The following is a 57,048-nucleotide window of genomic DNA, read 5'->3' on the forward strand; positions in this document are numbered from 1 at the left end:
GGCAAGCGCTCCAAGCGGGTGGGTGGGTGAGGCCGGTTGGGCGTTGGTGCGGATGTCTGGCGCTTGGTACGCTCTCGAAAGGGCGCAAACTTTTGACCCGTCTGAGACATCCCCTTCCGAAAGACGCTTCCGCGGTTGACTATTCCGCCGCAGCCTTGACCGTTCGCGGGTCGATCGAACGGTTGAGGATCAGCGCCCCGGCATGGCTTTCGCAGGTTGCTGCCTGCGGCAGTTGCCGCACGCCCGGGCAGATCGCCGCCAGCCCCTCCATCGTGAGCACGTCGGGTATTCTGGTGTGGCTGACGCAAAGCGCGCCGTCCGGTCCCCATGCCGCTTCGAACGACATATCAGGCGCGGTCTCGTCTTGCTGAATGCCCTTGCGGTCGTAGACGACGATCGGCGTTCCGTTGCGGGTGTGGCCGATGCCATCGCCGCAATAATCGGCGCGGATCATGCGGGTGCATGCCTGATGATGATCCCACAGCGGTGTGCCGTCCGGCGCGCTTTCCCAGGGCCGATATCCAAACCGCGCGCATTTCGCCTGCGCGCCGCCGGTGCAGGTGATGCTGAAAGCCGTCTCGGACGGCAAATGGCGACCATCTTGCGTCCAAGTACCGGCGAGCGGAAAGCCCATGCGCCGGCCTTCGATGTCCGGTTCGCAGACGTTGCGCCATGCACCGCCTGCCGCGTCGCGGGTCGACATGGCGTAGAGCATGATCCCGCCATCCGGATTCCTCGGATCGATCTCGACCGCGTCGATGCGCAGCGGCATTTGGCCCTGTCCGTCGCCAATCGTCAGAATGGCGCCGACGAGGTCGTTTTGCGGGACAATGCGGCCGTCTCCTGTTGTCACCTCGAACCTTGTGCCGACAACGGAAATTGAGTTGATCGCCTGTCCGGTCCCGGCCTCGGCGGCCGCGACCATGCAGGAAACGGCTAAGGCAAGGGTGGCCAATGCGTGACGACCAATATGGGCGAGGCAGCTTTCGGGGGGTGACATTATTGGCTCCTGACGGCTTGTCTTGAAAGTGGTGGTGAAGCGCGGCCAATGGCCGGCACTTTCCCGCGGCGATCGTTTGACGGAGAACGGAAGGCGCGAAGCCATCCGTTCCATTGTCAGCGGACGCCTGTGGTCCCGATCCTAACGCCTTGGCGAGGGGGTCGGCCGGTCATGGTTGGTTCCATCGCCGCCGCCAACGCTGTGACCAGCCGGAAGGCCGTTGACGGCCTTGCTCGCGACATTGCCCTTGTGGACAGCCGGCACATTGCGGTCATTCGGGTCGACGACCGAGCGAATGTTCGGGTCGACGATGGAGCGAATGTTCGGGTCGATGATGGAGCCGCCGGCCTTAGCGAGGCTTTTCACAAGAACGATGCCGTCGGCATGCACGCCGTTGAGTGCAAGGACGCCGAGACCGTTCGTAAAGATAGCATTGCTGGTTAGCGAATTGCTGATCACCGCATTGGTGGTGATCGCATTGTAGGTAAGGCCGTTCAGCGATTTGCCGTTCGCGCCGATTGGGTTCGCAGCGCTAGCCGGGGCGACGAGGCAGGCCATTGCCGAGGCAGCGGCCACGTAAGTCTTGAAGCGAAACATTTGATTTCCTTTTTCAGTTTCAGCGGAGCCATCCCGTCGGGTTCGCTCCATGGGTCGGCTTTTCGCTCCCGACTGTTTCGGACGAATGCCGAATTTGACCGTTTTGTTTCAATTGTTGCGGCCTGGCAGGGTCATGCACTCGGCGAGCGAACCTCCGCCTTGTCGTGATGCAGGCGGGCATGACGCCCTGCGTCTGCATCCTCAAATGAACAATCGCAGCGTGCGCCCTGCGCGGCGACACAAAGGAAACCTTAAGCCGGCAAATCGGCAAATCCGCGCAACATCCCTGCATCACCGGTGACGCCAGAAACGAGGAGATTTCTGGCGATGCAACCTTTGCGAAAAACCGATGACCGACCGAACGGCGAGGTGACGGCGGCCCGGACCGCACGTCTGGCGGTACTAGCGGGCACCCCTGGCCTGCTGCTGACGGCATACGCGGCCGCGACATCCACGTCCCTGACCATCCGCGCCGATCTCGCGCTGACGCTGATGGACATGCTGGTGCTGGTCACCGTCGCGATCGTGACTGGCGGCCGCAAGAACGACGGCGCTGGCCGCAAGCGTCAGGCAGCCCTGGCTGAGACGCTCGCCAATGCGTTCGCTGCGCTCGGCATGTGCCTTTCAATGGCTGTCGTCGCCAGCATCGCAATCCAACGAATCGCGGCCGGCGGTGTCGAACCGCACGGCCCTGGCGTCGTTCTCGCCATGAGCCTGAACGTGGTCTACGCGGCGATCAATTTCTGGATCCTGCGCCGTTGGAAGGCCCGCAACAGGCTTGCCGCTTCCGCGCTGGCACGCGCGCAAATCTGTCTGTTCTCGGACAAGCTCTCGTCGAACCTGCTCATCGCCGCGTCGCTCGCAACCGCGATGATTTGGGAAGGCACGATGATTGCCCGCTTCATCGATCCGGTTTCCGGCCTGCTGATCGCGACGATGACCGCGCGCTGGACCATTCCTGTCGTGCGGGACACGGTTCGAAGCCTGCGAAGGGAATTTCGTAGGGCGCGCAAGCCGATCGCCTGAGGCGAAGCTATGAGCCGTCCCGGTTGGACGGATCAGCCTTTTGAAGCTTTGTGTTCTAGCGGCGTCGGGCCTCATCCTGAGCGGGCTCGTAGACATAGCCTTCGCCGCGAACCGTCACCAGAACCGCCGGAGCGTCTGGTTCGGTCTCGAACTTCTTGCGCAGTCGGGTAATGCGGATGTCGATGCTCCGGTCGCCCGGCTCGAGGTCGCGGTTGTGGGCCAGCCTACACAGCTGGTCGCGCGACAATATCTGCCGGGGATGGCGCGCGAACACGCACAGCAGGTCGAATTCCATCGATGTCAACTGCACGTCGGCGCCGTCCGGGTCGACCATCGTGCGGCCATCCATATCGAGGATGCAGCCGCCGAAACGGATGCGGTTTCCCGGCGTCCGCTCTTCCTCGCCCAGACGCCGGATGACGCTTCTGACACGCGCCAGAAGTTCGCGCGGCTCGAACGGCTTGGCCATATAGTCGTCGGCCCCGGCGGCAAGACCTTCGAGCCGATGCGGCAGGTCACCGACGGCGGTCAGCATCAGGATGCCGGCGCGGCTGCGCTTGGCGATTTCGCGCGCGAGGTCATAGCCGCTTTCGCCGATGAGATTGACGTCGAGAATGACCAGGTCGGGGCCCAAGCGGTCGAGTTCGGCGCGCATTCCCGCTCCATCCGGAACGGAACGGACATCGAAGCCGTGCGCAAGCAGGTACTCCGACAGCATCTCGCGCAAGGGTGCTTCGTCATCGACGACGAGCAATTTCTGTTTTGTCACGCTTCGGCCTCTTCCATTGCGCTCAGTCGTTCCATCACAAGCCTGCGAAAGGTCTGCGGATCGAGAGGTTTCTCGATCACCGGCGCGCCCGTCTCGCCGATGAAGCGATCGATCTCGGGCGCCAAGGTGTCGCCGGTCACGAACAGCAGCCGGCGGGTGAGCCCGGGGCGCAACTGCTCCAGCGCGTGATAAAGGCCGGGGCCGTCGAGGCCGGGCATGCGTATGTCGCTGATCAAAAGGTCGATTCCATCCTGGCGCACAGCCTTGAGGGCGGCATTCGCGTCGTCGGCGATGGTGACGTCATGGCCGTCGCGGCGGAGCATCTCGGCGATCATCGAAGCAATGTCGGCATCGTCGTCGACCACCAGAATTCGGGCGGCCGATGGAGCGGGCGGCGCCTTGCCGGCAATCTCGGGCGCAGCAACCGTCTCGGTCGTGCCGCTCGGAAGCCGGACTGTGAACCGTGCGCCGCCGCCCTCAGTCGAATCCAGCTCTATGCTGCCGTCGTGGGCCGTCACGATGCCCTGGCAGACAGACAGCCCGACTCCGGTGCCTTCGCCGGCCATCTTGGTCGTGTAGAAAGGCTCGAAAGCGCGCGCGCGCACCGTTTCCGGCATGCCTGGGCCATTGTCGGCGACAACAATCTCGACGGCATCGTCTTCCCAAGTGGTGACGATGGTCAGCCGCCGCGGGTGCGGGACCTGCAGCAACGCCTGCTGCGCATTCACCACCAGGTTGGTGATCACCTGATGAAGCTGGTCCCTGTCGCCCCAGATGTTGGGAAGCGGCTCCGCCAGATCGGTGCGGATATCGACCCCTGCCGAACGCAGGCTGTAGGCGGCCAGTTCCAGCGAAGCGACCACCACTTCATTGATATTGACGGCGCTCCGTGTCGGCGGCTTCTTGCGGGCCATCGCCAGAAAGGTGCGGACGATCCGCGAACATCGCTCGGCCGCCGCGTGGATCTTGTCGGCGCGTCCCACGGTCGCCTTGTCCGTCGAGAATTCCTTCAGCATCGAACTGTAGCCGATGACTACGGAAAGCGGATTGTTGAGCTCGTGCGCCACGCCGGCCAGCAGCGAACCGAGAGCGGAGAGCTTTTCCGACTGGTACAACGTCTCACGCTGGCGTGCGATCTCGGCCTCGGCTTCGCGCTGGCGGGTGATATCGGTGACGGCCGCAAGCATGGCCGAACGGCCGGCCTGCGTGATCAGCCGCGCCGAAACCAGCGTATCGATTCTTGAGCCTTGCATGTTGGTCATGCCGGCTTCGAACGCATCGACGATTCCGTCCCTCAGCAAAAGCCGCAGGAGATCGTCGCGGCGCGAGAGATCTTCCCAGGTCGACGTCGCTTCGGCACCGATCTGCCCGACCTCGACGCCGAGCGTCTTGCGCGCCGGTTCGTTGACGAACAGGATTTCGGGCCCTTCGATTGTCGAGATGATGATCGGCAGCGGCACGCCTTCGGCGACGGCGCGAAACTGCGCCTCCCGTTCGGCCAACAGCTTCTCGGCTTCCAATCTGGCTTGCTCGGCCAGGACGCGGTCCGAGATGTCGCGGCCGACGGATTGCACTTCGACAAGCCGTCCGTCGCTGTCGAAAATGCCATGATCGTTCCAGGCGAGCCATCTGCGCGCACCATCCGGCATCGCATTGACAAGTTCCATGCTGGCATCCGGCGCGTGCGGAGTGAGGCGGGCAAGGTGGTCCACAAACCTGCGCCTTTCGTCGGGCGGCAGCACATCGAGTTCGCACCAGGACGGGTCCAGAAGCTGTTCGCGGGTCATCCGGCACGCCCGGCAGTAGGCGTCGTTGACGAAGCTCAAATGACCCTCCGGCGACATCCGGACGACGAACTCGGTCTGCAGTTCGACCACGCTGCGGTAGCGCTGCTCGCTATCGGCCAGTTCGCGCAGGGCCGTGCGGTTTTCGGCGAAGATGCTCGAAGCCATGTCGATCCAGGGCTGCCAAAATGCCGAGCTTTTGACGGCGGCCTGGGGTGCGCCGGTGGATTCGCCGGCGGCGCCGGAGCGTACATGATCGACAAGCGAGATCGCCGGGTCAACGATCTCCCTCAAGATCATCTTGTGCAAAGCGTATAGCGAGACAAGCACGCCGGCCAAAATGAGCGCGTAGGGAAAAAGCGACTGTTGCCGGGCGTAGGACTGATAGAGGCCAATGCCGGCGACAAGCACGAGAAGCGGCAAAACGCAGGCCGCCATCGACAGCGCGTAATGCCTGGACAGCTTCGAGGAGGTCGGCACGGCGAGATCTCCACAGACGGATGCGCCGTCGCAACGGTTGCTGTTCCCGTGCGGGCCACTGGACTGAGCGGCCGACGGCCTGTCAAGCCGGCCTGCCCGGCCATCTGTCCGGCGTCGTTCGACAAATAACCACGGGATGTTTCACGATGATGCCGCCAGCCGCTTTTTCTCGACGGCTCTTGTTTCAATTGTGTCGAACAGCCCGTTGCGGCAGCAGATGGGCCGCACTTGCGATTGCCTTGCGATTGACCCGGGGCGAATGCGCCTTGTACGCTTGAACGGCCGCTCGCCGCGGGGGAACGCATGGCCGACATCATTGTCGTGGACGACGAGACCGACGTTGCGTTCATGATCGCCGACTATTTGCAGGCGAAGGGCTACCGCATACGCACGGCATCCGGTGGCGCCGAATTGCGCGAGGCGATCGCGACGGCGACGGCCGATCTTGTCGTTCTCGACATCAACATGCCGGGCGAGAACGGCTTTAGCCTGGCCCGCTGGCTTCGCGAACATCACGACACAGGCATCCTGATGCTGACGGGCGCCGATTCGGTCTTCGACAAGGTGGCGGGGCTGGAGGTCGGCGCGGACGACTATCTGGCAAAACCCTTTGCTCCGGTCGAGCTGGAAGCGCGGATCGCCGCGGTGTTGCGCAGGCGCAGGCCGAAGGGCTCGAACGATGCCGACACTTTGCCGGCCGGGCATTTCGCCTTCGGAACCTATGTGTTCGACGCCCGCGTGAGAAACCTTATCGACGTTGACGGCGTTGCCATTCCGCTGACGCCGATGGAACTCGATCTGGTGGCGGCCTTCGCCGCGCGGCCTGGCCAAGTCATTGGTCGCGACGAACTGCTCGATCTGGCACCCCCCAGGGGCGATGAGCCCTTTGACCGCAGCATCGACAGCCGCATCACCCGGCTGCGCCGCAGGCTCGAAAAGGATCCGGCCAAGCCGGAGCTGATCAAGACCATCCGGCGTGTCGGATACCTGTATCCAAGGCGGTGACCGTATCCCTGGTGTTGCGAGCGGGTTGAACCTTCGCCGTATCCCGGCGTTTTGGCGGCCGCCGGGCGGCCCGAGCCGCCTGGAGGGTGGACCAACGCCGGGCGGTGTGCTGTAGAGCGGTGGTTCCGCCTCGTTCAAGGGGGGCAAACAACAAGGGTGGCATTTGCGACGATCGATACAGCATCCCGTTCGACTGGTGCCATTGGCTTTCCTGTTTGTCATCCTTGCGGGCACGGTATTGCTGATGCTGCCGATCTCGCGCGTGGACCCGGGAAGCGCCCCGCTGCTGACGGCCCTGTTCACGGCCGCCTCGGCCGTCTGCGTCACCGGGCTGATCGTTCAGGACACACCTACCTACTGGTCCGAATTCGGCCAAGGCATCATTCTTGTGCTTTTCCAGATTGGCGGCTTCGGCATCATGACCGGCGCGACGCTGCTGGGGCTGCTGGTGACCCGGAAGCTGAAGCTCAGCCGCCGCCTGGTCGCTCAAGCCGAGACGAAGAGCCTTATGCTCGGCGATGTCGTGGCAATCCTGCGGCTCATCCTGCTGGTCACCGTGACCATCGAGATGCTGACCACCGCCGTGCTTGCCTGGCGCTTGCGCTACGCTTACGACTACGGCTGGAGCGACGCTCTCTGGCACGGGCTTTTTCAGGCGGTTTCCGCCTTCAACAATGCCGGCTTCTCCACCTATTCCGACAGCCTCTCCGGCTTCGCGCTCGACCCGGCCATGCTCATTCCGATCATGGCCGCCGTCGTGATCGGCGGCTTGGGATTTCCGGTGATCTTTGAACTCCGCCATGGGATGCGGCACCCCGCGCGCTGGTCGATCCACACCAAGATCACGCTTTTCGGGACCGCTTTCCTGCTGGTGGCCGGCCTCGTCGCGACGGCTGCCTACGAATGGACCAATCCGGCGACACTCGGCCTCTTCGAATGGCCCGGAAAGCTGCTGAACGCCGGCTCGCATTCAGTGATGGCGCGCACCGCGGGCTTCAACTCAATCGACGTCTCGGGCATGCGGATCGAGACGCTGGCGGTCACCTACGCCCTGATGCTGATCGGCGGCGGCAGTGCCGGCACGGCGGGCGGGATCAAGGTCACCACTTTCTTCCTTCTGGGCTTTGTCGTCTGGGCCGAGATCCGCGGCCAGACGGATTCGACCGCATTCCGCCGCCGCATCGGTTCGCCTGTCCAGCGCCAGGCGCTGACGATCGTCCTGCTGGCGGTGGGCGCGGTCGGCGGCGGCGTGCTTGGCCTCCTCAGCGTCACCAGCTTCGCGCTTCAGGACGTGCTGTTCGAGGTGATATCGGCGTTCGCGACCGTCGGCCTTTCCACCGGGATCACCGCGGATTTGCCCCCGGCCGGGCAATTGATCATCATTGCGCTGATGTTCATCGGACGCGTCGGCACGATCACCATCGCCAGCGCGTTGGCGCTGCGAGAACGCAATGAACCCTTCCGCTATCCAGAGGAGCGCCCAATCGTTGGCTAAAAGCAGCACATCCCACGGTGACGGCGTCGTCGTCATCGGCCTCGGCCGCTTCGGCGGCGCCGTTGCCCAGTCCCTCGTCAGCCTCGGTCACGATGTTCTGGCCATCGACGAGAGCGCCGAACTCGTCCAGAGCTGGGCAAGCCAGCTCACCCATGTGGTGGAAGCCGACGCCTCCAATGCCGACGTCCTGCGGCGTCTCGGCGTGCAGGATTTCCAGCATGTCGTGGTCGGGATCGGAACCGACATCGAAGCCAGCGTCCTGACCGTTCTGGCGCTCGCCGAATTGGGCGTGCCCGACATCTGGGCGAAGGCCGTGAACACCAACCACGGCCGTATCCTGGAGCGGACGGGCGCAAACCACGTCGTCTACCCGGAGGCCGCCATGGGCGAGCGCGTGGCGCATCTCGTGACCGGCAAGATGATCGACTTCATCGAATTCGACGACGGCTTCGCCATCGTCAAGACGAGGGCGCCGCGAGAGGCTGTCGGCAAGACGCTGGCGGAGTCCGGCGTGAGGACCAAGTACGGCGTCACCGTCGTCGGCGTGAAACGGCCGCGGACCGACTTCACCTACGCCACCCCGGAAACCGTCGTCGAGCTCGGCGATCTGCTGATCGTATCGGGTCCGACAAAGCTGGTGGAAAAGTTCGCCGCCATCGCCTGAGGGAGCGATCCCGGGACCGCCGACGCCGGGCAGTGGCTCAAGGACCAGGCTGCCCGGCGGGCGGAACGATCTGCATGACAAGGCGCATCAGATCGGCCTGGCGGGAGACGCCGGTCTTCTGGAAGATATTGTCGAGATGCGTCTTCGTGGTCGTGCTGGCGATGTGAAGGCTGGCGGCGGTCTCGGCCAGGGTGTGGCCGGCGAGAAGGCTGACGAGCACACGGGTTTCGGCCAACGTCAGCCCAAAGGCCGTCGCCAGCATGTCGGCGGCATCATGCTCGTCCGGTATATTGCCGATGAACACCGCGGCGACCGCCGCGGGTTCCATGCCGGCGCGCAGATCGCCGCCGGTCATCGGCAGCACGCGGGCGAAGACGGGCGGCAGGTCGGATTCGCTGAGGCGGACGGCAAGCCCGGTCTTGCCGATGCTTGTCTCATCCTGGGCCGCAAGCATAATGGCGCTGTGAAGCTCCTTGGAAGCCGACGGGATATTCGCTTGCACAATGCCATGGGCATCGTGGATCGGGCCGCCGCTCCGCAGCATGTGCGTGGCCGAGCGGTTGGCGTGCAGGATGGCGCCGCGTTCATTCGTGAGGACCACGGCGCATGTCAGCGCATCGAGCGCCTCGGCCATCCGTGCGCGCTCGATCGTGCTGATGTCGAGCATGTTGCTGATCATCACCGAACGGCGCACATGCGGCAGCAACAGCCCGCCAAGCCTGATTTCACGCTCGGTGATGATGCCTTGCCGCTCATGTCGGGCAACGGCGAAGCCGGCAAGGCGGGTAGGGGTGTGGATCAGGAAAAACGACATGACGTCGACCAGGCCTTGCGGCTTCAGGCACTCCTGAAAATATCGCGAGGTCTCCACATAGCTTTGAGGGACATGGCGTGAGACCACATGCGGCACTTCGAGCGAAGGCCAGGTCGAGAGATCCTCGATCAGGCGGGCGTGGATCTCGGGGATATGTTTGGCCTGTTGCTCCAGCCAGTAAGGCTCTATTCCCACGGTTCTGTAGATCAGCAGCCGGTCGTGACTGAGGTCGTCAAGGTGCAGGACCGCCGTCTGCGCGTTGAGCGCATCCCTGATCCCGGCGAGCGCGTCCTCCCATCGCTCAGGATCGAGCGCGCAATCGTAGATCGAGCCGATCAGCTTCGACAGCTCATGATGCGACAATGCCTTGGCCATCGATGGCCCCCCGCATGTCGACAGCGCGTCCGACGCGGAATGGTACGCGCTCCCAGAGGTGCTCTCGCTTCTGCGGACCACGCGCGGACAGCCGACCGGCGGCGCGGCGGAACCTGCGCCGTAACCCTGCAAGATTTAGCGATCGCTTAAATTCGATTATCTCCTCCAAACAGGGGATGTGCAAGCAGTCGGGCGGTGAAATGCTCGCGCCCAGAAGAAAGGTCACACCAATTGTGACGACCGGTGGGGTTCGCGCCGTTCCCGGCTCGCGGGCCTTCGCTGATGTGATGCAGCCGGGGGGAAAATCGAGAATTCTTCCAGTGTGCGCCGACTATGACGGCGCGCGACCGCCTATTGCTGAAAGCTTGAGCCGGGCCTGGCCCGGACAATTCGGGATGGAGCAGCATTATGTACAGGTACATTGCTTTTGCAGCATTTTGCATGGCGGCGATGCCCGCGCATGCAGGCGAGCTGGGGGCCATGAAGGCCGAGAGCATCGATCTCGCCGGCTTCCTTGGTGTCGTCTATTACACGCCCGAGGAGGACGGCTATCGGGTGGTCACCACAATCGCGCACGGCGAGGCTGGCTTGCCCGTGCGTTTCGTGGCGACACTGACCGAGAACCAGGTGGTCGCGGTCTCCGTGCCGGGCAAGCTGGGAGACTCGGACCAGATCATCGAGATATCGCGTGTCGGCGGCAAGCTTGTCGTCAGCCCGCAGCCGATAGACGGGATCGTGGTTGCTTCTCCAACGGCCGCCATCGAGTGATGACCGTTGCCGAGTGATCCGAGGCCGAGTGATCCTAGTTAGAGTGATCCAGGGGGCATGCGCGTTGCGGCGGCGCTGCCCGCAGCGTGGGCGACGGACGATGTCTCCATGGCTCGTCCCGTCTGTCGTCGTCTTGACCGTCGCCGCCGGGCTCAGTGCGTCTTCGCAGGACGACCCGGCCGCGGGCAAGTTCTACAGGATAGTCGGCGGCAAGGTCGATGCGCGAACCTATAACGGCTTCCGTCGCTATCATGGCAGCTGCAACCACTGCCATGGCCCCGACGGGATGGGCTCGACCTTCGCCTCGGCCCTTGTCGACCAGCTGCCCGGCATCGAGGTTTTCCGCAGCAATGTTCGCGACGGCGTGCGCGACGGCCCTTCGGTCATGCAGGGCTTCGCCGACGACCCCAACATCGCTCCCTACATCGACGACATCTACGCCTACCTGCAGGCCCGCGCCGACGGCGCGCTTGGCCGAGGCCGGCCTGAGCGGCTTGAAGATTAGAACCGCAGGCTGCCGGCTTCACCAAAGGACAGTGAGGCGATTATCCCTCCTGAGCGCCACATGGGTGCCGAAAGGCGAGCACTTGCGCTCGAGCGTCGCCGCGAGCCAGGTGGCATCTTCGGACGAGGCACGGTTCAGCCGGAACTTGGCGAGCCGGAACGGCACCAGCTCGAGCGAGACAAGCCTGCCCCCGGGCATGGCGAGCCGCGGCAGGTACATCAGGGCAAGCTCGCCACGATAGGTTTCGTACCCCCTGATCCCCTCATAATCGGTGAGGAAGTCGCCGCATCCATAGAGGATCAGCCGGCCGTTATGGATTTCGATCGGCTTGGGATGGTGGGAGGAGTGCCCGTGCACGACGTCGAAACCCGCGACATCGATGAGGGCATGGGCAAGCGCGCGTTCTTTCGCGGGGACGTCGTAGCCCCAGTTGCCGCCCCAGTGGATCGAGGCCAGCGCGAGGTCGCCAGGCCGTTTCATGGCCTCCACGGATCGGGCGATCTGCGCGAGCGGCCGATCCGAGGCCAGCAGATTGACGCCTGGCTTGCAGGCGCCGGCTGCCCATGAAGCCGGAACGCCGCTCGTCTCGAGAGCGAAGCCGAAGACGAGCACGCGGCCGCCGCCGGCCAGTTCGATAATGGCGGGTGCGGCCGCCTCATCCGCGTCAAGCCCGGCCCCGGCATAGGCGAGGCCGGCATGCCGGAGCGTATCGAGGGTTTCGACGAGGCCGGGCTCATCCCAGTCGAGCACATGGTTGTTGGCGAGCACGCAGCAGCTCGGTCGCGCCGCCGCCAGGCAGCCGATGTTGGCCGGGTTCATCTTGTAGTTGATGCCCTTGGGCGCCAGGGAGCGGCTGGTGGTGATGCTGGTCTCGAGATTGATGATCCGCGCGTCGGGAACTTCGCGGTCCAGCTCGGCGAGCGCATCGCCCCAGACATACGTATCGTCAACCTTTCTCGGGATCGGGCCATTGATGCGCTCGGCAAGCTCGACATAGGTCGTCGCCAGTTTGACATTGCGCTCGTAGAGGCGCGGCTCGCCCGGATTGGCGAGGATCTGGTCGATGCCGCGCCCGAGCATGACGTCGCCGCACAGGAACAGCTTTACGCTGCTTCGGACGAGCCCGGCGGCATTGTTCGCGATCCGCGGCATCGAATCTCCTCCTCGCCAACCTCCAGCGAGGCTGAGGGTTTCCAGCCCCAATTTGAGCTCGTCCGGATCGGCCGGCGGCGAAACTGGTTGCGCAAGGGCCAAGTTCGCATATTCTGCTTGTGGGAGAAGAGTTTACAATCATGGGAGGAATAAAATGTCCGACAAGAAAATCTCGCGTCGCGGGTTCCTGGAAAAGTCCACCGCCATTACCGCCGGTGCGGCTGCGGCGACGACGCTCGCGACCCCGGCCGTGCTGGCGCAGTCGCCGGTCACCATCAAGATGCAGACCTCCTGGCCTGCGTCGGACATCTGGATGGATTTCGCGCGGCAATACATAGAGCGCGTCGAAAGGATGTCGGGCGGCCGGCTGAAGTTCGAGCTCCTGCCCGCGGGTGCGGTCGTGGGCGCGTTCCAGGTGCTGGATGGCGTCAATGACGGCGTCATCGACGCCGCGCATACCGTCCCCGTCTACTGGTACGGCAAGCACAAGGCCGCGTCGCTTTTCGGAACCGGCCCTGTGTTTGGCGGCAGCGCCACCACCATGCTCGCCTGGTTCCACAAGGGCGGCGGCAAGGATTTCTACCGCGAGCTGACGCAGGACATCATGGGCCTCAACGTCGTCGGCTTCTATGGCTTCCCGATGCCGGCGCAGCCGTTCGGCTGGTTCAAGAAACCTGTCACGACCGTCGCGGAACTGCAGGGATTCAAGTATCGAACGGTGGGCCTTGCCGCCGACCTCATGCAGAACCTTGGCCTCAGCGTGGCGCAGCTGCCCGGCGGTGAAATCGTGCCGGCCATGGAGCGCGGGGTTATCGACGCCTTCGAATTCAACAATCCGTCATCCGACCTTCGCTTCGGTTCGCAGGACGTCGCCAAGAACTATATCTTGTCGTCCTATCATCAGGCGAGCGAGTCGTTCGAATTCCTGTTCAACAAGGACGTGTTCGACGACCTCGACGACGATTTGAAGGCCATTCTCGAATATGGCGTGGAGGCGGCCAGCACCGCGAACACCGCGTTCGCCCTCGACAACTATTCAGCCGACCTGCAGAAACTCCAGACCGAGCACGGCGTCACCGTGCACCGCACCTCCAAGGAGATTCTCGACGCGGAACTCCAGGCTTGGGACAAGATCATCCCGACGCTGGAGGCGGATGAGTTCATGAAGCGGGTGCTCGATAGCCAGCGCCAATGGGTCGAACGCGTCGTCTACTACGAGCTTATGAATTCAGCCGACCTGGCACTGGCATACGAACATTACTTCCCAGGCAAGCTGAAGCTCTAATTCGCGCCCCCGCTTCGCAATCCGGCGGTCTTCCGGACCGCCGGTGCATCTGACGGAACCCGGCATATGCTCCGTTACATCGCGTTCGCCGATGAACTTTCGGCATGGTTTGGAAAGGTATTCGCCTGGAGCGTCGTCATCATGACGCTTGGCGTGAGCTATGAAGTTGTCGTGCGATACCTGTTCAGCGCGCCGACCGCGTGGGCATTCGACCTTAGCTACATGCTCTACGGCACCATGTTCATGATGGCCGGCGCCTACACCTTGTCGCGAGACGGGCATGTGCGCGGCGATTTCGTCTACCGTCTGTGGAGGCCGCGCACGCAAGCGGCGGTCGAACTTGTCCTCTACTTCATCTTCTTCTTCCCAGGCGTGACGGCGCTGGTTCTGGCCGGATGGAAGGCTGCCGCACGCAGCTTCCGCTATCTCGAGGTAAGCTCGAACAGTCCGGCCGGGATTCCGATCTTCCAGTTCAAGGCCGTCATCGTGGCGGCAGGCATCCTGCTCTTCGTGCAGGGGATTGCCCAGCTGTTCCGCTGCGTCGTCTGTCTGCGAACCGGAACATGGCCGCGCGCGGCTGAAGACGTGGAAGAGACCGAGAAGGTGCTGATGGAAGCCAAGACGCTCGATGTTCTGCATCACGGTTCGGAAGCAGTCGACCTCCCATTCCTCCACCCCGACGATCAACCCGACCGCGACGGAGAAGACAGATGAGCGATCCTCAGGTCGCCGTCGCGATGCTGCTCATTCTGCTTCTGGCGATCTTCCTTGGCTTCCCGGTTGCGTTCACCTTGATGGCGCTCGGGGTTGCCTTTGGCTACTACGCTTATTTCGATCCGGGGCGGATGTGGCGCGTCTACGAACGGGCGGTTGAGGATGGTGCCGACGCCTGGACGCTTACGGAGCATTGGATCGGCGGCTTCTTCAATAACCGTATTTTCGATCTGTTCGTGAATCAGACCTATTCAGTGATCTCGAACGACGTGCTGACCGCTATCCCGCTGTTCCTGTTCATGGGCTACATCGTCGAGCGGGCCAATATCATCGAGCGCCTTTTCGGCACCCTCTTTATCGCCACCCGCCGCATTCCCGGCTCCATGGCGGTTGCCGCCCTCGTCACCTGCACCCTTTTCGCAACGGCCACAGGCATTGTCGGCGCGGTCGTGACACTCATGGGCCTGCTGGCGTTTCCCGCCATGCTGAAGGCGCGCTACGACGTCAGATATGCCGCGGGAGTGATCTGCGCGGGCGGAACCCTCGGCATCCTCATTCCGCCGTCCATTCTGCTCATCGTCTATGGCGCGACGGCGGGTGTGTCGGTGGTCCGCATGTATGCGGCGGCCCTGCTTCCAGGACTGCTGCTTGCCGGCCTCTATCTGATCTACGTGGTGGCCAAGGCGGTGCTGCAGCCGCAGGTGGCGCCGAAGCCGACCCAGGACGAGGTAGGGCACTATTCGGCCCTGCAGATCAGCTGGATGCTGCTGACGTCCTTCGTCCCTCTGGCGGCCCTGATCCTCGCGGTGCTCGGCGCTATTCTCTTCGGCTTCGCCACGCCTTCGGAGGCTGCCGCCATCGGCGCGCTCGGCGGCATCGTGCTGGCCGCCGCCTACCGGGCCCTGACGTGGCAACGCCTGAAGGAGTCCGTCTATTTGACGGCGCGCACGACCGCGATGGTGTGCTGGCTGTTCGTCGGCTCCGCGACCTTCGCCTCGGTCTTTGCCTATCTGGGAGGCCAGCAGCTGATCAGCGATTTCGTCACCGGCCTCGACATGTCGCCGCTGATGTTCCTGATCGTCGCCCAACTCATCATCTTCATCCTGGGCTGGCCGCTGGAATGGACGGAGATCATCGTGATCTTCATTCCGATCTTCCTGCCGCTGCTGGCGCATTTCGAGATCGATCCGCTGTTTTTCGGCGTGCTCGTCGCGGTCAACCTTCAGACGGCCTTCCTGTCGCCGCCCATGGCGATGTCGGCCTACTACCTCAAGGGCATTTCGCCGCCGCATGTTCAGCTTTCGGATATTTTCCGCGGAATGATGCCCTATATGCTGATCGTCATCCTGTGCATGGTCATCATCTACATCTTCCCGCAGATCGTGTACGGGCTGCCCAACCTGATCTACGGAGGCTGAGATGCCGCGGGAGGACAATAGATGACCTTGAGTCGCTTCCTGGCCGTGCTGGCGTTTGTTGTCTTCCTGGCGTTTTTTGGCGTCGTGGTCCGCTTCGTCCCGCATCCCGATCTGGTGGTTGCGATCGGCATCGGCGTCCTCCTTGCGGGCTACGATCTTTGGAGCCAACTGTGGAACCGCGCGAAGTAATCGCCAGATTGGGGCAGGTATCCCCAAAGAACGCATTGCAGGAAGATCATGGGATTCGGGGTCTTCATTCACCGCTCAGATTCGATCTACAACGACCGCCCCGCAGAGCAATACCAGTTTCCTCGCCCGTATCTAAGCCGCGTCGAGGCATGCGTCGGCCACTGGATCATTTACTACGAGCCTAGCAAGGTAAACGATACTCGTGGCTATTACGCCGTAGCCAAAGTCCAACAGATCATTCCCGATCCTGTGACGCCTGATATGTACCTCGCTCTGATCGAGCCCGGAAGCTATCTCGATTTCGTCAATCCTGTTCCATTCAACGGGCCTGATGGCGTCGTTGAACGAGGCTTGCTCAACGACCAAGGACGGATTTCCGGTCGCGCCCAATCGGCCGTCCGGCCGATCAGTCCAAGCGACTTCAACCGTATTATCGATTTGGGCCTGGAGACGAATGAGTTGTTGCTACCGCGCGTTGATGAGACCGGCACATCTCCTGGCTTTCAGGATGAGCAGGTGCCATTCGAATTCGAGCAGAGCCGTGATCGCGTAAACTACATCGGATCGCGAATTGTACGGGACCGCATTTTCCGTCGCATCATTTTGCGCGCCTATGATGAGCGGTGCGCGATTACAGGACTCAAGTTGATAAATGGCGGCGGCCGGGCAGAGGTTTCTGCCGCCCACATTCGACCGGTCGAAAAGAACGGACCCGATATCATCAACAATGGGATCGCACTGTCCGGCACCGCGCACTGGATGTTCGATCGCGGGTTGATCAGCCTATCCGATGATTTGGAGATCCTGATCTCGCGACAGGTCAACGACCTCGACAGCGTGCAGGCGTTCATAAACAAGACCGGCCGCGCGCTTCCGCCGGGTCGACAATTTGAATGCCCGCATCCTCATTTCTTGCAATGGCACCGCGAGCACTGCTTTAAGCAATGAGGCAGCGTGGGGGCGGACAATTGGCAAATTCGTTGCGCCTGTGGTTTAGGCACGAGGAATCGAGGGTCTGCCAGGGCCGGTCGACAAAGAGGCAATCGCGCCCGCACATCAAACCTTGCCCGACACATCGATGACAATGACGGCCAAACGGCCTCTCATCGCCTCGGGCACGAGGCCTTTAAGCATCGTCTCCATCTCCGCTGCCGATTGGGGCGGGTTCATTCCGTTCGGCGGAGTGGGGATCTGTCTAGGTCTTTTGTCCCCGAACCAGAAGACGCAATAAACACCAAAGCCTTTTGCTTCTGGATCATGTGCATAAAAGCGTTCAAGCTGCCCCAGCAGCGCCGTCCAAACATCGGCGTGGTAATCCCGTTTTAGTTCGCAGAGGACTTTCCTGCGAGGCATGGCAACAGAAATATCCGCGCGCTTATCGGCAACCATATGTCCTTCGGGCTCAATCGCGACGCCAACCGGCAGAAGTTGAGGCCTCAACAGCGTTATGAGATCGTCCCGGCAGGCTTCCTCAGGGCGCGGTGCCGTTGGCTTCGAGAACGGGTCGACATTCCAAAATTGCTTGTAAATGTCGGTGTTCGCCCGCGCGATGCGGTGCGCGAGATCGCGCATCTGCGCTACAACCAGAGCATGAAGATCCGCCACGGTCGCGGGCGCACCGTTAGCCAGGGCGGCCACCGTTTTGGGCCAGTTGGGCCGCTCATATTCGGCATCTCTGCGTCGCTGCCGTTGATTAGCAAGCGCGTAAAGGATGTGTGGCTTGTAGGATGCAAGTTGAGGATCGGCCTCTAGCCTGACCAGCACGTCCGTTGCGGCAGAGCTGGGCGATGCCGAAACAATGTTCGTCAGGATGCGGAAATATTCGGATGCATCCCAGTCATTTGTATCGCCAGACCAGCCGCTGGACGGATGTGGCGTATCCGGAAAAAGGCGCCCCGTGAGCTGCGCTATGAACTCAAGCTTCGGCAGCAGGGACGTGCCTTCTCCAGGGTTGCCATCTCGCAGAAACCAGTCACGGTCGCGGAAGTCGAATATGAGTCCCGGATGAGCGGCGGCGCGTTGCTGCACCTCGGTCTCAAAGTCCCCTGGAGCGATCAAATAGGCGGTGACAAGCCATAGATCACGTTGGTGTTCATCGACCTTAACCGCGCCGGAAATAACTTGATTGGTAAGCCGAAGGAAGCTTTCATACGTGGCAGGAATTTTTGCTACTGCGTCAAGAAGATCCGCAAGTCGAAATGGATGTGCGTTCGGAAATTGGCACAAGAGATCAAGCGCAATGTCTCCGCGATAGGCCTCAAAAATGGGCTCGGTTAAAAGTTCGGTGAGGCCATCCGCGCTCTGCTCATCTTGCGACAAGCGAAGCTGTGCCATCGCCAGATACGCATCTCGCAATACTTCAGGCCGATGCTCTGCGAGCGCATTGCGCCAAGGATGCACAGTCCACCGTTCCTCACCATCCTGGATAGACGGAACAGGATTAGCTACAGAGAAGACGAGCATCCCCTTTAGAAAATCGTCGGAAAATCCAGCGAGCCCCTGGCCAGCCAAGCACCGTTCGTTGAGCCCGGCTACGATCGCGAACCACCAATCGTAACGCTGCCGGTTACCGTAGAGCGCCATTACCTCGGCGAAGCTTGGTAAATCGTTTCGCAAAGGCGCAGCGGCTAGCGCTTCAAGGGCAGCATCTGTACGCTGTTCGCCAAACTGCGCCGCAATCCGCGCACGGGGCGAAAGGCCGCGCTCTACGTCGCCATAAAGCCCAAAATAAACGCGTGCGATATGTGCGAGCCAGCCAAGATGTTCGCCGCTGCGAATTTGCTGAATGTCCCGATCGAAGTCCTGCTGTTGCCGTTCGCGGCTGTCTTCGGCTTTCACATCACGACTGGAGCGACCGTTGAAGTATCCCTGTGGCAGGTTAGTGGCCACTGCCGCGTCGCGTGCCGCCATAAGGGCTGGGTCATGGTCGGCGCGCGTGTAAAGGTCATCGAAGAGCGCCGCGCTGTTCGTCACATCGGTCTGGAACGAGAGTGCAAGGCCAACCTGATAGAGAAAGACGCGGCGGTCACTGTCTCTAGTGCCCTCCATCTGCCCAACGACGATGTCTGCAAGCGCGGCAGAGTCCAATTCGAATAATGTGGCTTCGCGAAAGCGATTCAAGGCAAGCCAGCGATCCTTGTCAATCGGCATGTTTCTGAAGAAGTAACCGGCAATCTCGCGAAGACGGTCCGGCGCGTCGCGCATCGCGCTACGCAAATCCCTTGCGCGACTTTGTTGGCCACCCCTGAAGGCCATACGCTTGCGAAGCCAGTTCATGACGCGGGCCGGATCGAACTCGCCAGACTCTAGCCAAGCTCGCACCAGAACGCGACCACAGAACGAACCCACTTCCCAATTCTCCGGACCGAAGCCGCCTTCGGGCAATTTCGGCGAATCTATGCCGTCCAGCACTTCAGCAAGATCCGCGACCGGGATGCTATCTGCGAGCTTCCATAGCATCCCTGTGCTGACGGTTCGCTCCACATGCGCCGACTCGTTGACGAGAGCGATCACATCAGGTGGGCCATATGGATCACCATAAAGAGCTCGTATGATCTCGGCGCGGAGACGGAGATCGTCGAGGGTACTGCCTAGTTCTGTCTGCATTGCATAGCGAATGACTACTTTACCGGCGTCGCCAAGGCGCACCAGCGCTTCAAATGCATGAACCCGCTCTGCATAGGACGAAGCTTGGCGCGCAAGTACTGCAGCAAGATCTGGGAGCAGGGCAGGGATCGGCGTTCCCAGCGACAGCGCGTCTATGACCACTGAACGGACGCCGAAACCTGCATCCGGGCTGTTTAGAATTGCGCGGAATTCATCGACCATATCCGGCCGCGCCAGCGCGCCAATGGGCCGAGATTGCCAATCTCCGGAACGGAACCAGGGGTTGGAACGCGACAGTTTGTCGAGCGCGCGCACGAGACCCGAGCAGGCAGATGGGGATAGTGCACCTGCATCGCCATATGTAAGCACACCGTAGGGATCGGCCTCAATGAGTTGGTCAGCGTATTCGGGCAGCTGAACTGCTAGCCAAGCGTGCAAGCCCCTCAACTCCGCCGCAGGGTGACCATCCACACCGATCAACGCTGCGACACGACCGAACGGCAAACCGTTACGAACTAGCGCTGCCAAGAATTCCGCCGCAAGAAATTCCGCAGTCGTGCGATGCGCGTAGTCGACGGTTTCCGGTTCCGATCCGGAGTCAAAAACTCGCCGACCGAGAGCCGCAAGAACTTCTTCCGGGGGGAAAAAACGGAGCGAGCGATAACTTGGGATGTCGGCGGTTCCCTCCTGGTCGGTCAGGCTAATGGCCTCGACATCGGCGATTAGGCGTGTCGCGCAGATTGCTCCAGCTACCAGCCGCAATTCACTGGCCGAATACGTCCCAATTCCTGATCGCGCTCGCTCCTGGTTGAATTCTTGAAGCATCAGCTTCGTTGATACCTCGAACAACTCCTTGCGAGCAGCAGGCCAAGAGCCCGCCTGCACGGCGCGCCATAGCATGATGAGATTCTGGGGGTTTTCGAGGAAGTCTCCAAGGCCGTGATCCTCGGCTTCGTTGAGGAATGCTGCCGCCGCACCTGTACCTGCGTTCTGCCCTGCCAACACTGCGATCTGCTCAGATCGCGATAAGCTCTCGAGATGGAGAACGCATGCTTCCCCTTGCTGTTCGAAGAACGGACTAAACGCAGCTAGATCACTTTCGCCGAGCCAGTCAGCTGCTCGACACGAAATCCTTACCTTTCGCGGATTGACGGCAAAGAGCTTTGTCACGAGTTCATCGACTATGTCTCGGTCGCCTCGGCCGGCCCGTTTCTCGTCAAGCCCGTCGATGAACAGCGGTTGGCCTTGCAGCAAGGGCGCCGGTGCATTGAGAAAATCGCGTGCCTTAATAAACTTTCCCGGCTCCGCCGCTGCCGATACCCTGAAAAGGTGTGTTTTCCCTGCACCGGGATCGCCGAGCAGCACGATATTTGCTTGCCCGGCAAAATCTGAAAATGGTCGCGGACTAGCATCTTCAGGCTTGTCTGGCGCGGCGTTTATTCTGCGTACGGCTCGGGTCATCTCAATCGATGGTGATCTTGGGGGGATCGCAAAGTCGCTGTTATGACTGGCCTGTGTCAACCAGAGCAACAAATGGTCGGCCATCTTCTAGCCGCTCTATTTAGATGATCAGACGGGTCATTGGCCGATACCTGCTTTGACCTCGGGGTATACGTGGCCTGCTTGCCGGGAGCGCCACCGTGTCACCGTGAGGGTAATATGCCTTCGGCCAGGGTCTCATGCCCCACTTGCCATCCCTACATCCTTCCCGTAATCTCCCTCTGGGAAAACCTTTTCCCAAATCGCTTCGCATCCGCTGACCTCACCACTCATCACCCCGCAGGCCAACAAGAGAAAACCTTTTCCCAACTAAGGAATCCGCCACCCTCCATGTCCTCTGACGCCTCGCCAGCGCCTGCACCCGTCACCCTCCGCGAGGTGGCCGCCTCCGCCGGCGTCAGCGTCGCCACGGCGTCAAAAGCGCTGAACGGGCAGGGGCGGATGACCCCCGAGACGCGTGAGCGGATTCGCGAGACGGCGCGGCGGCTGGGCTTTCGGCCGAACAGCCTTGCGCAGAGCCTGTTGCGCCGGCGCTCCTTCACCGTCGGACTGCTCACCAACGATACCTATGGCCGCTTCTCGCTGCCGCTGATGTCCGGCGTTTCCGATGCGCTGGTCGATGCAATACCGGCTTTCAGCAGTCCTTCGCGGATGTGTTGCGCATCGGACTCCTGGGCATAGTGCAGGGTGGCGATAAATGAATCGAGGTCGAATTGGGGATCGAGCGTTCTGATCTTGCCTAGATGTGCGGCGGCCGCGATTTCGTCGCCGAGCCAGCCGTAGCAGGCAGCGGCGAAAGCGTGCTGAATCGAGTCCATGGTTGACAGATGCATGAAGGCTTCGATCGCCTCGCCATACTGGCGCGCGGCGAAATGCGCCTTTCCCAGATGGCTCCAGAACCTCTCCGGGTGGTGCGGGTTCAACTGCATTGCCTTGCGGATCCATTCAATTCCCTCTTCCGGCCTCCCCAGCCACGTCAATAACTCGCCTTGCTGCACCACCACGAGGTCGTAATTGGGATTGAGGGCGAGGGCGCGCTCTTGATGGTAGCGCGCTGTGGTCAGCTCATTGTTGTTCACGTTCACTGCGGCGAGGATGCGGTGGACATCGGCATCGTTGTTGTCCAGCGCCAGCGCCCTGTCCAGCGCTGCCATGATGTTGTTCCAGACGGCATCCCTGTCTTCGCACCAGTTATGGACCCAGGCCTGGCCAAGAATGCAGGCCCGCCAAGCATGGGCATGGGCATAATCGGGATCGAGCGCGACGGCCCTGTCTATCAAGGTTTGCGCGCGTTCGTTATCCGCAATCGTGCTTCGGTGATGCAGCACCTTGGCAGCAAGCACACATTCATACGCGGCCATGTTTGCAGGTTTCGCCCGCGCGAGCTGGTCCCGCTGAGCCGCCTCGACACGACCGGGCAGCGTGGCTGCGATCGCCGCGGTCACCTCATCCTGAATCGCGAATATGTCGTCCAGCTTCCGGTCATATTTGTCTGCCCAAAGATGAGCGTCATTCGCCGTGTCGATGAGCTGAACCGTCACGCGCACCCTGTCGCCGATCTTGCGGACGCTTCCCTCCACCAGGTATTGGACGTCGAGTTTCTCGGCCACCTCGCGCACATTCACGGCGCGGTTCTTGTAGACGAAGCTGGAATTGCGCGAGATGACGAACAGCTCATGGTGGCGGGACAGTTCGGTTATGATGTCCTCGGTCAGTCCGTCCGCGAAAAATTCCTGCTCGGGGTCGCCGCTCATGTTGTTGAATGGCAGCACCACTATCGAAGGTTTCGAGATGGATCGCTTTGCCTCGACTTCTGGCAGGACAGGACTGTCAAACCCAATGCGATAGAGGCGAACCGGGCGGCTGATGTTCTTTAGCGTCTTCTCGCCCAGGTCCTCCATGGCAATTTCGAGACGGTCGGCAATTTGGGTCGCCACCGCTGCGGTCACGCAGATACCGCCGACGTCGGCAAGTTGCTCGATGCGCGAGGCAATATTGACGCCGTCGCCGAAAATGTCCTCATCGTCGAAAATGATGTCGCCGAGATTTATGCCGATCCTGAATTCGATACGCCGTTCTTGCGGCACATCCGAATTGCGCCGTTTCATGCGCTGTTGGATTTCCACGGCGCATTTCACGGCATCGGTCACGCTCTGGAACTCAACGAGCATGCCGTCTCCGGTGGTCTTGATGATCCGGCCCTTGTTCTTCGCGATGGCGGGATCGACCAGTTCTATGCGATGGGTCCGAAGGCGTGCGAGCGTGCCGGATTCGTCGGCCTCCATTAGCCGACTGTAGCCCGCCATATCGGCAGCCAGAATTGCGGCCAGTCTCTGTTCCATCGCTTGAACCAAAAACGAAGCCTATCCTTCCTGGGCTGCCAAATCCAGCAATTTGGGTTTGTGGCTGAATCAAGAAGTCTTCCTACCGCAGCAGCAAGAAAAGCGGATCAGAACCTTCCGCCCTCCGCCAAGTGGCTGCGAACTCGATCGCATCAATGGCGGGAGACGCTCCGATCCGCGCGGCGTCAGACCGGAAACGTCCGATATGAGCACGAGTTGGGACCATAGTGGCTGCACTCGCTGACGTCTGCAAATGGCGCAAAGCGGTCATAGATCACGCACCTAGCAAGAAATCTTAGACACGCCCAACACCAAATCTATCCCTCTTGCCATCCCCGCATCCTTCCCCTAATCTCCTTCTGAGAAAACCTTTTCCCAAATTGCCCGCATCAGCTGACCGCACCAATCAGCACTTCGCAGGCCAACAAGAGAAAACCTTTTCCCAACTAAGGAATTCGCCGCGCATCATGTCCTCCGACGCCTCGCCAGCGCCCGCCAAGACGCCCGTCACCCTCCGTGAGGTGGCCTCCCTTGCCGGCGTCAGCGTCGCGACGGCCTCAAAAGCGCTGAACGGGCAGGGGCGGATGACCGCCGAGACGCGCGAGCGGATTCGCGAGACGGCGCGGCGGCTCGGCTTTCGCCCCAACAGCCTGGCGCAGAGCCTGTTGCGCCGGCGCTCCTTCACCGTCGGGCTGTTGACCAACGACACCTATGGCCGCTTTTCGCTGCCGGTCATGTCGGGCATTTCGGATGCGCTGGTCGACAAGGGCGTCTCGGTGTTCCTCTGCAATGTCGAGGACGACCAGCGCCTCGGCCAGCTCCATGTCGATGCCATGCTCGACAAGCGCGTCGACGGCATCATCGCCACCGGCAAGCGCATCGACCGCCATCTGCCGGTCGACCTGTCCAATCTCGGCGTTCCCGTGATTTACGCCTTCACCCAGCCCGATCCCGGCGCCATCGCCTTTGTGTCGGACGACGCCGGCGGTGCGCGCCTGGCGGTCGAGCACTTTTGGCGGCTTGGGCGGCGGCGCATTGCCCACGTCACCGGGCCGGCGAGTTTTGCCGTGGTGCACACGCGGGCGCAGGCCTATCGCGACGTGCTGACCGAGAACGGCTTGCCTATCATGGAACCGTTGCTTGGCTCGTGGTCGGAAGCGTGGGGTCACGAGGCGGTGAAGAAGCTCTTCGACGGCAAGCTGTCGAAGAGTGGGGGCGAAAAGCCCGATGCCGTCTTTTGCGGCAACGACCAGATCGCGCGCGGCGTCATCGACGCGCTGCGCGAGCGCGGCCTTGGCGTGCCGGACGATGTCGGCGTCATCGGTTTCGACAATTGGCAGATCGTGGCCGAGGCGACCCGCCCGCCGCTGACCTCCGTCGACATGAACCTGGCGGCACTCGGGCGCGAGGCCGGCCTCACTTTGCTTTCGCTCGTCGGCGGCGAACCCGCCGCGCCGGGCATCCGAAAACTGCCGTGCCGGCTGGTGGTGCGTCAGTCATGCGGCCGTCCGCCGGACGGCTGAGACCACGCGCCGTGCGATCGGCATTTGCCGGGACGCGCGGCCGAACAGGGAGGAGAACCAATGAGGAGGAGAACCATGAAAACCATGATTACCGGGCTCGCCCTTGCCGCGAGCATCTTTGCCTTGCCTGCAATGGCCGCCGAGACCGCCAGCATCTGGGTTCGTGCCGACGGCTCGAACTTCATGCCGCGCATCGTCGATGCCTTCAACAAGGGCCATGAGAACCAGATCAAGCTGGACATCATCCCCAATGCCGAGATCATCCCGAAATACGGCGCCGCGGCCGCCGGTGGCACGGCGCCCGACGCGCTCTCGCTCGACCTGATCTACACGCCGTCCTTCGCTGCCGCCGGCCAGCTGGAGGACATCACCGACTGGGCGAAATCGCTGCCTTATTTCGCCAGCCTCTCGCCGGCGCACGTCAAGACCGGCACCTACAAGGACCGCATCTACGGGCTGCCGTTCTCCGCCGACAGCTCGGTGCTGATCTGGAACAAGAAGCTGTTCAAGCAGGCCGGCCTCGACCCCGAAAAAGGCCCGACCAACTGGGCCGAGATCGAAGCCGCCGCCGAAAAGGTCAACGCGCTCGGCGGCGACATCAAGGGCTTCTATTTCTCCGGCAATTGCGGCGGCTGCAATATCTTCACCTTCACGCCGCTGATCTGGGCCTCGGGCGGCGACATCCTCACCGAGGACGGCTCCAAGGCGACGCTGGACAGCCCGCAACTGCGCGGCGCCATCGACCTCTACCGGTCGATGGTCGAGAAAGACCTGGTGCCGTCAGGCGCGCAGACCGACACCGGTTCGAACTTCTTTGCCGCCTTCGCCGGCGGCAATATCGGCATCTCGCCGTCCGGCGCCTTCGCCATCGGTGCGCTCAACACCCAGTATCCCGATATCGACTATGGCGTCACCTTCCTGCCGGGCAAGGATGGCGGCTGGTCGTCCTTTGCCGGCGGCGACAATTTCGTCGTCACCAAGGGCACCACGAAGATGGCGGTGGTGAAGGAGTTCCTCGATTTCGCCTATTCGCTCGAGGGCCAGACCATCCTGGCGAAATACGGCAGCCTTCCCGTGCGCGGCGACATCGCCAATGAGGCGCTGAAAGATCTCGACCCGCGCTACAAGGTTGCCGCCGAAGCCATGTCCAAGGGTCGCACGCCCTATTCGGTGGTGTTCAACGACCTGATCAACTCCGCCAACGGTCCGTGGAACCAGATGGTCAACGAGGTCTTCTTCGGCGACGATGTAGACGGCGCCATCGCCAACGCGCAGGAGACCATGCAGTCGATCATCGACTCGGCGCCGCAGCAGTAGCGCCGACTCCCCTCGAGGGGAGGTCGGACCGCAGGTCCGGGTGGGGTCGTACGTGCAGTGCTCGACGTTCTCTTTATGTCGGCGCGCTTCGCAGACGACCCCACCCCCGGCCTTCGGCCGGACCCTCCCCTCGAGGGGGAGGGGAACGCAGCGCTAATGGAAGAACGGCCATGACCTTAATCGCAGCAACCACCGCGCCAGTGCGTGGCTCCCCCTTCTCCCCTTGTGGGAGAAGGTGTCGCCGAAGGCGACGGATGAGGGGTGCTCCAGCTTGGCAAAGACGGCACTCCGTCCAACACCCCTCATCCGTCTCGGCGCTTCGCGCCGATCCACCTTCTCCCACAAGGGGAGAAGGCAAGGCGAGCGGCCAGCCATGACCTCCATCGCTACAATCACCACCCCAGCGCGCCGCCGCAAGCTGGTCGGCGCCGGGCGCCGGCAGTGGATCGGCCTGCTTTATGTCGCGCCGGCCGTCGCCCTTGTCGTCGTCTTCTTCATCATCCCGCTTTGCATGACGGCGTGGATGTCGCTGCACAACTGGCCGCTGATGGGCGCGCACAGCTTCATCGGGCTCGACAATTACTGGGCGATCCTGCGCGACAACAGGTTCTGGAACGCGCTGCGTTTCACCGGCTACTACACGGTGGTGGTGACGATCGCGATCTTCGCCGTCGCCTTCCCGCTGGCGCTGTTCATAGAGAGGCCGCGGCCGCTGACCGGCTTCTACCGGACGTCCTTCTTCATGCCGGCCGTCATCGGTTTCGCCTCGGCCAGCCTGCTCTGGTCATGGCTGCTCAACGTCGATGCCGGCCTCTTCAGCCCGGCCGCCTTCGAACTCGGCCTGACCGAGAAGAAGGTCAATCTGCTGGCGACCTTCCAGCCGGCCTTCTGGTCGATCATCGCCATGGTCGTCTGGAAGGTGGCGGGCTTCACCATGATCATCCTGATGACCGGCCTGCAATCCATCCCGCCGGATCTGCAGGAGGCGGCGATGATCGACGGGGCAGGGCCGCTGGCGCGGTTTCGCGCCATCACCCTGCCGCTGATGCGCCGCACGCTGGCGCTGGCGCTGATCCTGTCGGTCGCCGGCTCGGTGCTGGCCTTCGACCAGTTCTACATCATCCTGCGCGGCGGGCCGCGCAACCAGACGCTGACCGCCGTGTACTGGATTTTCAATCAGTCGTTCGTGTCGTTCAAGCTTGGCTATGGCGCCGCCCTGTCGATGGTCCTGCTGGTCATCCTGGTCGCGCTCAGCCTCATCCAACTGCGGCTGCTGCGCCAGCCCGAGGGGATCGACTGATGGCGCAGGCTCGCAGCCGCAAAAGCCGCATCGGCACCCAGATCGCCGAGCACGCGACGGGCATCATCGCCTCGCTGCTGTTCCTGGCGCCGATCGTCTGGACCGTGCTTTCGGCCTTCAAGCCGGCGCAGGAGGCGCGCAAGCCGCCATTGCCGCCCTGGCCGACGACGGGCTTTTCGATCGAGAACTACGCCACGCTCAACACCTTCGGCGACGGCCTCTGGCTGCCAGCGCAAAACAGCATCTACGTCTCGGTGATGACGGTGGTGCTGTCGGTGATCGTCGGCGTACTGGCCGGCTATGGTTTCTCGCGCTTCCGCTTTCCGCTGAAGAACCTGCTCTTCGTCGTCATCCTGTCGACGATCATGATCCCGTTCCAGTCGATCCTGACGCCGATTTTCCTGGTGCTGACCAAGATCGGCCTGCACAACACGCTGACCGGGCTGGTCTGCGTCTACGTCACGCTGCAGCTGCCGTTCTCGATCTTCATGATGCGCAACGCCTTCGACGCGGTTCCGCGCGAGATCGAGGAGGCGGCGCGCATGGACGGCGCCAACAATGTCACCATGCTGCTCAGGGTGATGCTGCCGCTGGTCTGGCCGGGCATCGTCACCATCGCGCTGTTCGCGTTCCTCGGCGCCTGGAACGAGTTCCTGGCGGCGCTGGTGCTGATGACCGACCAGTCCAAATTCACGCTGCCGATCATGATGACGGCGCTTCAGTCGGGCCGCTTCGGCGCCATCGACTGGGGCGCGGTGCAGGCTGGCGTCACCGTGATGATGGTGCCGTGCCTGGTGCTCTTCCTGTTGCTGCAGCGCTTCTACATCCGCGGCCTCATGGCAGGGGCCGTGAAGTGACCACATTCGAACGGAGTAAATTCATGACCGCATCGCAAGTCACCCAGCCGGCCGCCAAACAAGCCACCACGTCGGGCAGGCCAAAACTCGCCTTTCGTCCGCTGCCAGTTCCGCAGGTCGATGTGCGCGGCTTCTGGGGCGACCGTGTCGACGCCGTCGCCACCAGGACCGCCGGCATCCTGTATGACCGCTGCGTCGAGGCGCGCATGCTGGAGCAGATCGATCCGGACCGGCCATCGCCCGGCGTCGTCATTCCGTTTCACTCGCCATCGCCCGACGACGCAGCCAGCCCCGGCGCCGAGTTCACCGGCTCGACGGTGACCACCCAGATGTTCTGGGATTCGGATTGGGGCAAGACGATCGAGACGGCGGCCTACTCGCTTTACCGCCGCCGCAATGACGATCTGGAGAAGAAGATCGATGCCGTCATCGACATCTACGGCAAGCTGCAGCAGCCCGACGGCTATCTGTCGAGCTGGTACCAGCGCATCCAGCCCGGCCTGCGCTGGACCAATCTGCGCGATTGCCACGAGCTCTATTGCGCCGGCCATCTGATCGAAGGGGCGGTCGCCTACTACCAGGCCACGGGAAAACGCAAGCTGCTCGACATCATGTGCCGCTATGCCGACCATATCGCGCAGACGTTCGGTCCCGAGCCGGATAAGAAGAAGGGCTATTGCGGCCATGAGGAGATCGAGCTGGCGCTGGTCAAGCTCGCCCGGGTCACAGGCGAGCAGAAGTACATGGACCTCGCAAAATACTTCATCGACCAGCGCGGGCTTGAGCCGCATTACTTCGACGAGGAGGCGCGTGCCCGCGGCGCCGACCCGAAGGCCTATCATTTCAAGACCTACGAATACAGCCAGTCGCACAAACCCGTGCGCGAGCAAGACAAGGTCGTCGGCCATGCGGTCAGGGCGATGTATCTCTATTCGGGCATGGCCGATATCGCCACCGAATATGGCGACGACACGTTGCGGGTGGCGCTCGACCGGCTGTGGGACGATCTCACAACCAAGAACCTCTACATCACCGGGGGCATAGGGCCGTCGTCGCACAATGAGGGTTTTACCGCCGACTACGATCTGCCCAATGAAACCGCCTATGCCGAGACCTGCGCTTCGGTCGGACTGGTGTTTTGGGCGAGCCGCATGCTCGGCATGGGCCCCAATGCCCGCTACGCCGACATGATGGAGCGCGCGCTCTACAACGGTTCGATCTCGGGCCTGTCGCTCGACGGCTCGCTGTTCTTCTACGAGAACCCGCTCGAAAGCCGGGGCAAGCACAATCGCTGGAAATGGCATCGCTGCCCCTGCTGCCCGCCCAATATCGGCCGCATGGTCGCCTCGATAGGCAGCTATTTCTACAGTCTCTCGGACGACGCGCTGGCGGTCCATCTCTACGGAAACAGCACGGCTCGTTTCGATATCGCTGGCCGGCAAATAGAGCTGATCCAGACCAGCAACTATCCATGGGATGGCGCGGTTTCGATCGCGATCGAACCAGAGGCGCCGACCGAGTTCACCTTGCACCTGCGCCTGCCGGCCTGGTGCCACAAGGCGGCGCTCAAGGTGAACGGGGAGGCAGTCGATTTGGATGCTGTCACCAGCGACGGCTATGCCGCGATCCGCCGCGAATGGCGCAAGGGTGACCGGGTCGAGCTCGATCTCGAAATGGCCGTCGACCGCCTCTACGCCAACCCGGAGGTGCGGCAGGATATCGGCCGTGTCGCGCTTGCGCGCGGTCCACTGATCTATTGCGTCGAAGAGACCGACAATGCCGGCCAGCTGCATCGCATCGCTCTGCCACGGACGGCACAGATCGAGGCGCATGAGCAGCCGAACCTCTTGGGTGGGGTCGTCACGCTTTCGGCCGTCGCCAGCAAGGAGGCGTTTGGAAACTGGGAAGACGGGCTCTATCGCACTGAACCGCCGGCGGTGGAGGAGGCGAAAGTCACGGCAGTCCCGTACTTCGCCTGGGACAACCGCGATCCCGGGGAGATGCTGGTTTGGCTGAGGGACACCTGATCCGGGCGGATTTGCGCCTGTGAGGGGCATGTCTTGAATTTGCTACGACGGCGCTAATTTAGAGAGGAGAGTGGCGTCAATCACTCGAATGGGCGGAGGCAGAGTTGGCGCTCGAAAATCTCGTGCGTCCGAACGCCGGCGGTCGCCTCATGGTCATGGCCGTCGCGGCAGTGCCGTTGCTGTTCGTGATCAGCGGACTGGCCATTCGCTATGCCGCATTTGCTTCGATATCGGCAGAATCAGGTTTCGCGGCTTATGCCCGTGCGCTCTGCCGGTGGGATTGCGCCTGGTACATTGGCATCAGCGAACAGGGCTACGAGCGCTTTCCCATTTCAAACCACAGCAATGTCGGTCGCTGGGGTTTCTTTCCACTCTATCCGATGCTGGTGGCGGCGATCCGGGCGATTTTCCCCTTCCAGACGATACTGGTCGCCACGATCACCTCCATGGTTTTCAGCTACGCCGCCTGCCTGGTGGCATGGCCGCTGCTCGAGAAGAACATGCGGGCCTACGTGCTGTATTGCGCGTTTCTGCTCAGCGGTCCTTTCTCGTTCCACTTCACGACTTTCCTGACCGAATCTCTTTTCGTGCTCCTGACCTCGTGCGTCTTTCTGGCGCTCAAACGCTCCAGCTATCTCGCCGCGGGCCTCTCATCCGCGCTCCTGTCGGCAACGAGGCTTGTCGGGGTCTTTATTGTGTTTGCGACCGTCATTCAAATGTTCAGGGAGTATCGCGAGCGGGGCGGATTGACGCTGTCTTTTCCACGCTGGGTGCTTGGCCGGCCGTACCTGCTCGTTGCCATTCTCATCTCACCCGCCGGCCTGTTCGCTTACACCCTGTTCCTTTATCTTACGGTCGGGGACGGCTTTGCGTTCTTGCACGTTCAGCGCGCGTTTGGACGGGTGGCGGGCAATCCGCTCGTCTTTCTATGGGACGGGCTCTCAGCCGTTCCGAAGACGGGCTGGCTGCCCACGGCGCCGCAATGGAGCGCGCTGGCCGCGATCACCGGATTGGCGCTGTCGGCGGTTCTGGCGGCTCGCAGGCAATATGGCGCCGCGCTGTTCTGCGCGCTCTGCATCATCCTGCCGCTGATCACCAACCTGGCCTCGATGGTCAGATACGTCGTTGGCCTTGCGCCTCTGACAATAATGCTTGCCGTTCTGTTGTCAGCGTCGAAGCTGATTTCTCTGGCGGCTTCGGTTTTCTTCCTGGGCGCCTGTTATTTCATGACCGTGGCGTGGATCGGAGGCTACCTTGCCCTGGTCTGACATTGCGGCCCCGTACCAGCGCGCAACCTCGCTTGGCGGCTACGCGCTCGCGGCAGTTCTGGCGGGGTCGGAGATCGTCATCCTTGCGCTTGCTCTCAACCCGAACGTCAACGCCGACTATCGCGCCTATTACATCGATCGGACGACGACCTGCCTCAACCGCGATGCCACCGGCAGCTACACACTTGGCGAGACGGTATCGTTCCGGAGCGACGGCGCCAAACGGGCAGCCAGCATAAAGGTCTGTGGCTGGTCGGGCTCGGCAGGCGACGGCACCCATTCGCTGGGCGAGACCTCGCGGCTTCGCGTAAGGACACCGCTGCTCCGCAACGGGCTGACAGCCACGCTGCAGATGGCCGCCGTCATTCGTCCTCCACGGATCACGCAGAGGGTGGTGATCTCGGTGAACGGCGTTCGGGTGCATGCGGTGACGCTGTCTGGCAAGGAACCACGAACGGTCTCGTTCGTCATTCCGCCGGCGGCTCTAGGCGAGGCCAAGGCACTCGACATCGCCTTCGACTATCTCGACGGCATTCCGCCAACTCCGGCCGCCAGCAACATCTACAAACGCTCCATCAAGCTGGTGTCGTTCCGGCTGGACGCCTTTGAGACGGATTAGGTGGAGCGATCGCCTTGCGGGCCGGGTCTCCGCTGCGCAAAGACCCATCGGTCGAGCATGAGAAGATTGATCGCCGGAATGAGCGAGCAGGTAACCAGAATGGCAATGATGGGCGGCAGGCCGAGTTTCGCCGTCAAAAGCGCCGGCGCCGCGTAAGCCACGGCGAAGCCTGTCGCCGTCAGCAGGAGAAAACGCGGAGCTTCCGATCGATGCGATCCGCTCGACAGGAAGGTTACTGATTTGTGGGCGAGATACGAAAACACGGCGGCCGCGGCGTAAGCCGCAAGCGACGCCTGGACGGGCGTGAAGCCGATCCATTTGACCCAGGCGATGGTCAAGACAGCATACAGGATCGTCGCGGCGATGCCGACCAACCCGAAGCGCGCCAGCAGCCTCAGCCCGGCACCGGCAGTCGGACGGGCCTCAGACATGTGCGCTGCACGCATACTGGGCGCCAAGCGGCAGAGGAGCGAGCAGGCGCTCGATTTTTCTGGCGAAGGGTCTGGCCGACGGCAGCAGCAGGAAGTACTCGGATCGGATATCGCTGAAGCCGGTCTGCCGAAAGAGGGACGCTGCCTTGGCGGCGTTGAGCAGGACGGCGTCCCGGTCGAACGGACAACGGAACACCGCAAGACGCGTCAGCGGATTATAAGGGTTGTGCTCGATGATGCAGGCGATGCCCCCCGGCCGCACGACGCGCCGCATTTCCCGGAAGAAATCGAGCCAGGAGGCGGTCGGAACGTGATGGACGACGCAACTGGCGAAAGCCAGATCGAACGCGTCGTCCTCATAAGGCAGGCTCGGTGTCGTGCAGGCCCTGTAGTTTACATGCGGATTGTCCTGGCCGGCGCGCAGGATCGATTCCTCCGAGACGTCGCAGCCATCCAGGTTCTCGAACGCGCCTTCGAGATAAGGGTGAAGCGAACCGACGCCACAGCCGACATCCAGCGCCCGCACTTTGGCACCGCCCTGCCGAAGCCCTCGCTCGACGACGAGACGCCTCATCAGGTCAGCCTTGGCGATCAGAAAGAAATCGTGCTTGAGTCCGGAAAACCGGATGGATCCCGCGACCGCCTCGCCATAATTTGATTTATAGCTGTCGAAGAGTTCGGCCATCAGCCGAGGCTCCGTTCCTGGGTTTCCGAAATGATCGACGGCTCCCGTCAGAGGCGGCGGTAGCGCGTATGGCCTTGTCGAAGCCGGTGACCCGATCGATCACGTAAAGCGGACGGCGCTTCACCTCGGCGTGGATGCCGCCGACATAAAGCCCGACCACGCCGGTCATGAAAAGATTGATGCCGCAAAGGAGCGACACGATCACCACGGTGGACGTCCAGCCGGCAATGATGCCGGTCTCAAAAATCCAGGCGAAGACGGCGTAAGCACCGAAAACCACCGCAAGCGCGGAGATTGTCAATCCGCCCCACAGCGCCATGTGCAACGGCTTCTCGGAGAAGCTGACGATGCCGTGAACGGCAAGGTGCATCATCTTCCAGAATGGGTATTTGGTTTGGCCAAGAGTCCGCGCCGGGCGTTCGAAGGGCACTGCCGTCTGCTTGAACCCCATCCAGGCGAACATGCCCCTGACGAAGCGGTCATGTTCGGGCATACGCTTGAAGGTTTCCAGCGCCTTGCGGCCGACCAGGCGGAAATCACCGACGTCGCGCGGGATATCGACCGATGTCATTTTCTCCAGCAAGCGGTAGAAGAGGCTCGCCGTTAAGCGCTTGAACCAGGATTCGCCCTCGCGCTTGATACGGCGCGCGTAGACGATCTCGAAACCTTCCCTCCACTTCGCCACCAGATCGAGAACAACCTCCGGCGGGTCCTGCAAGTCGGCATCCATGACGATGACGGCATCGCCTGCAGCCACGTCCATGCCGGCCGTGATCGCGACCTGGTGGCCGAAATTGCGGGAGAGCTCGATCAGCCGGAAGCGCGGCTCGGCAGCGACCACCTTCCGAAGGTATTCGACGCTTCCGTCAAGGCTTCCGTCATCGACGAAGATCGCTTCAGCCTCTCCGTCCAGCCGGTCGATCAGCGAGCTGATCCGCTCAATCAGCCGAGGCAGCACTTCTTCTTCGTTGTATATTGGAAGGACCAGCGAGTACCGCGGCGGCGAAACGTTCACCGCAGTCCTGATGCTTTGGATCACAGAGTCTCGCATGCGATTGAAAATGGAACGCAAGCAACAAAGTTCCCGGTCTTACACAAGAAATTGCTAATTTAGTTATTTCGGGCAGATTCCGTCCATGAGTGAGAAAGGACACAGGCGGCGTTACCGCAATCGAACGTCCGCATGCGATCGAGACCCGGCAGTATCAACGGGCTGTCGGCCAGTCCGAACCTGGCGCGAAGCAGCCTTTGAGGAACCGCGTCCATCATGCCGCCTGAAGCCTATGTCTGTTGGCTGATCCATCCCGCTTGCCACTTCTGCCATTGCACAAGCAACATCGGAACAATAGATGGTGCTGAGTGGCCGCCCTTATAGCCGGCGGAAAAACGGGATCATGTGGATGACGGATACGCTCGACGCAGCGAAATTGACCGACCGCGTCGCTGCCCTGGTCGAGGCTGCCAAACGCGCCGGCGCCGATGCCGCCGACGCGGTTGCGGTGCGTGGCCGCTCGGCCGGCGTGTCGGTGCGGCTTGGCAAGGTCGAGGGCACCGAAGCGTCCGAGAGCGAGGATGTCTCGCTGCGCGTGTTCGTCGGCAAGCGGGTGGCGAGCGTCTCGGCGACCGCTGCCTCCGATCCGAAAGCGCTCGCCGAGCGCGCAGTGGCGATGGCGAAAGTCTCGCCCGAGGATCCCTATCAGGGTCTCGCCGATCCGGCCTTGCTGGTCAGCAAGCCGCGCGACCTCGATCTGTTCGACCCGACGGAAGTCTCCGCCGACCAGTTGAAGGAAGCAGCCCTTGCTGCGGAAGCGGCAGCCCTTGCCGTCAAGGGCGTCACCAATTCGGCCGGCAGCGGCGCCAGCGCCGGGCTTGGCGGGCTGGTGCTCGCCACTTCGCACGGCTTCGTCGGCCATTATGTCGCGTCGCGCTTTTCGCGCTCAACCAGCGTCATTGCCGGCGAGGGCACCGGTATGGAGCGCGATTATGAATATTCCTCGCGCCAGCATTTTTCCGACCTGGACGCGCCGGAGGATATCGGCCGCAAGGCCGGCGAACGCGCCGCGCAGCGCATCGGCGCGCGCAAAGCAGCAACCGGTCAGGTCGACGTGGTGTTCGACCCGCGCGTGGCGCGCGGCATCGCCGGTCATCTCGGCGCCGCCATCAACGGCGCGTCGGTCGCGCGCAAGACCAGCTTCTTGCGCGACATGATGGGCAAGCAGGTAGCGGCGGCCGCGATCACCGTCACCGACGAGCCGCTGCGGCGCCGCGGCCAGGCATCGCGCCCGTTCGACGGCGAAGGCATCGAGGGCGAAAAGCTGCTCATGGTCGAGAAGGGCATTTTGAACCACTGGTTCCTGTCGACCTCGATCGCGCGGGAATTGGGGCTGACCACCAACGGCCGCGGCTCGCGCAACGGCTCCTCCGTCTCGCCGTCATCGACCAATCTCGCCATCGAGCCGGGCGAGCGGACGCCAGAGGACCTCATCAAGTCGCTCAAATCAGGCTTTTACGTCACCGAAGTGTTCGGCCAGGGCGTCGACATGGTCACCGGCGAGTACAGCCGCGGCGCTTCCGGCTTCTGGATCGAGAATGGCGAGCTTGCCTATCCGGTCGCCGAGGTGACCATCGCCTCGAACCTGAAGACCATGTTCCTCAGCATGGTCCCGGCGAGCGATCTCGACCGCAATTTCGGCACCGCGGCACCAACGCTGCTGATCGAAGGCATGACCCTTGCCGGAGCTTGACCAGGTCATATCCGCCGGGGCTCGCGAGGATCTGGCCATCCTGCGCGACGCTGCCCGCGAGGCGGGTGCCATCGCCATGCGTTACTTCGGCAACAACCCGCAAGTCTGGATGAAGGGCGGCACCTCGCCGGTGAGCGAGGCCGACCACGCCGCCGACGCCTATCTGCGCGAGACCTTGCTTGCGGCACGGCCGGACTATGGCTGGCTCTCGGAGGAGACGGCCGACAATCCGGCAAGGCTTGCCGCCCGCCGCACCTTCGTCGTCGATCCGATCGACGGCACGCGCGGCTTCCTCGAAGGCCTTCGCTCCTGGTGCGTCAGCGTCGCGGTGGTCGAGGACGGTCGCACGCTTGCCGGCGTGCTCGAATGTCCGGCTATGGAGGAGACCTATTGGGCGCTGCCCGGCGAGGGCGCGTTCCTGAACAGCCGTCGCATTGCCGCGCGCCGCCCGGCGGCGACGGTCGACATTGGCGGGCCGAAGCCATTGATCGACCTGATGCCGGCGGAATGGCGGGGTCGGTTGAACCGCGTATCCTATATTCCCTCGCTGGCCTATCGGCTGGCGATGGTCGCCAATGGCGCGCTGGACGCGACCTTCGTCAAACCCAACGCACATGACTGGGACATCGCCGCGGCGGACCTCATCCTGCGCGAGGCCGGCGGCGCACTGCTCGACCAGAACGGCCGCGCGCCGCGCTATGCCGGCGAAGTGATCCGCCACGGCGCGCTGGCTGCCGGCAGCGGCGAACTCCTCGCCGTCCTCTCCGGCGTCATCGCCGGGCTGGACAATTGAGCATTTTCAATGGTTCCAAAGTCGGCGGCTTTGGTCTAGACCTGTCACAAACTCACGATATGTGAAGGATCGACATGGCCGCGGAAGACGGAAAGAAGCAACTTTTGCATCTGGTGTTCGGCGGCGAACTCAAGAATCTGAGCGGGACCGAATTCCGCGACCTCGACGCGCTCGACATCGTCGGTATCTATCCCGATTATCAGTCCGCGAAAGCGGCGTGGAAAGCCAAGGCCCAAGCCAGCGTGGACAATGCCCATATGCGTTATTTCGTCGTTCACCTGCACCGGTTGCTCGACCCCGACAACAAGGCTGCCAGTTAACATCGATGGACCATGAAGCAGTGAAAGGGCTGGCCACGAGGTCCGCGGGCAGAAGGCGCCGTGGCGGCACCTCGAAGACATTCTGGCGCAGAATACGCGAACCGCTGGCGCAGTCGCGATTCGTCAAGAACGCCATCGCCAGCCTGTTCGCGCAGTTCGTTCGCCTCATCCGCCTGACCAACCGTGTTGTCGACGGATCGACGCAGATATCGGGCGGCCCCCACCGGCAGTTCGAGCCGGCCATCATTGCGCTGTGGCACGGCCAGCATCTTCTGACCCCGGCCTACTATCCCGAGGGACGGCCGCTGGTTGCCATGGTTTCGCGCAGCGCCGACGCCGAGCTCAATGCGCTGATGCTCGAGAGGTTCGGCATCGAGGCGGTGCGCGGCTCGGGCGGGCGCGAAAACGCGAAGCATCTCGACAAGGGCGGCGCCAAAGCGCTGCTTGCCCTGAAAAAGTCGCTCGCCACTGGCAAGAACGTCGCCATGATCGCTGACATCCCGCATGGCACGCCGCGCGACGCAGGGCTTGGCATTGTTCTCCTGGCGCGGCTTTCGGGCCGGCCGATCCTGCCCGCCGCCATCGCCACCAGCCGCCGCAAGGTGCTGGAGCGCAGCTGGGACAAGACCACGATCAATCTGCCGTTCGGCCGCTCCTCGATTGTCATGGGAACGCCGGTGTTCGTTCCGGCCGACGCGGATGAGGCCGAAATGGAACGCAAGCGCCAGGAGGTCACGGCTTCGCTCAACGCCGCGACCGCCGCGGCCTACCGCCTCGTGGATGGCTCGAAATGAGCGAGCGCTGGGCGCGCACCTTCCTGACGGCGTATCGTTTCGCAGGCGCAGCCGTCTATCCGCTGATCGGGCCTTACGTCGCCTGGCGCACCTCCAGGGGCAAGGAAGACCGTATTCGCCGCCGCGAGCGCTATGGCATCGCCGGGCGCGAGCGCCCCGAGGGGCCGCTGATCTGGATCCATGCGGCGAGCGTCGGCGAGACCATCGCCGTCGTGCCGCTGGTCGAGAGCATCCTTGACTATGGCGTCAACATCGTGCTGACGACGGGGACCGTCACCTCCGCTCAGGTTGCCGACGAACGGCTCGGCGACCGCATCATCCACCAATATGTGCCGCTCGACCTCAAGCCGGCGGTCAGCCGCTTCCTCGACCATTGGCGGCCGGATCTGGCGATCATCGCCGAATCGGAGATCTGGCCGATGACCATCCTGGAGCTCGGCGCACGCCGTGTGCCGCAGGTGCTGGTCAATGGCAGGCTGTCGGACCGTTCGTTCAAATCCTGGAAGAAGCGCGCCAACATAGCGGAGGCGTTGTTCGAGAATCTCGCCCATGTCGTCGCTCAGTCGGAAATCGATGGCGAGCGCTTCCTTTCTCTCGGCGCCCGGCCGGTCACCGTGTCCGGCAACCTCAAGGTAGACACCACGCCGCCGCCGGCCGATGAAAGGGCCCTGTCCGCGCTGAAGCGCCAGATCGGTACCCGCCCGACCTGGGCGGCGATCTCGACCCATGACGGCGAGGAGGTGGTGGCCGCCGAAGTTCACGCGACACTGCACAAGCGTCACCACGGTCTCTTGACGATCGTCGTGCCGCGCCATCCCGATCGCGGCGAAGCGCTTGCCGTGCAGATTTCCGGCATGGGCCTGAAAGTCGTGCGGCGCAGCAAGGGCGACAGGATCACCGCCGACTCGGACATTCTGCTCGGCGACACGATCGGCGAGATGGGGCTTTATCTCAGGCTGACGGAAATCGCCTTCGTTGGCCGTTCGCTCACCTCCGAGGGCGGCCAGAACCCGCTGGAGCCGGCCATGCTCGACACGGCGGTGCTGGCCGGCCGCAATGTCCAGAATTTTCGCGAAGCCTATCAGCGGCTACTCGACAGCGGCGGCGCCAAGCTGGTGCGCGATCGCGACATGCTGGCCGGCGCCGTCAATTTCCTTTTGACCAACGAAGTGGCGCGCCACGAGATGATGGCCGCTGGTGCGGCGACCGTCGATGAGATGCGCGGCGCGCTGGCCTGCACGCTGAAGTCACTCGAACCCTACATTCAGCCGTTGGTCGTCAAGTCGCGCCTGCAGGGCGCCAACGGCCGCTAAGGTGGCTAGCGAAGCACCACCCTTCTGGTGGGAAGAGCCGGACTGGCGGGCGCTGGCGCTGGCGCCGCTGTCCTCGATCTATGCCCTCGTTGCCGGCCGCCGCATGCGCTCGGCGGCGCGCGAAAAGGTCGGCGCGCCCGTGCTGTGCGTCGGCAACTTCACCGTCGGCGGCACTGGCAAGACGCCGGTGGCGATCGCGCTGGCAAGACGGGCCAGGCGCATGCAACTCAATCCCGGTTTCCTGTCGCGCGGCCATGGCGGCTCGTTCGCGCAGCCGCATGTCGTCGATCCGCATCATGACGCCGCCAAGCATGTCGGCGACGAGCCGCTGCTTCTGGCCGAACACGCGCCGGTCGCGGTAACGCCGAACCGGGCCGCCGGTGCGCGTCTTCTGCTGGAAAAACATGGCTGTGATTTCCTGATCATGGATGACGGTTTCCAGAGCGCGCGCATCCATATCGACTACGCGCTGGTCGTCGTCGACGCGCGCTACGGCGTCGGTAATGGCCGCGTCATCCCTGGCGGTCCGCTGCGGGCTGACATCGTCGACCAACTGGTTTTCACCAGCGGGCTGCTGAAGATGGGCGAGGGCACTGCTGCCGATGCGGTTGTCCGCCAGGCGGCGCGCGCCAGCCGGCCGATCTTCGAGGCGCATACGCGGCCAAGCAGCAAGGCGGGGGTGGCCGGCAAGCGGTTTCTGGCCTTTGCCGGCATCGGTCATCCCGACAAATTCTTCGACACGGTCCGTGAGGCCGGCGGCGAAGTCGCGCTGACCCGGTCGTTTCCTGATCATCATTTCTATGGCGAGGACGAGCTTGCCGAACTGGCAACGACAGCGCGCCGTGCCGGGCTTGGCCTCATCACCACCGCCAAGGACGCCGCCCGGCTGCGCCACGATGCCGCGCCGGCCGATTTCCTCGGACAGCTCGATGTGCTGGAGATCGACACCGTGTTCGACCCCGACCACGTGCCCGAACGCATCATCAACGAGACTCTGGATGCCTGGCGACAGCGCAAGCTGCAAGGCTGACCAAACGAGTTTCGAGCGTCGCGACCATGCAGAACCTTGATATGTCGGCGGGACAGAGGGGGCGCGAAGGATCGCTACAGAACGTTTTCTTGCGCCTTGATCTACCGCCGGCGGCGCAGTTCCGGATGCGCTTCGATCTCGCGGCGCAGCGAGGCGGCGGCACTCACATAGGGCTCTTGCCTGGCGACGCTCCAGTATTTGAGCTCATCGAGCGGGATGCTCTCGCCAGTCACCGCACAGCGCACGAAGGCGCCAGGGCTGGTCACGTGGAAGTCGCCGTCGAGGTAGCGGATACGGGCTTCCTTGCCGCCGGGGCCTTCGAAACGGTTCATCATGACATGGCGCCAAGGTTCATGACGATGTCATCGCCACAAATTGCGGGCAAGGTCAAGCTTGGAGCGAGATGAAGCAGGGTAGCGAACTCAGGTTGACGCCTTTCGCGGCGACGGATTGGCCGACCGCAGCAGGCGCCGTCGGCGACGCTGCCGATCTCCCCCCTTGCGGGGGAGATGCCCGGCAGGGCAGAGGGGGGGTGCTGTCCCTCCGACCTGTCAACCAATAGCGGCCAAGCCCTCAGGCTGAGTCCCGGTTGCGAATGGCGGAAGTTGGCGATCCTTCCCACCCCCCTCTGTCCTGCCGGACATCTCCCCCGCAAGGGGGGAGATCGGATGTCGCGTCGGCTTTCACCAATCGCCAACGCTGGAAGGCATGGCGTTCAAAACTGAAGCGATTGTTCTGGTTGCGAGGGCACATTTGTTCTTGCTTTGTGCTCTCAGCTATGCTAATAATTTCGGTATGGTGCTGAGTTGCGCCAATGACCCGCCGCCGAGGCGGGTTTTTTGTTTCAGGCCTCAGCGCCATCTCTCAAGCCGGCAAATGGATGCCCGGCATCTTACTGCTCGGCCACGATGAACTCCTCGATCTTTTCGGCGGCGAGCCCGGCCTGGAGTGCGATGCGCCGGGCCAATTCGGCCGCGGCAGCGCGCGGCCGCCCCATCGGCCGATCGAGCCAGTAGGATATCGGGCTCAGCACGATGCGGTCGTCGACAGCGACGATGCGGCCTGACGTCAGTTGATGCTCGGTCATCGGTGGCCGCGCCAGCGCGATGCCGAGACCATGGGCTGCAGCGTCGAGCACCAGATTGTAGTCTTCGAAGCGGCGGTCTTGCGGACGCGGGCGATAGTCCATGTCCTGCGCGCCAAACCAGGCGCGCCAGGCCGAGGCGTCCGAATCGTTGATCAGCGGGAATTTGAGCAGCCGGGCAGGGTCGCCACGGCCGATCTCCCTGGCCAGGTCCGGCGAAGCGATCGGGAAGACATGTTCCTCGAAAAGCTGCACCGAGACGCGGCCCGGGATACGGCCGCGGCCGCAGCGAATCGACAGATCGATACCCTCGTCGGCAAGGTCCGCCTGGCGGATATCGACGTCGAGCACGATGCGCAGCTTGGACGGGTTGTTTTCCAGCGCCACCATACGCGGCATCAGCCACAGGCCGCTGACCGAGGGGATAGAGGTCAGCCGCACCACGGCGGTGCCGCGCGGCTCGACCCAGCGGTCCGAATTGCTGGATATCAGCGCGAAGGCTTCGCTGGTGCGCAGATGCAGCCGGTTGCCCTCGATGGTCAGCGAGACGCCACGCGCGCCGCGATCGAACACTTTCAGCCCGAGCCAGCCCTCGAGCTTGGCGATCTGCCGGCTGACGGCGCCATGGGTGATGTTGAGTTTTTCGGCGGCGGCCGAAAAGCTGCCCGTCCGCGCCGCGGCGTCAAAGGCGCGCAAGGTTTCGAGCGGCAGCATCGTGTCTGAGCTGTGATCCATAGTCACAGCTCACTCTCGATTTGGTCGTTTGTCAACCGGCCAAGAAAGGCGTTTTGTGCCTTCAGGACAATAAAGCACGAGGACCGTGAGATGAGCGCCTATGCCGGTACGTTGAATTCGACACAGCGGATGGACACCACGGCGGCCATCGCGGTGGCGCTGACAGTGGTCGGCTGGGCCTCCGCTTTCCCGGCGATCCGTGCCGGCCTCGTCGCTTTCGGGCCGCTGGAACTCGGCGCGCTGCGCTTCGCCATCGCGGCGGTGCCGGCGGCGATCTTCCTTGCCGTCAAGCGGCCGGCGCTGCCCCGGCTCGACGAGTTGTGGCGCTTTGTCTTCGGTGGCGCCGTCTTCGTTGCGCTCTACACGGCAATGCTCAATTTCGGCGAACTGACGGTTTCCGCGGGTGCTGCCGGTTTCATCATCAATGTGAGCCCGATCTTCACCGCGATCATGGCGATGGCGTTGCTCGGCGAACGCTTCTCAGCTCTGGCCTGGGCCGGCACATTCCTGTCCTTCGCCGGCATCGGTATCATCGCGATGGGTGAAGGGCAGGGGCTTCGCTTCGACAATGGCGCCCTGCTGATCCTCGGCTCGGCCCTGTGCTCGGCCGTCAACACCATCGTGCAAAAGCCGCTGTTTGCCCGCCATCATCCGCTGACCATTTCGGCCTCGAACATGGTGCTCGGCGCGCTCTGCCTGTTGCCTTTCCTGCCGAGCGGCCTGGCGCAGGCGGCGGTTGCCGACACCGCCGGCCTCGGCGCTGTCATCTTTCTCGGCATCGTGCCAAGCCTCATCGCATACGCCGCCTGGGCAACAGCACTTTCCCGTCTGCCTGCAGCCTGTGCCTCGAACTTCCTCTACCTGGTTTCACCGGTGGCGACGCTGATCGGCTTCTTCTGGCTGGGCGAGGTACCGACGCTGCTTGGCATTCTCGGCGGCGCGCTGGCGCTCGGCGGCGTGATCGTGGTGAATTTGAAGCGCTGATTCAAAGGTTTGGAAGATTTGGCTGAATTAAAATGATCGGCTAGTCAGCGCTTTTGCGTTTGTCGGCGAGCAAGCGAGCTTACGAAGTCCGAAATCTGACGGCTGCCACGCAATCTCATCACCGGCACGAGCGGTCCCCTCGCCAAACGCTCCGCCTCGATGTGCGGTCGACTGTTGCGATCGAAATTCCAGATGTAGCGCAGGAATGACAAATACTCTTTGTCCAGCCTCTCGCTGCATCCTGCCGGGAAATCGGGCCGAGGCCGGTTCAATGCGCTGCGCAATACGACCCGGCTCAAACAGGTTGTGCGAGGGGTGTCGAGCCAGACAACGAGATCAGCTCGGGGAAGCCTTAAATCGAAAGTCTGCCAATGATAGTTTCCCTCGCACACCCAGTCGTCACCAGAGATGGCCTCGCTAACGCGTGCGCGGAAAACCTCATATTGAGGTTTGCTCCAGCCTGGCCCCCAGAACAGCTTGTCCAAATGCACGACCGGCAATTTCAGCCGTTCGCCTACTTCCCGTGCAAGGGTTGATTTGCCGCTTCCAGCATTTCCGAGAATTACGATCCGTTGCACAAAGCGACCTCAGAAAGCTGGGTTCCTCGCCCCATTTTAATGGGGAGAGGTGGCCGCCCAGCGGTCCTGCCTTTGGCAAGCCCGAGGACCGGCTCCGCGGCCGGAGAGAGGGACTGCGCCATCAGAACGGACAAGTTCGGGCCCTTCACCGCCGTCCAAACAGCCGCTCGATATCCGCAAGCTTGAGCTCGATATAGGTCGGGCGGCCGTGGTTGCAGGTGCCGGAACCCGGTGTCGCCTCCATCTGGCGCAGCAGCGCGTTCATCTCTTCTGCCTTGAGCAGGCGGCCGGAGCGCACCGAGCCGTGGCAGGCCATGGTCGCGGCTATCCTGTCCAGCCGCTCCTTCAGCGTGTCGACCGTGTCGTTGTCGGCGATCTCGTCGGCAAGGTCGCGCACCAGCTGCTGGACATTGGTTTCGCCGAGCATCGACGGCGTCTCGCGCACCGCGACCGCGCCCGGACCGAAGCGCTCGATGGCGAGGCCGAAGCGGGAGAGTGTTTCGGAATGCAAGGCGAGCCGCTCGGCATCCTCTTCCGGCAGATCGACGATCTCGGGCAGAAGCAGCATCTGCGACGGCACGGCGCGTGCATGCAGCGCGTTCTTCAGCGCCTCGTAGACCAGCCGCTCATGCGCCGCATGCTGGTCGACGATGACAAGCGAATCCGTGGTCTGGGCGACGATGTAGTTCTCATGTACCTGCGCGCGTGCGGCACCCAGCGCCATGCCGAGCAGCGCCTCCGCCGCTTCGTCTTGCCCGGCGCGCGCGTCGGCGCTGTGAAGCGGTCCGGCGTCGAACGCCGCCTGATCGTTTTCGCCGAAGCCGCCATTTGCAAATCCCGTATCCAGTGGCCGCTGCGGCGAGCGGGAAGGGTCGAAACCAGCGGAGCCGGAGGCCCGGTAGGCCGCCTCGTAGCTGCGGTGGCCGTTGGCCGGTCCTGGATGCGCATAGGACGCCGCGCCCGGCCGGAATGCCGCCATCATGCCGGCGGCCCCGGTGGTGGCGGCGCGGATCCCGGCATTGGCGAGCGCCTCCCGGATGGCGCCGACGATCAGTCCGCGCACCAGTCCCGGGTCGCGGAAGCGCACGTCGGCCTTGGCCGGATGGACATTGACGTCGACGATGGCCGGATCGAGCGTCAAGAACAGCACCGTCACCGCGTGGCGATCGCGCGGCAGCACGTCGGCGAAGGCGCCGCGAATGGCGCCGGCGATCAGCTTGTCGCGCACCGGCCGGCCGTTGACATAGGCATATTGCTGCAGCGCGTTGGCGCGGCTGAAGGAGGGGATCGAGACGTGGCCGGCGAGATGCACGCCGTCGCGCATGGCGTCGATGGCAATGGAATTGTCCGGAAAGTCGGCGCCCATCACCTGCGCGACGCGGCGCAACCGGCCCTCAGGGCTGTCGTCGGCCGCAGGCAGTTCCAGTGTCGAACGGTCGGAGCCGGCCAGCGTGAAGCGCACGGCGGGGAAGGCAATCGCAATGCGCTTGACCACGTCGCTGATCGCGGAGCTTTCGGCGCGCTCGCCCTTCATGAATTTGAGGCGAGCCGGCGTGGCGAAGAACAGGTCGCGCACCTCGACCGTGGTGCCGCGATTGGCGGCCGCCGGCTTGACCGCGGACACGCGTCCGCCCTCGATGCCGATCTCGGCGGCGCTGTCGCTGTTGGCCGTGCGCGAGCGGATCGACAGCCGCGCCACCGAGCCGATCGACGGCAGCGCCTCACCGCGAAAGCCGAGCGAGCGGATGTCGTGGATGTCCTCGGCGAGCTTCGAGGTGCAGTGGCGTGCGATCGCCAGCGCCAGTTCCTGCTCGGGAATGCCCGAGCCATCATCGGTGACACGGATCAGGTTCAGCCCGCCGCCGGCGGTGACGATCTCGACTCTGGCAGCGCCGGCATCGAGTGCATTCTCGACCAGTTCCTTGACCACGCTTGCCGGACGCTCGATGACTTCGCCGGCGGCGATTTGGTTGATCATCGTTTCGGAAAGCTGGCGTATGGGCATGAGGGCACTATAGGCGGATTCGTGGCCGGTGCGGGAGGGGCAGAATTGAGGAATCCGCGCCGCTCACCGTGGTCCTGTTAGGTCATGAGCTTGGGCAGTGTTGCCGCCAGCGCGTCGACAGCAAGACGGACCTTCAGTGGCAAATGAGGTGTCTGCAGCCATAGCGCATACACGTCATAAAGAAATCCCGGCTGGTCCGGCAACAGCACGACAAGTTCGCCGGTCTGACTGCGCTCACGAACCAGCCAATATGGAAGCCAGGCAAGCCCCATGCCGGCTGCCGCAGCATCGGCGATCGCGTCGAGGTCGTCGAGACGCAACCGGCTGACCGGCATGACTTCTAGCGCAGGCTGGCCGTTGCGCGGAAACAGCCACGGTTGAATGACACGGCCCGAACGGCGGTAGATGATGGCCTGGTGCCTGCCGAGATCTTCTGTCTGCTGCGGCGACCCGTGCATCTCGAGATAGGATGGCGACGCGCAGACGACCATGCGCTGGCGCGCGATGCGACGCGCCATCACTCCGGCCTGATCCTCCAGGTTGCCGGTCCGGATGGCAAGATCGCAACCATCCTCTGCAAGATCTGCGATGGGGTCGCTGAACGACAGGTCAAGCTCCAGCGCAGGATATAGTTGCGCGAGTTCCAGCAGGATCGGAGCAACGCAGCGCCGGCCAAAGTGCACAGGCATGATGACGCGCAGTTTTCCGCGTGGTTCTGAAAGTTGATCGGCCGCGAGTGCGTCCGCAGCCTCAGCTTCGGCGAGTACCATTCGGCAGCGTTCATAATAGGCGCGCCCGAAGTCAGTCAGGCTCTGGCGGCGTGTGGTCCGGTTGATGAGGCGCACGCCCAGACGCTCTTCGAGAAACCGGACATGCTTGCCGACCATCGGCCCGGACAGATCGAGCGCGGCAGCCGCCGCCGCGAACGAGCCCAGGTCGACGGCTTTGACGAACACGGCCATGCTGGTAAGGCGATCCATATTCGAAACTCACAGTTTCTACTGTTCTGCTCTCAAGGCCATTTATCCGCGAGGCGCTCACTGGCATAGCATATATTCGGTTCAAATATTTTGGAGTTATGGCCGGATGGCGCGGGTTATTCGCTTTCATGAGCTTGGCGGTCCCGAGGTTCTGCGCATCGAGGATGTCGATATTCCAGCGCCGGGTTGGGGGGAGATTCAAATTCGGGTCAAGGCGTTGGGCATCAACCGCGCCGAGGCACTGCTGCGTTCGGGCACCTATATCGAGACGCCGCCGTTGCCTTCCGGTCTTGGCCTTGAGGCAGCGGGTATCGTCGAAACGATCGGCGGAGGCGTGGAGGAGTTTGCGCCAGGTGAAACTGTCAGCATCGTGCCGCCATTATCGATGGCCCGCTGGCCCGCCTATGGCGAGATCGCCACATATCCCGCCAAGCTCGTGGTCAAGCACCCGCCATCGCTCAGCTGGGAAGAGGCGGCAGCCGTCTGGATGCAATACCTCACTGCCTATGGCGCACTGATCGACATCGCCAATCTCCGCAGGCAGGACGTTGTCGTCATCACCGCAGCATCGAGCAGTGTCGGTCTTGCTGCGATCCAGATTGCCAACATGGTTGGTGCGATCCCGATCGCGGTCACGCGGACGTCTGCCAAGAAACAGGCCCTGCAGAAGATCGGCGCCACTCATGCCATCGCTTCAGCGGAGGAAGATCTGGAGGTCCGGCTGAAGGAGATCGCCGGGCCGGACGGCGTGCGCGTTGTGCTCGACGCGGTCGGCGGCCCGATTTTCGAGCCTCTGACCGCCGCCATGGCACGAGGTGGCATTCTCATCGAATATGGCGGCTTGAGCCCGGAGCCGACGCCGTTCCCGTTGTTAACGGTGCTGGCGAAGACGCTGACGCTGCGCGGCTATCTCGTCCACGAAATCACGAGCGATCCGGCGAAGTTGGAGGCTGCCAAGGCGTTCATCCTCGGAGGATTGATGTCTGGTTCTCTCAGGCCGGTGATCGCCAGGACCTTTCCGTTCGACCAGATCGTCGAGGCGCATCGCTTTCTCGAGTCGAACGAACATGTCGGCAAGATTGTCGTGACGGTTTGACCGGGCACTGTTGGGATAGCCTCACGCCTGCGCGGCCAGCCAGTCCCGCACCTTGCGCGCATTGTCGCTGAGTTCGCGGTTCCTTGGCCAGATGACATGAAAGCCCTTGCCGGTCGTCATCGTGTGGCCGGTGACGCGCACCAGCAGCCCTGAGGCCAGCAGCCGCGCGGCGAGATGGCGCCAGCCGAGCGCAATGCCTTGCCCTTCCATGACCGCCTGGATCACCAGCGCATAGTCGTTGATGCGCAAGCCGCGCCCGGCATCGGTGATGTTGACCCCGGCAGAGGCGAACCACTCCTCCCAGCTCGCCGCCTCGCGAAACGGTTCCTCGAGATGGATGAGGCGGTGCGTGGCAAGAGCCTCGACGGTGTCGGGCAGCCCGAACCGCGCGACGTAGCTCGCGCCCGCCACCGGGAAGATCTCCTCATCGGCCAGCGGCAGCGAGTGATAGTCCGGCCATTCCTTGGGTTCGCCGCCGCGAACGCCGAGCGGGATGTCTTCGGCGATGATGTCGAGATCGCGGTCGGCGGTCTGGATGCGCAGGTCGATGCCCGGCAATTCGTCACGAAACTGCTGCAGGCGCGGCATCATCCAGAAGGAGCCGAAAGCGGTCGACGCGGCAAGTGTCACATGGCCACCGGTCGCCTGTTGGCGCAGATCCTCCGCCGACTTGCGGATATGCGACAGGCCGAGCGAAACGTCGGCGTGGAAGCGGTCGCCGGCTTCGGTAAGGCTGACCTGTCGATGACGGCGCTGGAAGAGCTTCGCGCCGAGCTGCTCTTCGAGGCCTCGGATCGCGTAGGACACGGCAGCTTGTGTCATGCCGAGCTCCCGCCCGGCGGCGGTGAAGCTCGACAGCCGCCCGGCGGCCTCGAAGACGATCAGGCTGCCGGCGGAGGGCAGCAGATGGCGAAGGCTTCGCATAAGCTGAACTTATACAAGAGATCAGGATTTTCCAGCGTCACAGCGATATTTCGTCTCGCTAAATTGATTGTCTCTGGAAGGATGGAGTTGCCATGACCGCGCCGGCCGCCGAAGTGACCGAACACGCCAGCCGTCGGGCGGGTGGCCGCCTGGGGCGCAAGGCGCTGCGGGGAACGCCCATAGCGTCGTTTCCGACCCTGGTCCGTAAGATTCCGGTATATCAGATGGTCCCGGATGAGGCGGTGGAGCTGATCCACCAGGAGTCGCTCAGCATTCTCGAAGAGGTGGGATGCGAGTTCCGCGACGACGAGGCCATTGCAATGTGGAAGGCTGCGGGAGCCAATGTCTCGGACACAAGAGTCCGCATCGACCGCGCCCTCCTGATGGAGCTCGTATCGAAGGTCCCTTCGGAGTTCACGCTCAATGCGAGGAATCCGCAGCGTTCGGTGCGCGTCGGCGGAAACAACTCCATCTTCGTGCCGATGTACGGCGCGCCTTACGTGCGCGACCTCGACAACGTCAGGCGCTATGGCACGCTCGCCGACCTTCAGAATTTCCATAAGCTCGCCTACATGGCGCCGGCGCTGCACTCGTCGAGCTCGATCATCTGCGAGCCGATGGAAATTCCGGTGCCGAAGCGTCACCTCCACATCATCCATTCGGCGCTGAAGCACTCCGACAAGCCGTTCATGGGCATCGTGACGTCCAAGGATCGGGCCGAAGATACGATGGCGATGGCAGGCATCGTGTTCGGCGAGGACTATGTCCGCGACAACCCGGTGCTGGTGGCGATCACCAACTGCAATTCGCCACTGGTGTGGGATGCCACCATGCTGGACGCGATGAAGGTCTACGCGCGCCACAACCAGCCGCTGATTCTCGCGCCGTTCGCGCTGTGCGGCGCCTCGACTTCGGCCTCAGCCGTCGGCGCGGTCGCGCAGGTCAATGCGGAAGCGCTGGCGGGCGTTGCGTTCACGCAGCTCCTGCGTCCGGGTTCGCCGCAGATCTACGGACAGTTCATGGTGACGGTGGACATGAAGACCGGCGCTCCCATGGGCGGCACGCCGGAGGCCGCCCAGATGATGTATCTGATGGGAGCACTGGCGCGGAAATACCGATTGCCGTGGCGCACGTCGGGCTTCCATGTCGGGTCGAAGCTGAACGACGCCCAGGCCGGCTACGAGGCGAACATGCTGATGCATGCCGCCATTCTTGCCGGCGCCAACTATATCTGGCACTCCGCCGGATGGCTCGAGGCCGGCCTGACCTGCGGCTATTCGAAATTCGCGACGGACTGCGAACAGCTTGTCGGCTGGTACAAATACGCAGGCGGGCTCTCCTTCGACGATTTCAAGGACGCGATGGCGGCGATCCGCGAGGTAGGCCCCGCCGGCCATTTCCTCGGCACCCAACACACGCTCGAACATTTCGAGTCCGCCTTCTTCATGCCCAGCATCATGGACTTCAATTCGTACGAGCAGTGGAAGGCTGAAGGGGCAAAGGACCACGACACCCGCGGCCGCGAGAAAGCGCGCAACATGCTTGCGGACTATGAGGAGCCGAAGCTCGATGAGGGCATTGCCGAGGGTCTCGAAGATTTGATCGCGCGACGCGAGGAGAAGCTGCCGGACAGCGTTAGTTAATGCAACGGGCGAAGGCCTGACGGAACCATAAGGGAGGAAAAAATGGCACTCTTCAGAAGCAACGGCGATCGCGTGCCGAATGCTATCGAGGCGATGGCGCAAGAAGCCCGCTCAGGTCGTATGGACCGGCGCGAGTTCCTGGCGCTGGCAAGCGCCTTCGGTGCATCGACGGCCCTTGCCTATGGCATGATCGGTCTTGCCGTGCCGGAACGGGCCTTGGCCGAAGAGCCGAAGAAGGGCGGAACGCTGCGCGTTTCGATGTCGGTGAAGGCACAAAAGGACCCGCGCACTTACGACTGGGTGGAACTTGCGAACATCTCGCGCTGCTGGCTCGAGCCGCTTGTCCGCTATACGCGCGAATTCACATTCGAGCCCGTCTTGCTCGAAAGCTGGGACGTCAACGACGACGCCACCGAATACGTGCTGCACGTGCGCAAGGGCGTCACCTGGAACAATGGCGACGCTTTCAACGCCGATGACGTTGTCCACAATCTGACGCGCTGGTGCGAGAAGGGTGCCGCCGGCAATTCCATGGCCGCCCGTGTCGGCGCGCTGATCGATGAAAAAACCGGCAAGGCCAGGGATGGGGCGATCACCAAGGTCGACGACAGCACGGTCAAACTGACGCTGAACGAACCGGATATCTCGCTGATCCCGAACTTCACCGACTATCCCGCGCTCGTCGTCCACCGCAATTTCGATGCCGACGGCGCCGATCCGCTCGCCAAGCCGATCGGCACCGGACCTTTCGAACTTGTGTCTTATTCGGTCGGCCAGAATGCGGTCGTCAAACGCCGTGAGAACGGCAAGTGGTGGGGCGGTGAAGCACCGCTCGACAGTGTGGAATTCATCGACTACGGCACCGACTTCAACGCCTCGGTAAACGCATTCGAGTCCGGCGAGATCGACGTCAATTTCGAGACACCCGCCGACTTCATAGACATCCTTGACAAGATGGATCTGGTGAAATCGGAGGTCGCGACAGCGACGACGCTCGTTGCCCGGACCAACATCACGCACAAGCCCTACGACGACCAACGGGTCCGCAATGCGCTCCAGATGGCTGTCGACAACAAGGCGGTGCTCGAACTTGGCTACGCCGGGCGGGGGACCGTCGGTGAAAACCATCACGTCAGCCCGATCCATCCGGAATACTACCCGCTGCCCAAGAAGACACGTGACGCGGCGGGGGCCAAGAAGCTGATGACTGATGCCGGACAGGCCGACTTCGAGCATGAGCTGATCACCGTCGAGGACGATTGGCAAAAGAACACCGGCGACGCGATCGCCGGCCAGCTGCGCGATGCCGGTATCAAGGTGAAGCGCACGGTGCTGCCGGGGTCGACCTTCTGGAACGACTGGACGAAATACCCCTATTCCATGACCATCTGGTACATGCGCCCGCTCGGTGTTCAGGTGTTGGCGCTTGGCTATCGCACCGGCGAGGCCTGGAATGAGACGGCGTATTCGAATCCTGATTTTGACGCCAAGCTCAAGCAGGCCCTGTCGCTCGTCGACGTGGAGAAGCGACGCGAGGTCATGAAGGACGTCGAGCAGATCCTGCAGGATTCGGGCGTCATCATTCAGCCGTTCTGGCAGAAGCTGTACAGCCACATGGACAAGAAGGTGAAGAATTACGCTGTCCACCAGACTTTCGAGATGGATCTCCAGAACGTCTGGCTGGACGCCTGAGTTAACGCCCAAGGGGATTTCATGGGCAGCAAAAAGGCCGGGATGCAGGATTCGTGGTATTGAACGGTTCCCACCACGAAAGCCTGGAGATTATCGGATGAGACTGACTGTGCTTGCCGCCGCCCTCTCGATCGCCGCGCCCGTGGCCGCGTTTGCCGGGCCGGCTTCCAATGCGGTGAAGTTCTTCTACGTGCCCGAGGTCAAATTCGAGGCCGACGCGAAATACCGCGACCGTTTCACCGAACCGGTGACCAAGCTGTTCGCCCTCAACGACCAGGCGGCAAAGAATCTTCCGGATGAAGTTCCTTGCATCGACTTCGCCCCGGGCCTCGATGCGCAGGACTACGACGAGAAGACCGTAGCGAAGACGCTGAAGCTTGCTGAAACGCTGGATGGTGACAGCGCGGAAGTGACCGCGACGTTCAACCTTTTCCCGGAAGGCGATGATTCGAAACGCGAAATGGTCTGGTCGCTCAGGAAGATCGATGGCCAGTGGAAGATCGCCGACATCACCTCGAAAACCAGCGGGTGGACGTTGAGTGCGCTCGAATGCCTGGCTGGCCAGGCCCCGGAGTGATGCCATGGCCCGCTGCCGGCTCCTGGCCTTGGCGACTGTGTGCCTGCTGGCGGCGGGGTTGAGCCGCGCCGCTGCTCAGGGCCTGTTCGGGGCGCCGCCCGCAAGTGCGCCGGCCGACACCACGGCGCCTGCAACGCCGCCGGTCGCACCGCCGCCGGCCGATAGCGCGCCGGTGCAGCCGGGTTCGCCGACGGCGGTGGTGAGACCGTTCTACGAGCATGTCGGGCTCGAGCTCGATCCAGCTCAGCGCAGCCATTTCGCCGATCCGGCGAAGTCGGTGCTCGACAAGAGCGATGCGCTGCGCAAATCGGGGCAGGGCGAATGCCTCGATCCCAACATGGCGCTCGACAATGCGCAGTACGACAAGGCAGAAATCGACAGGAGCCTAAAGACGATCGAAGCGATCAATGGCGACGAGGCCAAGGTCGTCGCCGCCTTCGTCGCCGCCGGCAATCCGCACCGGCTGGAATGGAAATTCAAGAAGGTCGACGGCGACTGGAAGATATCGGACCTTCTGTCGGTGACCGGCGAATGGGCGCTCAGCCAATACCAGTGCGAGTGAGAAGGGAACCGATGAAGATCACCAACGTCCGCGTCACCCATGTCAACGTCCCACTGGACGCCCCGTTCTGGTGGACGGCCGGCCTCTACGGCGGCGCCTCGAAATCGATCGTCGAGGTCGAGACCGACGAAGGCGTGGTCGGACTGGGCGAGGCGCCGTGGTGGCATTTCGGCGAGGTGATCAAGGCCGAAATCGCGCCGGCGCTGATCGGCGCCGATCCGCTCGACATCGCCGAGTGCGAGGCGCGCTGCGTGCCGCCCTGGCAGATCACCGCCAATACCGGGGAAAATGCCGCCTCCGTGGCGTTCGGCGCCGTCGAACTGGCGCTGTGGGATATCAGGGGCAAGGTGTTCGGCATGCCGCTCTACAAGCTGCTCGGCGGCGCGGTGCGCAAGGACATCCCGTTTTCGGAATATTTCGCCTTTCGCCCCGCACAGGATGGATCAGGCGGCGAGATGACGCCTGAGGCGATCGTCGACTACTGCCTCAGGATGCGCGAGCAGCACGGCTCGACAATCTTCGAGGGCAAGCTGATCATGGGCGACCCTGAGCTCGAAATCAGGACCGTGCGCATGCTGCGCGAGGCGCTTGGCGACAAGGCGCAGATCAAGCTCGATTCCAATATGCAGTGGTCGCTGACCACGGCGCGCTGGGTGCTGCGCGAGATCGAGCCGTTCAACATCCGCAATTACGAGGATCCTGTCGCGACCTTCGAGGAGATGGCGGCGCTGCGCCAGCACTCGCGCATACCGTTTTCAACGCATATCCCGGATCTCAGACGGGCAGTCGCGCTCGGCGCCCCGGACTACTTCGTCTGCAATTTCGCGGCACTCGGCGGCTTGTCGAAGACCCTGAAATTCATCGCCGCCTGTGAGGCGATGGGCAAGGGGTTCTGGTGCTATTCGAACGACCTCGGCATCATGACGGCGGCCTATCTGCACGTCGTGGCGGCGACGCCGTGGATCACCGAGGCGTCGCAGTCGCTGTTTGCCTGGCAGATCGGCGATGTCGTCAAGGACGGGCCCTTCCGGCAGACCAGCAACACCGTGCGGGTCCCGGAGGGCAATGGACTGGGCGTCGAACTCGATCCTGCCGCGATGAAACGCTGGGCCGGGCATTTCGCCGAGCACGGGCCGATGGGCCATTTCAGCGACCCGAACAATCCCGGCCGCTACCGGCGGCTGCCGCTCAACTGATGCAACCTGTTTTTCGCAGCAACCCAAGCTTACCCGCGCCCGCGATAGGGCGCCACGCCGGTGTCGGGCAGCCAGGCGTCTTCCGGCGGAGCGCCGGTCTGCCAGAACACGTCGATCGGAATGCCGCCGCGCGGATACCAATAGCCGCCGATGCGCAACCACAAGGGTTTGGTCGCGGCGACAATGCGGCGGCCGATCATAACGGTGCACTCTTCATGGAAGGCGCCATGGTTGCGAAACGAGGTCATGAACAGCTTGAGCGACTTCGATTCCACCAGCAGCGTGTCAGGTGCGTAGTCGATGACGATATGGGCGAAGTCCGGCTGGCCGGTGACAGGGCAGAGCGAGGTGAATTCCGGGCAGGTGAAGCGAACGATGGCCGGCGGCCCGTCGCCGCGCGAAAATGGCACGGTTTCCAGGACCGCCGCTTCGGGGCTCTGTGGCGCCTCGACGTTGGTGCCGAGCTGGGTAAGGTTTTTCGTATCGGTCATGAGCGGGTTCCTTGCTGCATGTCGCCCAAAAAGCGCGCAGCGGTTTTGGATATCGGCATGCGTAAAAACAAAGATTTGCCGCTCATTAGCACAATTTGAAACAGCAGGAAGACGATGACCACGAACGATCCGCTTCTCCAGCCTTATCAGCTCAAACATCTGACGCTGAAGAATCGGGTCATGTCGACCAGCCACGAGCCGGCCTATTCCGAGGACGGCATGCCGAAGGAGCGCTACCGGCTCTACCACGCCGAAAAGGCCAAAGGCGGCATGGCCCTGACCATGACCGCCGGCTCGGCGATCGTCTCGCGCGACAGCCCGGCCGCCTTCGGCAATCTCCATGTCTATGACGACCGCATCGTGCCGTGGCTCGCCGAGCTCGCCGATGCCTGCCACGAGCATGACTGCAAGGTGATGATCCAGATCACCCATCTCGGCCGCCGTACCGGCTGGAACAAGGCCGACTGGCTGCCGGTGCTTTCGGCTTCGCCGGTGCGCGAGCCGGCGCACCGCGCCTTCCCCAAGACCATCGAGGACTGGGATATCGAGCGCATTGTCGCTGACTACGCCGCAGCTGCCCAGCGCTGCCAGGCCGCTGGGCTGGACGGTATCGAATTCGAGTCCTACGGCCATCTGATGGACGGTTTCTGGTCACCGGCCACCAATCAGCGGGACGACGAGTTCGGCGGCTCGCTCGACAACCGGCTGCGCTTTACCAACATGGTGCTTGATGCGGTGCGGGCGGCGGTCGGCGACAAATTCGTTGTCGGCATCCGCATGGTCGCCGACGAGGATTTCGAGAAGGGCCTGTCGAAAGAGGAAGGCGTCGAGATCGCCAGGAGGTTGGCCGGCTCCGGCAAGGTCGATTTCCTCAACATCATCCGCGGCTCGATCGAAACCGATGCTGCGTTGACCAAAGTCATTCCGGTGACCGGCATGCGCTCCTCGCCGCATCTCGATTTTGCCGGCGAGGTGAGGGCGGCAACAAAATTCCCGACCTTCCATGCGGCGCGCATTTCCGACGTCGCCACCGCCCGCCACGCCATCGCCACCGGCAAGCTCGACATGGTTGGCATGACCCGCGCCCACATCGCCGACCCGCATATCGTCCGCAAGGTGATGGAGGGCCGTGAGCACGAGATCCGCCCTTGCGTCGGCGCCACCTATTGCCTCGACCGCATCTATGAGGGCGGCGAGGCGCTGTGCATCCACAACGCGGCAACTGGCCGCGAGGCTGATATCCCGCATATCATCGCGAGGACCGAGGGACCAAAGCGAAACGTGGTCGTCGTCGGCGCCGGGGCCGGCGGTCTGGAGGCGGCGCGCGTCGCGGCCGAGCGCGGGCACCAGGTGACGGTGCTGGAAGCGGCGAGCCAGGCCGGCGGCCAGGTGCGGCTGGCGACACAAAACCCACGCCGCAAGGAACTGATCGGCATCATCGATTGGCGGCTGGCCGAGCTCGACCGGCTCGGCGTCGAGATCCGCTACGACACCTGGGCGGAGAAGGATGATATTCTGGCGCTGTCGCCCGATGTGGTGGTGATTGCCACCGGCGGCCTGCCGCAGAACCCGCCGCTGGCAGCGGGCGACAGCCTCGTCACGTCGAGCTGGGACATCATGGCCGGCAGCGCCAAGCCGGCCGACAACGTGCTGCTCTATGACGACAATGGCGGCCATCAAGGCATGGGCGCGGCCGAGTTGATCGCCAACAGCGGTGCGCGACTGGAGCTGGTCTCGCCAGAACGTTGCTTTGCTCCGGAAATGGGCGGCATGAACCACGTGCCCTATATGCGTGCTTTTCAGGAAAAGGGCGTCACCATAACCATCAACACGCGGCTTCGCTCGGTGCGGCGCGAGGGCAATCAGCTGGTTGCGGAGCTCGCCTCCGACTTTGCCGACGGCTGGCGCGGCGAGCGGCGGGTCGACCAGGTGGTGGTCGAGCACGGCACGCTGCCGCTCGACGATCTCTATCTGGCGCTGAAGCCCCTGTCG

51 protein-coding genes and 1 pseudogene (1 of these 52 only partly in view) are annotated in these 57,048 nt (G+C 62.9%); 33 read left to right on the top strand and 19 right to left on the bottom strand.

The features are described from left to right. Nucleotides 1–139 precede the first annotated feature (139 nt). A complete protein-coding gene (locus tag E5X88_RS13685) occupies nt 140–1,000 on the bottom strand; it encodes an ADYC domain-containing protein (RefSeq protein ID WP_292161979.1) in 861 nt (286 codons plus the stop codon). Nucleotides 1,001–1,141: 141 nt separating this feature from the next. Further along, the gene (locus E5X88_RS13690) at nt 1,142–1,597 is read right to left on the bottom strand and encodes a hypothetical protein (RefSeq protein WP_292161981.1); all 456 of its coding nucleotides are present in this window, start codon (nt 1,595–1,597) and stop codon (nt 1,142–1,144) included. Between the two features lie 327 nt (nt 1,598–1,924). Here E5X88_RS13690 and E5X88_RS13695 point away from each other — a divergent pair, with 327 nt between their 5' ends. Continuing rightward, complete coding sequence (locus E5X88_RS13695) at nt 1,925–2,623, top strand: cation transporter (RefSeq protein ID WP_292161984.1); 699 nt, start codon at nt 1,925–1,927, stop codon at nt 2,621–2,623. Nucleotides 2,624–2,678: 55 nt separating this feature from the next. On the opposite strand, the gene E5X88_RS13700 is transcribed toward E5X88_RS13695, so the two are convergent. Together E5X88_RS13700 and E5X88_RS13705 are read right to left on the bottom strand one after the other, a co-directional pair. After that, nucleotides 2,679–3,392: a response regulator transcription factor gene (locus E5X88_RS13700; RefSeq protein WP_292161987.1), complete on the bottom strand. Its 714-nt coding sequence runs from the start codon at nt 3,390–3,392 to the stop codon at nt 2,679–2,681. Next, complete coding sequence (locus E5X88_RS13705) at nt 3,389–5,656, bottom strand: PAS domain-containing sensor histidine kinase (protein WP_292161990.1); 2,268 nt, start codon at nt 5,654–5,656, stop codon at nt 3,389–3,391. The genes E5X88_RS13700 and E5X88_RS13705 overlap by 4 nt, the downstream gene beginning before the upstream one ends. Nucleotides 5,657–5,959: 303 nt before the next feature. On the opposite strand from E5X88_RS13705, the gene E5X88_RS13710 reads away from it, so the two are divergent. The 3 genes from E5X88_RS13710 to E5X88_RS13720 all read left to right on the top strand — a co-directional run bounded on the left by E5X88_RS13710 (nt 5,960) and on the right by E5X88_RS13720 (nt 8,820). Next, a complete protein-coding gene (locus tag E5X88_RS13710; RefSeq protein ID WP_292161992.1) occupies nt 5,960–6,661 on the top strand; it encodes a response regulator transcription factor in 702 nt (233 codons plus the stop codon). 196 nt (nt 6,662–6,857) lie between these two features. Beyond that, nucleotides 6,858–8,156 carry a potassium transporter TrkG gene (locus E5X88_RS13715; protein ID WP_292161995.1) on the top strand — a complete coding sequence of 433 codons (1,299 nt, stop codon included), beginning with the start codon at nt 6,858–6,860 and terminating at the stop codon, nt 8,154–8,156. Further along, nucleotides 8,149–8,820, top strand: a complete 672-nt coding sequence (locus E5X88_RS13720; RefSeq protein WP_292161997.1) for a TrkA family potassium uptake protein — start codon at nt 8,149–8,151, stop codon at nt 8,818–8,820. Before E5X88_RS13715 ends, E5X88_RS13720 begins: the two co-directional genes overlap by 8 nt. Before the next feature lie 37 nt (nt 8,821–8,857). Here E5X88_RS13720 and E5X88_RS13725 read toward each other — a convergent pair whose 3' ends face one another. Next, the gene (locus E5X88_RS13725) at nt 8,858–10,009 is read right to left on the bottom strand and encodes a helix-turn-helix transcriptional regulator (protein ID WP_292161998.1); all 1,152 of its coding nucleotides are present in this window, start codon (nt 10,007–10,009) and stop codon (nt 8,858–8,860) included. A gap of 441 nt (nt 10,010–10,450) precedes the next feature. On the opposite strand from E5X88_RS13725, the gene E5X88_RS13730 reads away from it, so the two are divergent. Together E5X88_RS13730 and E5X88_RS13735 are read left to right on the top strand one after the other, a co-directional pair. Then, entirely contained in the window at nt 10,451–10,777 is a 327-nt protein-coding gene (locus tag E5X88_RS13730; RefSeq protein WP_292162000.1) for a hypothetical protein, read from the top strand. Between the two features lie 100 nt (nt 10,778–10,877). Further along, complete coding sequence (locus E5X88_RS13735) at nt 10,878–11,282, top strand: c-type cytochrome (RefSeq protein WP_292162002.1); 405 nt, start codon at nt 10,878–10,880, stop codon at nt 11,280–11,282. An 18-nt stretch (nt 11,283–11,300) separates the two neighbouring features. Here E5X88_RS13735 and E5X88_RS13740 read toward each other — a convergent pair whose 3' ends face one another. After that, a complete protein-coding gene (locus E5X88_RS13740) occupies nt 11,301–12,434 on the bottom strand; it encodes a CapA family protein (protein WP_292162004.1) in 1,134 nt (377 codons plus the stop codon). Nucleotides 12,435–12,588: 154 nt separating this feature from the next. On the opposite strand from E5X88_RS13740, the gene E5X88_RS13745 reads away from it, so the two are divergent. The 5 genes from E5X88_RS13745 to E5X88_RS13765 all read left to right on the top strand — a co-directional run bounded on the left by E5X88_RS13745 (nt 12,589) and on the right by E5X88_RS13765 (nt 16,988). Further along, nucleotides 12,589–13,719, top strand: coding sequence for a TRAP transporter substrate-binding protein (locus E5X88_RS13745; RefSeq protein ID WP_292162007.1), 1,131 nt, complete (start codon nt 12,589–12,591; stop codon nt 13,717–13,719). A gap of 66 nt (nt 13,720–13,785) precedes the next feature. Then, nucleotides 13,786–14,433 (top strand): TRAP transporter small permease subunit, encoded by a 648-nt coding sequence (locus E5X88_RS13750; protein ID WP_292162011.1) that lies wholly within the window; start codon nt 13,786–13,788, stop codon nt 14,431–14,433. Then, nucleotides 14,430–15,851 (top strand): TRAP transporter large permease subunit, encoded by a 1,422-nt coding sequence (locus tag E5X88_RS13755; protein ID WP_292162013.1) that lies wholly within the window; start codon nt 14,430–14,432, stop codon nt 15,849–15,851. Before E5X88_RS13750 ends, E5X88_RS13755 begins: the two co-directional genes overlap by 4 nt. 21 nt (nt 15,852–15,872) lie before the next feature. Then, the gene (locus tag E5X88_RS13760) at nt 15,873–16,040 is read left to right on the top strand and encodes a hypothetical protein (RefSeq protein ID WP_292162016.1); all 168 of its coding nucleotides are present in this window, start codon (nt 15,873–15,875) and stop codon (nt 16,038–16,040) included. 48 nt (nt 16,041–16,088) lie between these two features. Then, nucleotides 16,089–16,988, top strand: coding sequence for an HNH endonuclease (locus tag E5X88_RS13765; RefSeq protein WP_292162019.1), 900 nt, complete (start codon nt 16,089–16,091; stop codon nt 16,986–16,988). A 108-nt stretch (nt 16,989–17,096) separates the two neighbouring features. On the opposite strand, the gene E5X88_RS13770 is transcribed toward E5X88_RS13765, so the two are convergent. Beyond that, complete coding sequence (locus tag E5X88_RS13770) at nt 17,097–21,191, bottom strand: hypothetical protein (protein WP_292162021.1); 4,095 nt, start codon at nt 21,189–21,191, stop codon at nt 17,097–17,099. 285 nt (nt 21,192–21,476) lie between these two features. Here E5X88_RS13770 and E5X88_RS13775 point away from each other — a divergent pair. Then, nucleotides 21,477–21,767: pseudogene (locus tag E5X88_RS13775) on the top strand (LacI family DNA-binding transcriptional regulator); the annotation flags it as partial. Here E5X88_RS13775 and E5X88_RS13780 read toward each other — a convergent pair. After that, nucleotides 21,713–23,488, bottom strand: a complete 1,776-nt coding sequence (locus tag E5X88_RS13780) for an adenylate/guanylate cyclase domain-containing protein (RefSeq protein WP_292162205.1) — start codon at nt 23,486–23,488, stop codon at nt 21,713–21,715. The pseudogene E5X88_RS13775 and the gene E5X88_RS13780 overlap by 55 nt on opposite strands. Nucleotides 23,489–23,955: 467 nt before the next feature. Between E5X88_RS13780 and E5X88_RS13785 the strand changes: the two genes are divergently transcribed. The 7 genes from E5X88_RS13785 (at nt 23,956) to E5X88_RS13815 (ending at nt 32,399) form a co-directional block, all read left to right on the top strand. Then, the gene (locus E5X88_RS13785; protein WP_292162024.1) at nt 23,956–25,011 is read left to right on the top strand and encodes a LacI family DNA-binding transcriptional regulator; all 1,056 of its coding nucleotides are present in this window, start codon (nt 23,956–23,958) and stop codon (nt 25,009–25,011) included. Nucleotides 25,012–25,086: 75 nt separating this feature from the next. After that, nucleotides 25,087–26,328, top strand: a complete 1,242-nt coding sequence (locus E5X88_RS13790) for a sugar ABC transporter substrate-binding protein (protein ID WP_292162027.1) — start codon at nt 25,087–25,089, stop codon at nt 26,326–26,328. A 373-nt stretch (nt 26,329–26,701) separates the two neighbouring features. Further along, the gene (locus E5X88_RS13795; protein WP_292162030.1) at nt 26,702–27,628 is read left to right on the top strand and encodes a carbohydrate ABC transporter permease; all 927 of its coding nucleotides are present in this window, start codon (nt 26,702–26,704) and stop codon (nt 27,626–27,628) included. After that, nucleotides 27,628–28,485 (top strand): carbohydrate ABC transporter permease, encoded by an 858-nt coding sequence (locus E5X88_RS13800; protein WP_292162033.1) that lies wholly within the window; start codon nt 27,628–27,630, stop codon nt 28,483–28,485. The genes E5X88_RS13795 and E5X88_RS13800 overlap by 1 nt, the downstream gene beginning before the upstream one ends. Nucleotides 28,486–28,508: 23 nt before the next feature. Further along, a complete protein-coding gene (locus E5X88_RS13805) occupies nt 28,509–30,512 on the top strand; it encodes a glycoside hydrolase family 127 protein (protein ID WP_292162035.1) in 2,004 nt (667 codons plus the stop codon). A gap of 380 nt (nt 30,513–30,892) precedes the next feature. Beyond that, entirely contained in the window at nt 30,893–31,780 is an 888-nt protein-coding gene (locus E5X88_RS13810) for a hypothetical protein (RefSeq protein WP_292162037.1), read from the top strand. Next, nucleotides 31,767–32,399, top strand: coding sequence for a hypothetical protein (locus E5X88_RS13815; RefSeq protein ID WP_292162039.1), 633 nt, complete (start codon nt 31,767–31,769; stop codon nt 32,397–32,399). Before E5X88_RS13810 ends, E5X88_RS13815 begins: the two co-directional genes overlap by 14 nt. Here the strand turns inward: E5X88_RS13815 and E5X88_RS13820 are convergent. The 3 genes from E5X88_RS13820 to E5X88_RS13830 are packed head-to-tail and all read right to left on the bottom strand — an operon-like array spanning nt 32,396 to nt 34,566. Then, nucleotides 32,396–32,830: a GtrA family protein gene (locus E5X88_RS13820; RefSeq protein ID WP_292162041.1), complete on the bottom strand. Its 435-nt coding sequence runs from the start codon at nt 32,828–32,830 to the stop codon at nt 32,396–32,398. The two genes, E5X88_RS13815 and E5X88_RS13820, sit on opposite strands and share 4 nt — an antisense overlap. Continuing rightward, nucleotides 32,823–33,515 (bottom strand): class I SAM-dependent methyltransferase, encoded by a 693-nt coding sequence (locus E5X88_RS13825; RefSeq protein ID WP_292162043.1) that lies wholly within the window; start codon nt 33,513–33,515, stop codon nt 32,823–32,825. The genes E5X88_RS13820 and E5X88_RS13825 overlap by 8 nt, the downstream gene beginning before the upstream one ends. After that, complete coding sequence (locus E5X88_RS13830; RefSeq protein ID WP_292162208.1) at nt 33,490–34,566, bottom strand: glycosyltransferase family 2 protein; 1,077 nt, start codon at nt 34,564–34,566, stop codon at nt 33,490–33,492. The genes E5X88_RS13825 and E5X88_RS13830 overlap by 26 nt, the downstream gene beginning before the upstream one ends. Nucleotides 34,567–34,915: 349 nt before the next feature. On the opposite strand from E5X88_RS13830, the gene E5X88_RS13835 reads away from it, so the two are divergent. From E5X88_RS13835 to lpxK, 6 genes are all read left to right on the top strand, one after another. Beyond that, nucleotides 34,916–36,259, top strand: coding sequence for a TldD/PmbA family protein (locus tag E5X88_RS13835; RefSeq protein WP_292162046.1), 1,344 nt, complete (start codon nt 34,916–34,918; stop codon nt 36,257–36,259). Further along, the gene (locus E5X88_RS13840; RefSeq protein WP_292162049.1) at nt 36,246–37,052 is read left to right on the top strand and encodes a 3'(2'),5'-bisphosphate nucleotidase CysQ; all 807 of its coding nucleotides are present in this window, start codon (nt 36,246–36,248) and stop codon (nt 37,050–37,052) included. Before E5X88_RS13835 ends, E5X88_RS13840 begins: the two co-directional genes overlap by 14 nt. Before the next feature lie 74 nt (nt 37,053–37,126). Next, nucleotides 37,127–37,372, top strand: coding sequence for a DUF4170 domain-containing protein (locus E5X88_RS13845; RefSeq protein ID WP_145723152.1), 246 nt, complete (start codon nt 37,127–37,129; stop codon nt 37,370–37,372). Nucleotides 37,373–37,377: 5 nt separating this feature from the next. Beyond that, nucleotides 37,378–38,166, top strand: coding sequence for a lysophospholipid acyltransferase family protein (locus E5X88_RS13850; protein WP_292162057.1), 789 nt, complete (start codon nt 37,378–37,380; stop codon nt 38,164–38,166). Continuing rightward, nucleotides 38,163–39,479 (top strand): lipid IV(A) 3-deoxy-D-manno-octulosonic acid transferase, encoded by a 1,317-nt coding sequence (waaA, locus tag E5X88_RS13855; RefSeq protein WP_292162063.1) that lies wholly within the window; start codon nt 38,163–38,165, stop codon nt 39,477–39,479. The genes E5X88_RS13850 and waaA overlap by 4 nt, the downstream gene beginning before the upstream one ends. Nucleotide 39,480: 1 nt before the next feature. Beyond that, a complete protein-coding gene (gene lpxK, locus E5X88_RS13860; protein ID WP_292162066.1) occupies nt 39,481–40,509 on the top strand; it encodes a tetraacyldisaccharide 4'-kinase in 1,029 nt (342 codons plus the stop codon). A gap of 101 nt (nt 40,510–40,610) precedes the next feature. Here lpxK and E5X88_RS13865 read toward each other — a convergent pair whose 3' ends face one another. Together E5X88_RS13865 and E5X88_RS13870 are read right to left on the bottom strand one after the other, a co-directional pair. Then, nucleotides 40,611–40,844: a DUF2093 domain-containing protein gene (locus E5X88_RS13865; RefSeq protein WP_292162068.1), complete on the bottom strand. Its 234-nt coding sequence runs from the start codon at nt 40,842–40,844 to the stop codon at nt 40,611–40,613. Between the two features lie 557 nt (nt 40,845–41,401). Then, nucleotides 41,402–42,328, bottom strand: coding sequence for a LysR substrate-binding domain-containing protein (locus E5X88_RS13870; RefSeq protein WP_292162070.1), 927 nt, complete (start codon nt 42,326–42,328; stop codon nt 41,402–41,404). Between the two features lie 90 nt (nt 42,329–42,418). Between E5X88_RS13870 and E5X88_RS13875 the strand changes: the two genes are divergently transcribed. Beyond that, nucleotides 42,419–43,312 carry a DMT family transporter gene (locus E5X88_RS13875; protein ID WP_292162072.1) on the top strand — a complete coding sequence of 298 codons (894 nt, stop codon included), beginning with the start codon at nt 42,419–42,421 and terminating at the stop codon, nt 43,310–43,312. A 44-nt stretch (nt 43,313–43,356) separates the two neighbouring features. Here the strand turns inward: E5X88_RS13875 and E5X88_RS13880 are convergent, their stop codons facing one another. From E5X88_RS13880 to E5X88_RS13890, 3 genes are all read right to left on the bottom strand, one after another. Next, nucleotides 43,357–43,890: an AAA family ATPase gene (locus E5X88_RS13880; protein ID WP_292162073.1), complete on the bottom strand. Its 534-nt coding sequence runs from the start codon at nt 43,888–43,890 to the stop codon at nt 43,357–43,359. Nucleotides 43,891–44,035: 145 nt separating this feature from the next. Beyond that, nucleotides 44,036–45,895 carry a DNA mismatch repair endonuclease MutL gene (mutL, locus tag E5X88_RS13885; protein WP_292162075.1) on the bottom strand — a complete coding sequence of 620 codons (1,860 nt, stop codon included), beginning with the start codon at nt 45,893–45,895 and terminating at the stop codon, nt 44,036–44,038. A gap of 77 nt (nt 45,896–45,972) precedes the next feature. After that, complete coding sequence (locus E5X88_RS13890) at nt 45,973–46,875, bottom strand: LysR family transcriptional regulator (RefSeq protein ID WP_292162077.1); 903 nt, start codon at nt 46,873–46,875, stop codon at nt 45,973–45,975. Between the two features lie 106 nt (nt 46,876–46,981). Here E5X88_RS13890 and E5X88_RS13895 point away from each other — a divergent pair, with 106 nt between their 5' ends. Then, complete coding sequence (locus E5X88_RS13895) at nt 46,982–47,971, top strand: zinc-dependent alcohol dehydrogenase family protein (RefSeq protein ID WP_292162079.1); 990 nt, start codon at nt 46,982–46,984, stop codon at nt 47,969–47,971. A 21-nt stretch (nt 47,972–47,992) separates the two neighbouring features. Here the strand turns inward: E5X88_RS13895 and E5X88_RS13900 are convergent, their stop codons facing one another. Beyond that, complete coding sequence (locus tag E5X88_RS13900) at nt 47,993–48,895, bottom strand: LysR substrate-binding domain-containing protein (protein ID WP_292162081.1); 903 nt, start codon at nt 48,893–48,895, stop codon at nt 47,993–47,995. A 92-nt stretch (nt 48,896–48,987) separates the two neighbouring features. Between E5X88_RS13900 and E5X88_RS13905 the strand changes: the two genes are divergently transcribed. The 5 genes from E5X88_RS13905 (at nt 48,988) to E5X88_RS13925 (ending at nt 54,565) form a co-directional block, all read left to right on the top strand. After that, nucleotides 48,988–50,538 (top strand): trimethylamine methyltransferase family protein, encoded by a 1,551-nt coding sequence (locus E5X88_RS13905; RefSeq protein ID WP_292162083.1) that lies wholly within the window; start codon nt 48,988–48,990, stop codon nt 50,536–50,538. Between the two features lie 42 nt (nt 50,539–50,580). Beyond that, on the top strand, nt 50,581–52,230 hold the full coding sequence (locus tag E5X88_RS13910) for an ABC transporter substrate-binding protein (RefSeq protein WP_292162085.1): 1,650 nt from the start codon (nt 50,581–50,583) through the stop codon (nt 52,228–52,230). A 97-nt stretch (nt 52,231–52,327) separates the two neighbouring features. Continuing rightward, complete coding sequence (locus E5X88_RS13915; RefSeq protein WP_292162086.1) at nt 52,328–52,807, top strand: DUF3828 domain-containing protein; 480 nt, start codon at nt 52,328–52,330, stop codon at nt 52,805–52,807. A gap of 4 nt (nt 52,808–52,811) precedes the next feature. Continuing rightward, nucleotides 52,812–53,369, top strand: coding sequence for a hypothetical protein (locus E5X88_RS13920; RefSeq protein ID WP_292162088.1), 558 nt, complete (start codon nt 52,812–52,814; stop codon nt 53,367–53,369). Nucleotides 53,370–53,380: 11 nt separating this feature from the next. Next, entirely contained in the window at nt 53,381–54,565 is a 1,185-nt protein-coding gene (locus tag E5X88_RS13925; RefSeq protein ID WP_292162090.1) for a mandelate racemase/muconate lactonizing enzyme family protein, read from the top strand. A gap of 29 nt (nt 54,566–54,594) precedes the next feature. Here E5X88_RS13925 and queF read toward each other — a convergent pair whose 3' ends face one another. Continuing rightward, nucleotides 54,595–55,056 carry a preQ(1) synthase gene (gene queF, locus E5X88_RS13930; RefSeq protein ID WP_292162092.1) on the bottom strand — a complete coding sequence of 154 codons (462 nt, stop codon included), beginning with the start codon at nt 55,054–55,056 and terminating at the stop codon, nt 54,595–54,597. After that, nucleotides 55,053–55,178, bottom strand: coding sequence for a hypothetical protein (locus E5X88_RS13935; RefSeq protein WP_292162093.1), 126 nt, complete (start codon nt 55,176–55,178; stop codon nt 55,053–55,055). The genes queF and E5X88_RS13935 overlap by 4 nt, the downstream gene beginning before the upstream one ends. On the opposite strand from E5X88_RS13935, the gene E5X88_RS13940 reads away from it, so the two are divergent. Beyond that, nucleotides 55,171–57,048 carry the 5' portion of an NADH:flavin oxidoreductase gene (locus E5X88_RS13940; RefSeq protein WP_292162094.1) on the top strand. It continues 168 nt past the right edge of the window, so only the first 1,878 of its 2,046 coding nucleotides appear in the window; its start codon is at nt 55,171–55,173; its stop codon lies off the right edge, out of view. The two genes, E5X88_RS13935 and E5X88_RS13940, sit on opposite strands and share 8 nt — an antisense overlap.

This window comes from Mesorhizobium sp. (assembly GCF_004962245.1).
Lineage (GTDB): Bacteria > Pseudomonadota > Alphaproteobacteria > Rhizobiales > Rhizobiaceae > Mesorhizobium.

Coding starts and splice junctions, on each gene's coding strand:
- E5X88_RS13810 (WP_292162037.1), top strand. CDS start 30,893: ATGCTGGTGGCGGCGATCCGGGCGATTTTCCCCTTCCAGACGATACTG.
- E5X88_RS13730 (WP_292162000.1), top strand. CDS start 10,451: ATGGCGGCGATGCCCGCGCATGCAGGCGAGCTGGGGGCCATGAAGGCC.
- E5X88_RS13760 (WP_292162016.1), top strand. CDS start 15,873: ATGACCTTGAGTCGCTTCCTGGCCGTGCTGGCGTTTGTTGTCTTCCTG.
- E5X88_RS13765 (WP_292162019.1), top strand. CDS start 16,089: ATGGGATTCGGGGTCTTCATTCACCGCTCAGATTCGATCTACAACGAC.
- E5X88_RS13825 (WP_292162043.1), bottom strand. CDS start 33,515: ATGGCCGAACTCTTCGACAGCTATAAATCAAATTATGGCGAGGCGGTC.
- E5X88_RS13850 (WP_292162057.1), top strand. CDS start 37,378: ATGGACCATGAAGCAGTGAAAGGGCTGGCCACGAGGTCCGCGGGCAGA.
- E5X88_RS13740 (WP_292162004.1), bottom strand. CDS start 12,434: ATGCCGCGGATCGCGAACAATGCCGCCGGGCTCGTCCGAAGCAGCGTA.
- E5X88_RS13890 (WP_292162077.1), bottom strand. CDS start 46,875: ATGGATCGCCTTACCAGCATGGCCGTGTTCGTCAAAGCCGTCGACCTG.
- E5X88_RS13845 (WP_145723152.1), top strand. CDS start 37,127: ATGGCCGCGGAAGACGGAAAGAAGCAACTTTTGCATCTGGTGTTCGGC.
- E5X88_RS13910 (WP_292162085.1), top strand. CDS start 50,581: ATGGCACTCTTCAGAAGCAACGGCGATCGCGTGCCGAATGCTATCGAG.
- E5X88_RS13895 (WP_292162079.1), top strand. CDS start 46,982: ATGGCGCGGGTTATTCGCTTTCATGAGCTTGGCGGTCCCGAGGTTCTG.
- E5X88_RS13835 (WP_292162046.1), top strand. CDS start 34,916: ATGACGGATACGCTCGACGCAGCGAAATTGACCGACCGCGTCGCTGCC.
- E5X88_RS13820 (WP_292162041.1), bottom strand. CDS start 32,830: ATGTCTGAGGCCCGTCCGACTGCCGGTGCCGGGCTGAGGCTGCTGGCG.
- E5X88_RS13690 (WP_292161981.1), bottom strand. CDS start 1,597: ATGTTTCGCTTCAAGACTTACGTGGCCGCTGCCTCGGCAATGGCCTGC.
- E5X88_RS13750 (WP_292162011.1), top strand. CDS start 13,786: ATGCTCCGTTACATCGCGTTCGCCGATGAACTTTCGGCATGGTTTGGA.
- E5X88_RS13925 (WP_292162090.1), top strand. CDS start 53,381: ATGAAGATCACCAACGTCCGCGTCACCCATGTCAACGTCCCACTGGAC.
- E5X88_RS13900 (WP_292162081.1), bottom strand. CDS start 48,895: ATGCGAAGCCTTCGCCATCTGCTGCCCTCCGCCGGCAGCCTGATCGTC.
- E5X88_RS13695 (WP_292161984.1), top strand. CDS start 1,925: ATGCAACCTTTGCGAAAAACCGATGACCGACCGAACGGCGAGGTGACG.
- E5X88_RS13920 (WP_292162088.1), top strand. CDS start 52,812: ATGGCCCGCTGCCGGCTCCTGGCCTTGGCGACTGTGTGCCTGCTGGCG.
- E5X88_RS13770 (WP_292162021.1), bottom strand. CDS start 21,191: ATGGCCGACCATTTGTTGCTCTGGTTGACACAGGCCAGTCATAACAGC.
- E5X88_RS13915 (WP_292162086.1), top strand. CDS start 52,328: ATGAGACTGACTGTGCTTGCCGCCGCCCTCTCGATCGCCGCGCCCGTG.
- E5X88_RS13800 (WP_292162033.1), top strand. CDS start 27,628: ATGGCGCAGGCTCGCAGCCGCAAAAGCCGCATCGGCACCCAGATCGCC.
- mutL (WP_292162075.1), bottom strand. CDS start 45,895: ATGCCCATACGCCAGCTTTCCGAAACGATGATCAACCAAATCGCCGCC.
- E5X88_RS13735 (WP_292162002.1), top strand. CDS start 10,878: ATGTCTCCATGGCTCGTCCCGTCTGTCGTCGTCTTGACCGTCGCCGCC.
- E5X88_RS13875 (WP_292162072.1), top strand. CDS start 42,419: ATGAGCGCCTATGCCGGTACGTTGAATTCGACACAGCGGATGGACACC.
- E5X88_RS13805 (WP_292162035.1), top strand. CDS start 28,509: ATGACCGCATCGCAAGTCACCCAGCCGGCCGCCAAACAAGCCACCACG.
- E5X88_RS13905 (WP_292162083.1), top strand. CDS start 48,988: ATGACCGCGCCGGCCGCCGAAGTGACCGAACACGCCAGCCGTCGGGCG.
- E5X88_RS13785 (WP_292162024.1), top strand. CDS start 23,956: ATGTCCTCCGACGCCTCGCCAGCGCCCGCCAAGACGCCCGTCACCCTC.
- E5X88_RS13745 (WP_292162007.1), top strand. CDS start 12,589: ATGTCCGACAAGAAAATCTCGCGTCGCGGGTTCCTGGAAAAGTCCACC.
- E5X88_RS13710 (WP_292161992.1), top strand. CDS start 5,960: ATGGCCGACATCATTGTCGTGGACGACGAGACCGACGTTGCGTTCATG.
- waaA (WP_292162063.1), top strand. CDS start 38,163: ATGAGCGAGCGCTGGGCGCGCACCTTCCTGACGGCGTATCGTTTCGCA.
- E5X88_RS13725 (WP_292161998.1), bottom strand. CDS start 10,009: ATGGCCAAGGCATTGTCGCATCATGAGCTGTCGAAGCTGATCGGCTCG.
- E5X88_RS13795 (WP_292162030.1), top strand. CDS start 26,702: ATGACCTCCATCGCTACAATCACCACCCCAGCGCGCCGCCGCAAGCTG.
- E5X88_RS13870 (WP_292162070.1), bottom strand. CDS start 42,328: ATGGATCACAGCTCAGACACGATGCTGCCGCTCGAAACCTTGCGCGCC.
- E5X88_RS13830 (WP_292162208.1), bottom strand. CDS start 34,566: ATGCGAGACTCTGTGATCCAAAGCATCAGGACTGCGGTGAACGTTTCG.
- E5X88_RS13780 (WP_292162205.1), bottom strand. CDS start 23,488: ATGGAACAGAGACTGGCCGCAATTCTGGCTGCCGATATGGCGGGCTAC.
- queF (WP_292162092.1), bottom strand. CDS start 55,056: ATGACCGATACGAAAAACCTTACCCAGCTCGGCACCAACGTCGAGGCG.
- E5X88_RS13790 (WP_292162027.1), top strand. CDS start 25,087: ATGAAAACCATGATTACCGGGCTCGCCCTTGCCGCGAGCATCTTTGCC.
- E5X88_RS13685 (WP_292161979.1), bottom strand. CDS start 1,000: ATGTCACCCCCCGAAAGCTGCCTCGCCCATATTGGTCGTCACGCATTG.
- E5X88_RS13755 (WP_292162013.1), top strand. CDS start 14,430: ATGAGCGATCCTCAGGTCGCCGTCGCGATGCTGCTCATTCTGCTTCTG.
- E5X88_RS13865 (WP_292162068.1), bottom strand. CDS start 40,844: ATGATGAACCGTTTCGAAGGCCCCGGCGGCAAGGAAGCCCGTATCCGC.